The 41,599-nt window shown below is 59.8% G+C and carries 37 protein-coding genes, 1 pseudogene and 1 riboswitch; of the genes and pseudogenes, 14 read left to right on the plus strand and 24 right to left on the minus strand.

Features of this window, described 5'->3' with window-relative positions:
* Positions 1-853: 853 nt before the first annotated feature.
* Complete coding sequence (locus tag VB734_RS00005; protein WP_197166357.1) at positions 854-1,831, minus strand: glycosyltransferase family 2 protein; 978 nt, start codon at positions 1,829-1,831, stop codon at positions 854-856.
* 152 nt (positions 1,832-1,983) lie between these two features.
* On the opposite strand from VB734_RS00005, the gene VB734_RS00010 reads away from it, so the two are divergent.
* Positions 1,984-2,382, plus strand: coding sequence for a GtrA family protein (locus VB734_RS00010; RefSeq protein ID WP_323242849.1), 399 nt, complete (start codon positions 1,984-1,986; stop codon positions 2,380-2,382).
* 27 nt (positions 2,383-2,409) lie between these two features.
* On the opposite strand, the gene thiC is transcribed toward VB734_RS00010, so the two are convergent.
* The 6 genes from thiC to ruvB form a co-directional block, all read right to left on the minus strand.
* Positions 2,410-3,777 (minus strand): phosphomethylpyrimidine synthase ThiC, encoded by a 1,368-nt coding sequence (gene thiC / locus VB734_RS00015; RefSeq protein ID WP_197167185.1) that lies wholly within the window; start codon positions 3,775-3,777, stop codon positions 2,410-2,412.
* Between the two features lie 95 nt (positions 3,778-3,872).
* Positions 3,873-4,000: riboswitch (TPP riboswitch) on the minus strand.
* A gap of 32 nt (positions 4,001-4,032) precedes the next feature.
* Positions 4,033-4,665: a HEAT repeat domain-containing protein gene (locus VB734_RS00020; protein WP_197166361.1), complete on the minus strand. Its 633-nt coding sequence runs from the start codon at positions 4,663-4,665 to the stop codon at positions 4,033-4,035.
* 25 nt (positions 4,666-4,690) lie between these two features.
* Entirely contained in the window at positions 4,691-4,951 is a 261-nt protein-coding gene (locus VB734_RS00025; RefSeq protein WP_323242850.1) for a DUF3188 domain-containing protein, read from the minus strand.
* Positions 4,948-6,171, minus strand: coding sequence for an amidohydrolase (locus VB734_RS00030; RefSeq protein WP_231594905.1), 1,224 nt, complete (start codon positions 6,169-6,171; stop codon positions 4,948-4,950). The genes VB734_RS00025 and VB734_RS00030 overlap by 4 nt, the downstream gene beginning before the upstream one ends.
* Positions 6,168-7,043: a tetratricopeptide repeat protein gene (locus VB734_RS00035; RefSeq protein ID WP_197166363.1), complete on the minus strand. Its 876-nt coding sequence runs from the start codon at positions 7,041-7,043 to the stop codon at positions 6,168-6,170. The genes VB734_RS00030 and VB734_RS00035 overlap by 4 nt, the downstream gene beginning before the upstream one ends.
* On the minus strand, positions 7,043-8,122 hold the full coding sequence (gene ruvB, locus VB734_RS00040) for a Holliday junction branch migration DNA helicase RuvB (RefSeq protein WP_197166364.1): 1,080 nt from the start codon (positions 8,120-8,122) through the stop codon (positions 7,043-7,045). Before ruvB ends, VB734_RS00035 begins: the two co-directional genes overlap by 1 nt.
* A 59-nt stretch (positions 8,123-8,181) precedes the next feature.
* On the opposite strand from ruvB, the gene smpB reads away from it, so the two are divergent.
* Complete coding sequence (smpB, locus tag VB734_RS00045) at positions 8,182-8,679, plus strand: SsrA-binding protein SmpB (RefSeq protein WP_197166369.1); 498 nt, start codon at positions 8,182-8,184, stop codon at positions 8,677-8,679.
* Between the two features lie 32 nt (positions 8,680-8,711).
* Complete coding sequence (locus VB734_RS00050; RefSeq protein ID WP_197166371.1) at positions 8,712-9,710, plus strand: KpsF/GutQ family sugar-phosphate isomerase; 999 nt, start codon at positions 8,712-8,714, stop codon at positions 9,708-9,710.
* 4 nt (positions 9,711-9,714) lie between these two features.
* On the opposite strand, the gene kdsB is transcribed toward VB734_RS00050, so the two are convergent.
* Both kdsB and VB734_RS00060 read right to left on the minus strand, forming a co-directional pair.
* Positions 9,715-10,557 (minus strand): 3-deoxy-manno-octulosonate cytidylyltransferase, encoded by an 843-nt coding sequence (kdsB, locus tag VB734_RS00055; protein ID WP_197166373.1) that lies wholly within the window; start codon positions 10,555-10,557, stop codon positions 9,715-9,717.
* 27 nt (positions 10,558-10,584) lie between these two features.
* A complete protein-coding gene (locus tag VB734_RS00060; protein WP_197166375.1) occupies positions 10,585-11,094 on the minus strand; it encodes an HIT family protein in 510 nt (169 codons plus the stop codon).
* A 22-nt stretch (positions 11,095-11,116) separates the two neighbouring features.
* On the opposite strand from VB734_RS00060, the gene VB734_RS00065 reads away from it, so the two are divergent.
* The 4 genes from VB734_RS00065 to VB734_RS00080 all read left to right on the plus strand — a co-directional run bounded on the left by VB734_RS00065 (position 11,117) and on the right by VB734_RS00080 (position 14,330).
* A complete protein-coding gene (locus tag VB734_RS00065; RefSeq protein ID WP_197166377.1) occupies positions 11,117-12,016 on the plus strand; it encodes a glycosyltransferase family 2 protein in 900 nt (299 codons plus the stop codon).
* Complete coding sequence (locus VB734_RS00070; protein ID WP_197166379.1) at positions 12,013-13,089, plus strand: glycosyltransferase family 4 protein; 1,077 nt, start codon at positions 12,013-12,015, stop codon at positions 13,087-13,089. Before VB734_RS00065 ends, VB734_RS00070 begins: the two co-directional genes overlap by 4 nt.
* A 199-nt stretch (positions 13,090-13,288) precedes the next feature.
* Entirely contained in the window at positions 13,289-13,441 is a 153-nt protein-coding gene (locus VB734_RS00075) for a transposase (protein ID WP_197166387.1), read from the plus strand.
* A 388-nt stretch (positions 13,442-13,829) separates the two neighbouring features.
* A complete protein-coding gene (locus VB734_RS00080) occupies positions 13,830-14,330 on the plus strand; it encodes a hypothetical protein (RefSeq protein WP_197166389.1) in 501 nt (166 codons plus the stop codon).
* Here VB734_RS00080 and VB734_RS00085 read toward each other — a convergent pair.
* Together VB734_RS00085 and VB734_RS00090 are read right to left on the minus strand one after the other, a co-directional pair.
* Positions 14,327-15,619: an O-antigen ligase family protein gene (locus VB734_RS00085; RefSeq protein ID WP_197166391.1), complete on the minus strand. Its 1,293-nt coding sequence runs from the start codon at positions 15,617-15,619 to the stop codon at positions 14,327-14,329. The two genes, VB734_RS00080 and VB734_RS00085, sit on opposite strands and share 4 nt — an antisense overlap.
* A complete protein-coding gene (locus VB734_RS00090; RefSeq protein ID WP_197166392.1) occupies positions 15,616-18,090 on the minus strand; it encodes a UvrD-helicase domain-containing protein in 2,475 nt (824 codons plus the stop codon). Before VB734_RS00090 ends, VB734_RS00085 begins: the two co-directional genes overlap by 4 nt.
* A gap of 142 nt (positions 18,091-18,232) precedes the next feature.
* Here VB734_RS00090 and VB734_RS00095 point away from each other — a divergent pair, with 142 nt between their 5' ends.
* Together VB734_RS00095 and VB734_RS14610 are read left to right on the plus strand one after the other, a co-directional pair.
* Positions 18,233-19,630, plus strand: a complete 1,398-nt coding sequence (locus VB734_RS00095) for a hypothetical protein (protein ID WP_197166393.1) — start codon at positions 18,233-18,235, stop codon at positions 19,628-19,630.
* A 656-nt stretch (positions 19,631-20,286) separates the two neighbouring features.
* Entirely contained in the window at positions 20,287-20,532 is a 246-nt protein-coding gene (locus tag VB734_RS14610; protein ID WP_197166394.1) for a helix-turn-helix domain-containing protein, read from the plus strand.
* Here the strand turns inward: VB734_RS14610 and VB734_RS00100 are convergent.
* From VB734_RS00100 to VB734_RS00110, 3 genes are all read right to left on the minus strand, one after another.
* On the minus strand, positions 20,452-21,348 hold the full coding sequence (locus VB734_RS00100) for an IS3 family transposase (RefSeq protein ID WP_322782614.1): 897 nt from the start codon (positions 21,346-21,348) through the stop codon (positions 20,452-20,454). The two genes, VB734_RS14610 and VB734_RS00100, sit on opposite strands and share 81 nt — an antisense overlap.
* Positions 21,345-21,674, minus strand: coding sequence for a transposase (locus VB734_RS00105; protein ID WP_322782012.1), 330 nt, complete (start codon positions 21,672-21,674; stop codon positions 21,345-21,347). The genes VB734_RS00100 and VB734_RS00105 overlap by 4 nt, the downstream gene beginning before the upstream one ends.
* Before the next feature lie 252 nt (positions 21,675-21,926).
* On the minus strand, positions 21,927-23,690 hold the full coding sequence (locus tag VB734_RS00110; RefSeq protein WP_197166396.1) for a hypothetical protein: 1,764 nt from the start codon (positions 23,688-23,690) through the stop codon (positions 21,927-21,929).
* 902 nt (positions 23,691-24,592) lie between these two features.
* Between VB734_RS00110 and VB734_RS00115 the strand changes: the two genes are divergently transcribed.
* From VB734_RS00115 to VB734_RS00125, 3 genes are all read left to right on the plus strand, one after another.
* Positions 24,593-25,717 carry a hypothetical protein gene (locus tag VB734_RS00115; RefSeq protein WP_197166397.1) on the plus strand — a complete coding sequence of 375 codons (1,125 nt, stop codon included), beginning with the start codon at positions 24,593-24,595 and terminating at the stop codon, positions 25,715-25,717.
* Positions 25,714-26,709 carry a glycosyltransferase family 2 protein gene (locus tag VB734_RS00120; protein WP_197166398.1) on the plus strand — a complete coding sequence of 332 codons (996 nt, stop codon included), beginning with the start codon at positions 25,714-25,716 and terminating at the stop codon, positions 26,707-26,709. Before VB734_RS00115 ends, VB734_RS00120 begins: the two co-directional genes overlap by 4 nt.
* Before the next feature lie 149 nt (positions 26,710-26,858).
* On the plus strand, positions 26,859-28,688 hold the full coding sequence (locus VB734_RS00125) for an ABC transporter ATP-binding protein (RefSeq protein ID WP_197166399.1): 1,830 nt from the start codon (positions 26,859-26,861) through the stop codon (positions 28,686-28,688).
* A 29-nt stretch (positions 28,689-28,717) separates the two neighbouring features.
* Here the strand turns inward: VB734_RS00125 and VB734_RS00130 are convergent, their stop codons facing one another.
* From VB734_RS00130 to VB734_RS00150, 5 genes are all read right to left on the minus strand, one after another.
* Positions 28,718-29,971 carry an O-antigen ligase family protein gene (locus VB734_RS00130; protein WP_197166401.1) on the minus strand — a complete coding sequence of 418 codons (1,254 nt, stop codon included), beginning with the start codon at positions 29,969-29,971 and terminating at the stop codon, positions 28,718-28,720.
* Between the two features lie 61 nt (positions 29,972-30,032).
* On the minus strand, positions 30,033-31,448 hold the full coding sequence (locus VB734_RS00135) for a hypothetical protein (RefSeq protein ID WP_322782014.1): 1,416 nt from the start codon (positions 31,446-31,448) through the stop codon (positions 30,033-30,035).
* Entirely contained in the window at positions 31,435-32,277 is an 843-nt protein-coding gene (locus VB734_RS00140) for a glycosyltransferase family 2 protein (protein WP_231594908.1), read from the minus strand. Before VB734_RS00140 ends, VB734_RS00135 begins: the two co-directional genes overlap by 14 nt.
* Positions 32,278-32,945: 668 nt before the next feature.
* A complete protein-coding gene (locus VB734_RS00145; RefSeq protein WP_323242851.1) occupies positions 32,946-34,052 on the minus strand; it encodes a hypothetical protein in 1,107 nt (368 codons plus the stop codon).
* Between the two features lie 794 nt (positions 34,053-34,846).
* Complete coding sequence (locus tag VB734_RS00150) at positions 34,847-35,578, minus strand: glycosyltransferase (protein WP_323242852.1); 732 nt, start codon at positions 35,576-35,578, stop codon at positions 34,847-34,849.
* A 702-nt stretch (positions 35,579-36,280) separates the two neighbouring features.
* Between VB734_RS00150 and VB734_RS00155 the strand changes: the two genes are divergently transcribed.
* Together VB734_RS00155 and VB734_RS00160 are read left to right on the plus strand one after the other, a co-directional pair.
* Positions 36,281-36,697: a hypothetical protein gene (locus VB734_RS00155; RefSeq protein ID WP_231594909.1), complete on the plus strand. Its 417-nt coding sequence runs from the start codon at positions 36,281-36,283 to the stop codon at positions 36,695-36,697.
* Positions 36,663-38,003, plus strand: a complete 1,341-nt coding sequence (locus VB734_RS00160) for a CCA tRNA nucleotidyltransferase (protein ID WP_197166409.1) — start codon at positions 36,663-36,665, stop codon at positions 38,001-38,003. The genes VB734_RS00155 and VB734_RS00160 overlap by 35 nt, the downstream gene beginning before the upstream one ends.
* A gap of 35 nt (positions 38,004-38,038) precedes the next feature.
* On the opposite strand, the gene VB734_RS00165 is transcribed toward VB734_RS00160, so the two are convergent.
* The 5 genes and pseudogenes from VB734_RS00165 to VB734_RS00185 form a co-directional block, all read right to left on the minus strand.
* Positions 38,039-38,533, minus strand: coding sequence for a KdsC family phosphatase (locus tag VB734_RS00165; RefSeq protein WP_416223694.1), 495 nt, complete (start codon positions 38,531-38,533; stop codon positions 38,039-38,041).
* A gap of 95 nt (positions 38,534-38,628) precedes the next feature.
* A complete protein-coding gene (kdsA, locus tag VB734_RS00170; RefSeq protein ID WP_197166410.1) occupies positions 38,629-39,441 on the minus strand; it encodes a 3-deoxy-8-phosphooctulonate synthase in 813 nt (270 codons plus the stop codon).
* A gap of 80 nt (positions 39,442-39,521) precedes the next feature.
* A complete protein-coding gene (locus VB734_RS00175; protein ID WP_197166411.1) occupies positions 39,522-40,553 on the minus strand; it encodes a glycosyltransferase in 1,032 nt (343 codons plus the stop codon).
* 47 nt (positions 40,554-40,600) lie between these two features.
* On the minus strand, positions 40,601-41,314 hold the full coding sequence (locus VB734_RS00180) for a heme oxygenase (biliverdin-producing) (RefSeq protein ID WP_197166412.1): 714 nt from the start codon (positions 41,312-41,314) through the stop codon (positions 40,601-40,603).
* 79 nt (positions 41,315-41,393) lie between these two features.
* Positions 41,394-41,599 (minus strand): annotated as a pseudogene (locus VB734_RS00185) (hypothetical protein); the annotation flags it as partial.

A 41,599-nucleotide genomic window follows, 5' to 3' on the forward strand; every position in this document is an offset into this window, starting at 1 on the left:
CCGCAGCAGCCACCTCCTGGCGGCTGCCTCCTCGTCGTTTGGTCATGTACAGCGCAATCTGTTGAGCGGTGAGGGGAGCAGGCATGGCCCGGTGCCCTGCGCATGGCAACCGGATTCAGCGCAGCCCCTCTGGAGCGGTCAACCTGTTTGGCGCGACCCCTCAACCAGATTGTCGTCGGACAGGAACGCAACCGCTGACTACCCCGCTATCTCGGGATCTATAACGGCCACAGGTGCCACATGACTATCGGTGGCCTCAGCCCTCAGCTGTGCGTCCAGCGACTACTGATCGCTGAATGAGCTGGTGAGAAAACACAACTAGAAGCGGGCACTCTGAGCTCACAGGTTTTGTCCAGCGGCGTCTTGACGATCAACTAGTCATGTCGCCGGCAAGGTCAACCTTCAACTTTATACCGGCAGCGTGCCTTTCTCAGGAGGCCCGACGACGAAGGGATCCAAACGCCACCCTCACTGGCTTTGCTGGCGAGCCAATGGAGGCACGGAACTGCGGAGGGTCAGTTTCTTCTAGCTCCTCTCTCGGCTTCAGAGGCGACAGCATCACCGAGCAATTCTCTGGGTCAAGCCTGCAGCCAAAGGGCAGATGGAATTCATCAGTTGAATGCACACCATTCTACTGATGAAAGAACACCATTCTACTGTTTTCGTAAAAATGTTCGTCCATGAACTGTTGCAGAAATCAGGGCTTGCCCCTTTCCATGCCAGCTTAACGGCCCTCAACACCTCAAAATAGTTGTGGCGGCATGGTTATGCCTGTTTCAGGAGACCCTAGGATCCCAGACAGGGCTTCCATCTCGGAGGGCACCACTCTATTGCACGCAGGCCAGGCAACTCCTTATCCTGACTTCAAAAGAGCCCCAACGGCATCACGTACGTGATAGCGAGGACGCCTTTTTACCTCCTTGTAGACGCGACCAAGGTATTCGCCGATTAAGCCGATAGCAAGCAACTGGACACCACCTATTGTGGTGACAACCACCATCAAGGAAGGCCAGCCCTGAATAGTTCCTCCCCGGACATAGTCAGCAATAATTAGAATAATAGTAATGCAAGAGGCTGCCGACATAATCACTCCTAGATATGCAATATACCTGAGAGGCTTGTAACTAAGGGAGATTATGCCATCAACAGCAAGTGACAATGATTTACGGAAGGGATACTTGGAGCTACCCGATTGTCGGATTTTACGATCATAGTATACACGTTCCGTTTTATAGCCTAATTGTGGAATCAGTCCTCGGAGGAATAACGAGTTTTCCGTATATCTAAGCAATTCAGCAAGAGCCCTGCAAGACATCATCCTAAAATCAGCATGACCGGGAATAATCTCAACTCCCATGAAGACCATAAAGGAATAAAAGAAATTTGCAAAGAAGCGTTTCGTTGCAGAATCAGTGCTTCTATCAGCTCGAACACCATAGACAATGTCAAATCCCTGCCGATAAAGCAACAACATATCCCTGCAAGTTCTGATATCATCCTGAAGATCGGCATCGATTGAGATGGATACATCAGCCAAGTCAACCACTACTGACAGGCCCGCCAATAGGGCAGCTTGATGCCCCTTGTTACGTGACAGCCGAAGCCCATTAACCCGTGGATCTTGATCTATCCAAAACTGGATCCCCTTCCAAGTGGCGTCTATACTGCCATCATCCACAAGAAGAATGCCGGATCCGTCCCGCGCCGCCAAATCACTCAAATTGAGTTGATCCAGCTCAGATAGCAGAGCATTGACTGTTTGACCAAGTACCTCCTCCTCATTGTAACAAGGCACAACAAATAAAACAGTGGGGACAGGGCGTAGTTTCATGGCAAAGAGAGTTGGCTAGAACCGAATATCAGTTCTCAAGGGAACCGAGCAACCGCAGAGAGATCTTTTTGGTAGTCATACGGTAAACTTACTGCAGTCAGCCAGGAAAGGCAAATGCAACAACAACGTCCTCAACTAGCTGACTGCTGATGATGCCTTGGTTTGGCTTTGGCGAAATCAGACGCTTCTTGCTGGGTGGCTCGCTGAATACAATCATAGGTTCAGCTTCCATAGCTGTACTGCAAATGATTAGCAACAATTTATTGGTTTCCAATGTGGGTGGATATATAATTGGTAGCATTTCAGGCTACGCAATCCATTCAACATATACATTCAAGACCCCCAGGTCCAAGAGCACAGCAAAAAACTATACCCTAATCATCGGCATCAGTTATTTTGTAAATTTGGGCGCACTTTATAGTGCCTATGCCATGACCGGCAAGGCCCTGTTATCTCAGGCGATTGCCATGGGCGCTTATATCACGGTTAGCTTTTTATTGCAGGCGCGATTCGCATTTCCGGTTAATCTTAGAAAAAGTCCCAAGCCATAACAGAATTTTCGAGCACTAGATCCAAGATCAAGCCATAAGCTTATCCCTCAAGATGGACTCCAGGCCAGCCAGATCCTCATCGGTGATCTTGGTCTGCATCGGGCAATGCTTGGGGCCACACATCGAGCAGAATTCGGCCTGTTTGTAGATGTCAGCGGGCAGGGTTTCGTCGTGGTACTCGCGGGCGCGTTCGGGATCAAGGGAGAGCTCGAACTGCCTGTTCCAGTCGAAGGCGTAGCGGGCGCGGCTGAGTTCGTCGTCGCGGTCACGCGCACCCGGGCGGTGGCGGGCGATGTCGGCGGCGTGGGCCGCGATCTTGTAGGCGATCAGGCCTTCACGCACATCTTCAGCGTTGGGCAGCCCCAGGTGCTCCTTCGGTGTCACGTAGCAGAGCATGGCTGTGCCGTGCCAGCCGGCCAGCGCCGCGCCGATGGCACTGGTGATGTGGTCGTAGCCGGGGGCGATATCCGTGACAAGCGGGCCCAGCACATAGAAGGGCGCCTCGCTGCACTCCTCCATCTGCTTTTTCACGTTGAACTCGATCTGGTCCATTGGCACGTGGCCCGGACCCTCCACCATCACCTGGATGTCGTGCTCCCAGGCGCGGCGGGTGAGCTGGCCGAGGGTCTTGAGTTCGGCCAGCTGGGCGGCATCCGACGCATCGTGCTGACAGCCCGGACGCAGCGAATCGCCCAGGGAGAAGCTGCAGTCGTAGCGCTTGAAGATCTCGATGATGTCGTCGAAGCGCGTGAACAGCGGGTTCTGGCGGTGGTGATGCAGCATCCACTGGGCCAGGATTCCGCCGCCGCGGCTGACGATGCCCGTGAGGCGTCCCTTCACCAGCGGCAGGTGCTCGATCAGCAGGCCGGCATGGATCGTCTGGTAGTCGACCCCCTGCTGGCAGTGCTTCTCGATGATGTGCAGGAAGTCGTCTTCGTCGAGCTTCTCGATCGAGCCGTACACGCTCTCGAGCGCCTGATACACAGGGACGGTGCCGATCGGCACCGTGGAGGCGTTGATGATCGCCGTGCGCACCTCATCGAGGTTGACACCGCCGGTGGAGAGGTCCATCACCGTGTCGGCGCCGTACTTCACAGCCAGACGCAGCTTGGCCACCTCTTCCTCCAGATCCGAGGCATTGGGGGAGGCGCCGATGTTGGCGTTCACCTTGCAGCGGCTGGCGATGCCGATCGCCATCGGCTCCAGGTTGGGGTGGTTGATGTTGGCGGGGATGATCATGCGGCCCCGGGCCACCTCCTCCATCACCAGCGATTCGGGCAGATTCTCCTTCTTGGCCACATAGGCCATCTCTTCGGTGATCAAACCCTGGCGGGCGTAGTGCATCTGCGACACGTTGGCGTCGCCGCGTCGCTTCTCAATCCAGGCGCTGCGCATGATCGACTCGAGAAAGGGGGCGTTCGGACCGGGGGCCGCTGGGAGGCGAGGGCACAACTCCGGATCCGGGCGCCACCGGGACCGATCGGACCGCGGTTGCTTTCGGGACACTTCCCTGCGCCGGCATGACCCGGATCAGGTTCGGAGGGTGTGATCTCAGCCGGGGCCAGTGGCGGTCTTCCGGATGGAAACACGCACGGGCCAGGCACCCCTAGTGACGACCAAAACCTAGCAAGCCTGGCCAGAAACGGACTCTCAGCTCTGAAGACCATTGAGGGCCGCCGCCACCACCCGATGGTCCGGGTCCTGCTGCAGGCCGATCAGCCTCTGCCGTGCCGACTCGGCGATCTCGACCAGGTCCGCGCTGGCACCGGACTCCCGGACGATCCGGCCGAGAATCTCGGCACCGCCCACCCGCACGCTGCCATCGGCATCGGCGATGGCCATCTGGGCCAGTTCCAGCAGCACCTGGGGCTCGATCCCCGGCTGCTCCGCCAGGGCCGAGAGGATGCTGCAGCGCACCAGCCACTGGTCGTCGCCAGTGAACGACCGGCGCAGCAGCGGCCAGGCCCTCTCCACCCCGTAACTGGCCAGGGCGTTGGCGGCCTCGGCGCGCACGTTGGCATCCTCATCGCCGCTGAGGGCCGCCGCCAGCGCCTCCCAGCCGGCCTCGCTGCGCTTCACCCCAAGGCCCGCGCAGCTGATCGAGCGGACGATGAACGGCTCCTGCTCCAGGCCCAGGAGCAGCAGGGGCACGGCCTGCTCCGCCTCCAGCCGGCGCAGCCCCACCAGGGCCGGCAGGGCGCGGGATGGATCACCCGAGACGATGGCCTGGCGAATCTCCTCGGGGTTCAGGCCAGCCGGGCTGGCGGAATCTGGATCGGCCATGACCTGGACTCGGTGTTGGGTGACTTCACCCTCCCACGCCGTTCGTACGATCGCTGCCGGGGGCCTGTGCCGGTGTCGCCTCCTGCAGCGCCTCCAGCCGGGTCCGGCGCCGCCGGGCCCGGCTCACCCCACTGCTCACCAGCAGCCCGGTCCCGATCAGCAGGGCCGGCACCGCCTCGAGCCGCTGGTTGCCTCGGCGGGAGGCCATGCTCACCAGTGCCAGCAGGATCAGCAGCGGGGCCGAGAGGGCCAGCGCCATCCTCAGGGCTGGACGGGACCGGCTCAAGCCTGGCGCTCCATCCAGAGCAGCAGGCTGAGGGTGAGCACCTGGACACCCACCGCCAGAGACCCCTCATCGGGATTGAAGGCGCCGTTGTGCAGGGCTGCGCAGCCCCTGGCCCCCGCCACCCCCAGCCGGAACATCGAGCCCGGCGCGGCGCTGAGCAGTTGGGCGAAGTCCTCGGCCCCCAGAGACGGTTGATCCAGGCGCAGCACCTGCTGGGGGCCCAGCAGGGCCTGGGCGGCTTCCTCGACGATGTCGGTGAGAGCAGGGTCGTTGTGCACCGGCGGCGAAATGCAGCGATAACGCACGCGGGCCTCGCCCCCGTATCCCCGGCAGATGGCGTGGACGGTGTCCTCGATCCAGGCCGGCAGCTCGGCGTGCACGGTGGTGTCCAGGCAGCGGACGGTGCCCAGCAGGCGCACGTGATCGGCGATCACGTTGAAGGCCTTCCCCCCCTCGATCCGGCCGAAGCTCACCACCACCGGGTGCAGAGCATCCAGCCGGCGGCTGATCGCTTCCTGCAGGCCGCTGACCACCCGGGCCGCGATCCAGATCGCATCCGTCGACTGGTGGGGCCGTGCCCCATGGCCCCCTTCCCCCAGCACCTCCACCTCCAGCTCACCGGCAGCGGCGGTGAGGCTGCCGCTGCGCACGCCGATCGTTCCCACCTCAAGGCTGGGGAACACATGCAGCCCGAACAGGGCCTGCACACCCTCCATGGCCCCATCGGCCAGCATCCAGGCCGCCCCCTGGGCGGTTTCCTCCGCCGGTTGGAACAGCAGCCGCACCCTCGCGCTCAGTTGTCCGGCCAGGGGAGCGAGCAACCGCGCCACGCCCAGGCCCACGGCGGTGTGGAGATCATGCCCGCAGGCATGCATCAACCCCTGCTGGCTGGAGGCGAAGGCCAGGCCGGTACGTTCCTCCACCGGCAGAGCATCCATGTCGACCCGCACGGCGACCAGCGGCGCCTCCACAGGTCCCAGCTCGCCCACCACACCGGTGCGGCCGACCCCTTCGCTCACCTGCCAGCCGAGCAGCCGCAGTTCACCGGCCACCAGGGCCGCCGTCTGGTGTTCGGCACCGCTCAGCTCGGGGTGGGCATGGATGTGGCGGCGCAGACCGATCAGCTCGGGGGTGGCCTGCTCCAGAGCCCTGGCCAGATCCAGCCTCTGCCACAGATCCGCCGCTGTACCGCTGGATCGGGGTGGGGCGGCAGAACTCATCGCTGGACCAACTGGAGAAAATTCTCGAGAGCCTGAACCGGGCCAGGGGGCCAGCGTCGGATCTCCAGCAACCATTCTGGCTGGCGGTAGCGGGGATCCAGTCCCGAGGCCGCCGCCCAGTTGCTTTCCGCTTCACCGACGGCGCCCCGTTGCCAGAGCAGAGCCGTCAGGGCCGCCCGTGCGTCAGCGAACAGGGGGTAGCGGCGCACCAGCTTGCGCAGGTCCCGCTCCGCCTCGGCGGGCTCCCCGAGCTGAAAGGCGGCCAGGGCTGCGCTCGAGCGGGCCATGGCAAAGCCCGGCCGGGCCGCCGCCGCCGCCTCGAAGCAGTCTCTGGCCTGATCCCAATGGCCAAGGGAACCCTGCACATTGCCGAGGTTGTAGAGAGCTGACGCCTCGTCAGGATCCCGCTCGAGAATCCAGTGGTAATCGGCGGCGGCCCGGTCCCACTGGCCCAGGGCCTCTTCGGCGGTGCCGCGGTTGAGGTGGGGATCGGGGTTGAGGGGATCGAGCGCCATCGCCCGCTCCTGATCCGCGATCGCCTGCTCGGCCCGCCCCAGAGCCAGCTGCACATTGCCATGGTTGCTCCAGGCGGCGGCATCGTCGGGAGCCTGCTCGAGCACCTGATCCCAGAGGGGCAGGGCATCACCGAAGCGGCCCTCGCGGCTGGCCGCGAGGGCCTTCTCGAACAACTGCGGCAACGGCTGGGAGCGCTGCGGCGTTGCAGGCGGCGCCGGTGCAGCGGGGCTGGCCCAGAGCGGTCCTGGAGCCGGCAGCAGCAGAGCCAGCCCCAGGCCGGCCGCCAGCAGGGCCCTGCCCATGGCCCGCAGGCCTGTCACGGTCCTGAGCAGGAGCTGCCGACACCAGCCAGCCATCAGGCGGCCTCCGGCCAGCCCAGATGGCGCCGAGCCGCCTCGGTGGCCACGCGCCCCCGGGGGGTGCGTTGCAGGAAGCCGAGCTGGAGCAGAAACGGCTCCACAACGGTTTCCAGGGTGATCGGGTCTTCGCCGAGACCGGCGGCCAGGGTGTCGAGGCCGACGGGACCACCGCCATAGCCACTGAGCAGCAACTCCAGAAGACGGCGATCGCTGGCATCGAGGCCGCGGGCATCCACCCGGTGCAGGCTGAGGGCCTCGGCCACCAGGGCCGGCCCGATGCGCGCTTCCCCCTGAACACTGGCCACATCGCGCACCCGCCGCAGCAGGCGGTTGGCGATCCTGGGCGTGCCGCGGCAGCGGCGGGCCACCTCGATGGCCGCCTCGGCCTCCAGCACCAGACCGATCAGCCCGGCGGCCCGCTCGACGATCGCCCGCAGGTCCTCGACGGTGTAGAACTCCAGCCGCTGGATCAGCCCGAAGCGGTCGCGCAGCGGTGAACTGAGGGCACCGGCCCGCGTGGTGGCGCCCACCAGGGTGAAGGGGGCGAGCGGCACCGCCCGGGTGCGGGCCGTGGTGCCCCTGCCCACGGTGAGATCGAGGCGGAAGTCCTCCATCGCCGGATAGAGCAGTTCCTCGGCCACACGGTTCAGCCGGTGAATCTCATCGATGAACAGCACCTCGTTCGGGCGCAGGTTCACCAGCAGACCGATGATGTCGCGCGGGCGCTCCAGGGCCGGTGCGCTGGTGATGCGGCAGCGCACCCCCAGTTCCTCGGCCAGCACCAGGGCCATGGTGGTCTTGCCCAGGCCGGGGGGGCCGTAGAGCAACACGTGATCGAGGGCTTCGGCCCGCTGGCGCGTGGCCTCCACGGCGATGCCCAGCACCTGCTTGAGCTCGCTCTGGCCGATGTAATCACTCAGGCGGCGCGGCCGCAGCCCGTCCTCCCGGTTGGGCAGTGGGGCTTCCTCTTCGGCCGTCAGCGGATCCTGGCTGGGACCGGTTGACCGCTGGCGCGGATCCAGCAGCCGTGGGGGCGGCTGGGCGCCGGATCCGGCTGCGGAGGAGACAATCGCCATGGCCCCGAGAGTAGGCAGGCCAGGCCGTGGATAGGGTCAGCTCAGCAGAGGGGAGGTCGATGGCCAAAGGCGCGGGCAAGAAAGCGGCCAGGGCGGCACGGGATGCCTCCAACCGGTTGCTGGCCGACAACCGCTTCGCACGTCATCAATACGAGATCCTCGAAACGCTGGAAACCGGCATCGAGCTGGTGGGCACCGAAGTGAAGTCGATCCGGGCAGGCAAGGCCAACCTGCGCGACGGCTTCGCCCTGATCCGCCATGGTGAACTGCAGCTGCACAACGTGCACATCTCGCCCCACAGCCACGCGGGCGCCTATTTCAACCACGAGCCTCTGCGCACCCGCAAGCTGCTGGCCCACCGCCGCGAGATCGACAAACTGCGGGTGGCTCTCGACCAGAAGGGCCTCACCCTGGTGCCCCTGAACCTGCACCTCAAGGGCTCCTGGATCAAGCTCACCCTGGGGCTGGCCAAGGGCCGCAAGCTGCACGACAAACGTCAGGAGGAGCGCCGCAAGGATGCCGACCGGGAGGTGCGCTCCGCCCTGGCCCGCCTCTAGCCATACAGTCCCAGCAGTTGCGGGGCACTGGGATGTCGGCACTGACGCGCTGTCTTCAGGAAGAAGCGGCCGCCATCGCCGCCGCCTCCGGGCGTCTCGATGCCGGGCAGGTGGACGCGGCCCTGGTGCTGCTCGACCGCTGCGCCGACCAGCGCGCCAAGCTGGTGATCACCGGGGTGGGCAAGAGCGGCATCGTGGCGCGCAAGATCGCCGCCACCTTCTCCTCGATCGGGCTGATGGCCCTCTACCTCAACCCCCTCGACGCTCTGCACGGGGATCTCGGGGTGGTGGCCCCCGAGGATGTGGTTCTGCTGCTCTCCAACAGCGGCGAGACCCAGGAGCTCCTGGAGATCCTCCCCCACCTGCGCCGCCGCGGCACCGGCCGCATCGCCTTGGTGGGCCGGGTGGCCTCCAGCCTGGCCCGGGGCTGTGAGGTGGTGCTGGACGGCTCCGTCGACCGGGAAGTGTGCCCCCTCAACCTGGCGCCCACCGCCAGCACCGCAGTGGCGATGGCGATCGGCGATGCCCTGGCGGCGGTGTGGATGGAGCGACGAGGGATCTCACCGGCGGATTTCGCCCTGAACCATCCCGCCGGAGCCCTGGGCAAGCAGCTCACCCTCACGGTGGGGGATCTGATGGTGCCCACCGCCCGGCTCCATCCCCTCGAGGAGTGCGCGAGCCTCAGCGAGGTGATCGCCGGGCTCACCGGCGGTGGGGTGGGGGCCTGCTGGGTGCGCCGGGCCGACAACGACTGCCTGCTGGCCGGGCTGATCACTGACGGCGACCTGCGCCGGGCCCTGGAGCAGCATGCGCCCACCACATGGGGTGAGCTGCGGGCCACCGATCTGATGACCGTCGATCCGATCACCGTGGCGGCCGACCTGCTGGCGGTGGAGGCCCTGGAGCGGATGGAGCGCAACCGTCGCAAGCCGATCGGTGTGCTGCCGGTGCTGGGTGAGGGGGGGCCGATGCTGGGGCTGCTGCGGCTTCACGATCTGGTGCAGGCGGGCCTGACCCCTTCCGCCGGTTGAGCGCTCAGGCGGGGGCGTCCGCCGCGATGGCGCGGGCCTGCTCCAGCTGCTCGGCGGTGTCCACCGAGAGGAAATCGCCTTCCACGGGGAAGGTCCCCACCGGGATGCCGGCCTCGATCAGCCGCAGCTGCTCGAGCTTTTCGATCTGCTCCAGCGGCGAGGCGGGCAGACCACTCCAGCGCGCCAGCACATCGGCCCGGTAGCCATAGATCCCCACATGACCCCAGTAGGGCGCGTGCTCGGACCAGTCGGCGGGCTCGACGCCGCGCACGTGGGGCAGGGCCGACCGGGAGAAGTAGAGGGCGCGGCCGTCCGCCGCCAGCAGCGTCTTGACCACATTCGGGTTGTGCACCTTCTCCGCCCCCATCCGGTACACCGGGGTGAGCACGGAAGGGGCCGGCATGGTGCTGGCAAAGGCCTCAGCCATGGCATCGATCACGGCCGGATCGATGAACGGCTGATCCCCCTGGACGTTGATGATGACCGTGCGGGCGGGATCCAACGGGGCAGCGCCCGGTCCGGCGACGGCGACGGCGGCCTGGGCCATGAGCGCGTCCACCACGGAAGCGAGCCGGTCGCTGCCGGAGCTGCAGGAGGCCGCCGTCATCAGCACGGGGAAGCCCCAGGCGTCCGCTTCCCGGCGCAGCAGGTCGCTGTCGGTGCAGAGCACCACCGCTGCAGCCCGCCGCGAACTCCGGCAGCACTCCAGAACCCGCCGCAGCATCGGCTGTCCGCCGATGTCGGCCATCACCTTGTTGGGCAGACGGGACGACTCGAGCCGGGCGGGCACCGCCACCAGGGAGGTCCAGGGGGCCGCTGCCTCCTGCTGCAGGTCCGCCTCGTTCACCGCTGGTGCCGGCCGCTGATGCGGAGCCTATCGCCAGGCCGCCGTGAGCTCCCGGGCCTGGTGCACCAGCTGCTCCACCTGCCAAGTCGGCGCTGCGGCCCGCTCGCCCGAGGCCACGGACCGGTAGAGATCGGCCACCCTCCAGGCTTCGCTGGCGGGGTCCTCGCCATGGCGCGGAATCAGGTGCACATGCAGATGTCGGGCCCCTTCCCCGAAGGCGATGGCGTACACCCTCCCGCAGCCGGTGAGGATGCGCACCAGAGCGCTGCAGCGCTGCAGCATCGGACCGAAGGCCACGGCCTCGTCCGGCTGGAAGTCGATCGGGCCACCGAGATGGCGGCGGGCATCCAGCAGCAACCAGCCCGCCAGGGGGGCCGGCCGGGGGTGATGGCGCAGCAGCCAGGGCCCGAGGCGAAGGATTTCGTCGCGGGCCAGCGCCTCCTCATCGCCATGAAGGCGACAGATCCCGCAGGGGGCCTGGCCGCTTGGCGGACCGGAGCCCTCCTGCGAAGCTGCGCTCAGCTGCGGATCGCTCATCACTGCCGTTCCTCCCGGTTCCGTGCCCGTGGTGCTCAGCGTGGCGTACCACAGCCTCGAGGCCCTACAGCAGCTGGGGGCCGATCTGGCCCGCCAGAGCCTGCACCCCTTCCGCTGGCTGGTGGTGGACAACAGCCCGGAGTCGGCACCGCTGCGGGCCAGCGACCTCAGCGGCGGCGGCGGCCTCCCGCTGGATCTGGTGGCGGGTCGTGAAGGGGATGGCTTCGGGGCGGGCTGCAACCGGGGCTTCGAGCACCTTTCCCGCCAGGGCTGGGGGGGCTGGATCTGGCTGCTCAATCCCGACACCGCCCTGCCAGCCGGAGATGAACTGGAACGACTGAGCCTGGCCCTGGCACAGCTGCCGCCGCGAGCCCTGCTGGGCACCGCCGTGCGCAGCGGAAGTGGCGAGCTCGAGCCCAGCGGTGGCTGGATCGATCCCGGCCTCGACTTCCGTCGCCGCCGGGTGGGTGAGGCCGTCGCTGCCGGCCAAGGCGGCGGCACCGTGCAGCTCGACTGGCTGAGCGGCTGCAGCCTGGTGATCCGGCCAAGCGCCCACATCCCATCGGCCCGCTTCGATCCGGCCTTCCCCCTCTATTACGAGGACATGGACCTCTGCCTGCGGCTGTCGGCGACTGGCGCCCCGGTGCTGTGGTGGCCCGCGCTGGCGGTGACCCACCAGCGCGGCGCGGGCAGCCACACCCCCAGCGAGCGGCGCCAGCGGCTCTCAACGCTGAGCTACCTGCGCTTCCTGCGCCGCCACAGGCCCGGCTGGGTACTCGCCCTGCGCAGCCTGCGGTTGCTGGTCATGACGCTGCTGCGGCTGCCGAGGCGGCCGAAACGCAGCTGGGCGACGCTGGTGGCGATGGTGGAAGCCATGGCTTCCTTCCCCAGCCACGATGCGGTGGAGTCCCCAGGGCGATGACTGCGGCGATCCCCCTGGCCCTGTTCAACGGCAGTTATCTCGGCGTCCGGCCCACCGGCATCGGTGTGGTGGCCAGGGAGCTGGCGGCGGCCCTGGATCCGGCCCTCGTGCCGCTGCTGGATCCCTGCGGCGGTGACCGGCCCGGCAGCCTGGCCATCCCCGCCAACCTCTCGCCCGAGCACGGCCGCGCCGGCCACCTGCGCCGGCTGCTCTGGACCCAGCGGGAGCTCCCGAAACTGCTCCGCCGCAGCGGGGCGCCGCTGCTGCTCTCGCCCCTGCCGGAAGCCCCCCTGGGGCGGGGGGTGCGCTCCGTGGTGCTCGCCCATGACCTGCTGCCCCTGCGCTATCCGCAGCTCACCCCACTGCTGGCGTACCACCTGGCCTATGTGCCCCTGGTGCTGCACAGGGCGGTCCGGGTGCTCTGCAACTCCGAAGCCACCGCCCGGGAGGTGCACCAGCGACTGGGGGTTCCCGCCAAACGGCTGGTGCCGATCCGGCTGGGATTCAGCCCGGGCCTGCTGCGGCCCCTGGGGCTGGAACGGCAGCCGTTTTTTCTGGTGCTCGGCCGCCACGACCCCCACAAGAACCTGGAGCGGGTGCTGCGGGCCTTCGCGGGGCTGCGCGACCGCGACCACCGTCTGGCCCTGGTGGGCCCCCAGGATCCCCGCTACACGCCACGCCTGCGGCGCCTGGCCAGCGAGCTGGGCATCGCCGGCCGCTGCGACTGGCACCACTGGGTGAGCGACCAGGAGCGGCTGAACTTGCTCAACCGCTGCCGCGGACTGGTGATGGCCAGCCTCTGGGAGGGTTTCGGGCTGCCGGCCCTGGAGGGGATGGCCTGCGGCGCCCCCGTGATCGCCGCTGAGGCCGGGGCCCTGCCGGAGGTGGTGGGGGAGGCTGCCCTGCGGGTGGATCCACGCTCGGTCGCAGCAATCTGCGCGGCCATGGACGAGCTGATTCACTCCACCTGGCTAGAGAAAAAACTGTCGGACGTCGGACCGATCAGGGCGCAACGTTTCAGTTGGCAAGAAACTGGAGTACAGGTCGAAGCCGTGCTCCAGTCGTTGCTGTGAAGACATAAATCCTGCAAGGCAACTGTGGCAATCACAAGGTCAATTCAGGGACCATCACCTCGACCCAATAACCGGGTTGATTCGAAGTGTTTCATCGTAACAATCGCCTAAACTCACAGCTTTTTGACTTGGATCCCAGAAACTGAACCAGCCCCTAGAAGAGCTTCCCTACCCGCGAGACCTGACCAGGAGAAGCCCCATGAAACGCAAACGCCACACACCCGAGCAGATCATCCGCAAGCTGCGCACCGCCGAGGAGCTGCTCAATCAGGGCCAGACTGTTGCCGAGATCCTCAGAACTTTGGAGGTGTCCGCACCCACGTATCACCACTGGCAGCAGCTGTACCGATGAATAATGGTCCTGAGTTCATCGCCTATGCACTGCAGAAGTGGTGCACAGGAAAAGGAAAAGGTATTGGCATTGCAGCATCTGATCGAGTACAACACGTACAGATCACATTGGTCACTCCACAGGCGTACGCCCATGGAAATCATCCAGCAATGGAGCGCTGAAATTCGTCACTACCCCCCCATGGAGCGGTAGCCGTTGAGGGTGGATGGCCTGCTGATGAAAGTGACCCAGCCCCGATCAATCGTTCTATGATCATTTTTACATAAAGCCCCTGCACACTTGCAGCCGCTGCTGAAGCAGCTTCCTGTCCTGCGAGGATCCCATTCCAAGAGCTGGCCCCTTCCGCTCTCTGAAGGTCCGGAGCTCCTGCCAGGAGCTTCTCCGCCCGATGACCACTGCGATGATTCCCGTGCTGTGTCGATGGCTTCTGTCAGTGACGACCCTTCTATTGCTTTCCGGTTGCGGAGGGAGGCAACAGTTGGCACCACGGGAACTTGCCCTACGCTTCACCATCGGAGCCAAGACCCCGGTCACCCACTACGACCTGATGGGAGAACGGCCAATTTCCTTCACGGTTGATGAAGAGACGCTCAGCTGCCGGGGCAATGCAGGCTTCTCCCAATTTGTGCCGGAGGCACCAGTTGAGATCCGTGATGAACGGGGAACCCTCATTGGCAAGGCGGAGCTGGGCCCGGGCAGAGTCACGCTGACCTCGCCGGATCAGGAGGGCAGGAATCGCTATCAAGCCTGCACGTTCGAGCAGAGAATTCCCCTCAATGGGCCGGCACGCATTTATAGCATTCGAATTTCGGGGGAGAGGTTCGTGCGCCGCGAACACATCTCGACGCTGCTGCGCACAAACGGGGAAATTCGCTACTTCACAGACTAAGCCTCTTCCCGAACCAGAAGCGTGGAGCAGAAAGGAGCCGCAAGAAAAGTACCGAACAATATCATTAATACTGGCACCTTTATCATACCCAGCTCCACCATGTTGAACAAGAAAAGATAGAATACAATAGCGCTGCCGCTGAATAGCAGCAAAAGGGATGGCGATCGATCCGCCTTGGACATGTTCTTGATCACACGCCACAGAATCCAGCTCATGGCCGGTAGCAGGAAAAGGGTTCCTACCAGACCAGTCTCGGCCCAGATCTGCAAGATCAGATTATGGGCGTGGCTGAGGCTTCTGCCTACTGCCTCTGCCGGGCACATCCCCCTCATGACACTGCCGTATCCCACTCCATAGATGAAGCGGTTGTTACCAGTAAAGGGAAGGCCCAGGTAACAGGAATACACCCTGATCCGGCTGGCGTCATTCTCCAGGTTCTCCTCCCCGTACATCTGATAAAGCCCAGCGGACAGCATCGGATCAGGGGAAGACATAATCAGTACCGACAGCCCAACGGCAAGCGCCAAAAGGAGTAAGCCACCAGCGATTATGATTTTTTTATGCCGTAAAAGAGGGTTACTGCTTCTCACCGCTTCCATCGGCCTGCGGCACCAGAGCAGCAGAGCGCTCAGCAAGAGCGCCACCAACAGCATCGCAATTCCGGCCCTGGAATCGGCCGCTCTTAACAACAGCAGACTGGCGCCCAGGGAACCAGTGAACAGCAACCTTGTCCACAAGTTTCGACTGGCCGCCAGGCTGGTTCCACCACAGAGCACCGCGAGACCTGCCAGCAGGGCTGTCTGGTTTTTGGTCAGTGCCAGAGCGTGATATTCGATCCCAAAACGGACAAAATCAAACACAACCTGGAAGTTGCCGATGACACCGATCAGAATCCCCACGGCCACTGCCCCCATCGTGCGCAACCACCAGCCTCGCCTCTGGCCGTAGCCACAGAGAAAGGCCGCAACGATCAACACCATATCCATATGGGAGGAGGGAATCGTGCCCTCATCCAGCACCACTTGACGCACGTTGAGCATCAGCATCCCCAGGACAGCCAGGGACCAGGGTCGTGAGGATGCATGCCCCACTAGGACCAAAAACATCCACAACAATCCACAGGCGGAGCTTGGCTGCAGGTTCTCCGTGACGAACAGCAGAGCGATGGCCAGGCACAACAGGATGGCCTGACCTACTCCGGAGATCCCTCTCAGGCTTAGGGATGGCATACGGAGAAAATCTGAAACACCCTGCCGGCCGCCCGCACCGATCGAAGGGCGGGCCTTCATTCCAGCCCTTCGATCGGTGCCAGGTGGGGATCGAGAATCTTCGGACCCATCCCTTCAAACTTTACGGCGATCGAGATCTTCTCACCCGAACCGAAGCGATGGGTCACGATGCCTTCACCGAAGCTGTCGTGCCGCAACCGGTCTCCCACGGACCAGTCCCTGGTATGGCCCCGTCGCCGCTTGGTAGTAGCCGGATCGCCTCTGGATCCCCCAGAGGCCACCTGGAGGTTGTCTTCACGATCCACTCGGGTCAGTCTTTCTAGCCGCTGGTCCCGCCGCAGGGCCGCACCACCACTACGCGGGATGTCCCCCTGGATCAGGTCATCCGGCAGTTCCGAGAGAAACACCGAGGGCAACGCCGGCTCGCGCATGCCCCCCCACAGACGCCTCTCGCAGGCGTGGGTCAGGAATAGCCGCTCCTTGGCCCGGGTCATCCCCACGTAACAGAGCCGACGCTCCTCCTCAAGGGAGGAGGGGTCGTCGAGGGAGCGGTAACTGGGGAAGAGACCCTGCTCCATTCCCACCAGGAACACCACAGGAAACTCCAGGCCCTTGCTTGCGTGGAGAGTCATCAGGATGACACGGTCAGCGGCGGTGTCCTTGTCATCGGCATCGCTAGAAAGGGCCGCTGAAGCCAGGAACCCTTCCAGGCTTGCCTCCTCATTCTCCTCCTGGAACTGTAGTGCCGCATTCACCAACTCCTGCAGGTTGCGCCTGCGCTCTTCGGCCTCATCGTCGGCCTCTGCGATCAGTTCGGCCACATAGCCGCTCTGCTCCATCACCCTTTGCACCATTTCAGAGGGCGAGGCGTCCTGGACTCGCCGCCGCAAATCGTGAATCAGTTCGCTGAATTGCAACAGACCCCGGGCGGAGCGGCCCGCCAGGGAACGTACCGCCTCCTGATCGCTGACCACCTCCCAGAGGGGCACCCCCAGCTGGTTGGCGACATCGGTGAGCCGTTCCAGGGTGGTCTTGCCGATGCCTCGCCGCGGCACATTGAGCACCCGCAGCAAGCTGACATTGTCGGCCGGATTCACCAGCAGTCGCAGGTAGCCCAGGATGTCCTTGATCTCCCGCCGGTCGTAGAAACGCAGCCCCCCCACCACCAGGTAGGGGATCCCCCAGCGCACCAGCGCTTCCTCCAGCGCCCGCGACTGGGCATTTGTGCGATAGAGCACCGCCATGTCTCCCCAGCGCAAATCCGGGTGGGCCGCCTCCAGCGTGCGCATCCGATGCACCACCGCCTCGGCCTCGGCGATCTCGTCGTCGCAGCGGGTGAGCCTGATCGGTTCCCCCTCGCCGCGGGTGGGCCGCAGGATCTTGTCGATCCGTTCTCGGTTGTTGGCGATCAGGGCGTTGGCCGCCTCCAGGATGGTGGCGGTTGAGCGGTAGTTCTCCTCCAGCTTCACCATGGTGGCGGTGCTGTCGGCGCCGGCCCCATCGCCGAAGTCGTCCTGGAAGCCCATCAAGATGGTGAAGTCGGCCGCCCGGAAGCTGTAGATGCTTTGATCGGCGTCCCCCACCACGAACACCGAGCGGCCGCTCCAATTCTCGAACGTCTCGGGATCCTGACCATCGGTGACCAGCAGCTTGATCAGTTCGTACTGGGTGCGGTTGGTATCCTGGTATTCATCCACCAGCACGTGGCGGAAACGGCGGTGCCAGTAGGCGCGCACCTGCTCGTTCTGGCGCAGCAGCTGGACGGGTAGCAGCAGCAGATCGTCGAAATCGAGGGAGTTGTTGGCAGCCAGGGCGCGGCGGTAGAGGCGGTAGGCCTCGGCGATCTTGCGGTCCCGCATCCCCTGGGCCTGGGCCTCCAGCTGCTCCGGCAGCCAGCCCTGGTTCTTGGCGTTGCTGATCGCCCAGCGCACCTTCTTCGGTTCGAAGCGCTTGGGATCCAGCTGCATCTCCTTGGTCACGATCTCCTTAACCAAGGATTGGGCGTCCCCCTCGTCATAGATAGAGAACTGGCGCGTCCAGATGAGACCCTCGGGATCCCTGAACTTGTCGACGTCGAAACGCAGCAGGCGGGAGAAAAGGGCGTGGAAGGTGCCGATCCAGAGATCCTTGATCACCTCCTGGTAGACGCGGGCCCGCAGCTGGCGCTGCTGCAATGCCGGCAGAGTGCTCCAGGGCTGGCAGAACTGGCTCTGGGCCAGGCGTTCGGCTAGCAGCACCTCCAGCCGCTCCTTCATGCCCCGGGCCGCCTTGTTGGTAAAGGTCACCGCCAGCAGCTCGGCTGGATCCACACCGTGGTGACCGATCAAATGGGCGATGCGATGGGTGAGGGCCCGGGTCTTGCCGCTTCCGGCACCCGCCACCACCAGCAGGGGGCCAGTGTGATGATCCACTGCCCGGCGCTGGGCTTCATTGAGGCCGGAGAGAAAACCATTCGAACCGTTGGCACTGGACCCGAGGGCCCTGAAGCCGTTGGCACTTGGACCGTCGGAGGATGGGTTGTTGCTGGCCATGCCACCCAGACTAAAGGGCGGTCACGGTGCAAAAACGCCTGGGGAGCCTGAACGCAGCCCCGTCCCCACTCCGATGACAGGGAAACGAACGGTCGGTTACTCTATTAACCATTTTAATTAAAATCAAGCTGAGGTTCGCCAAGTGACCGATAAGCCGGATCACAATCGTCCGAGTTGCGTAGATAGATGGCTTCGGAAGTTCGGGGCCGAACGGGAAGAGCTTCTGCTGGTTGGCGTCAGCCTGACGACAGCCCTGCTCACCCTGGCGACCTTGCCGGGGCATTATGCCTCGTTCCGGCATCTGGATGTAAGACACAATCATCGATTATTGAATTCAGTCCGCGCCTGGACTGATTATGGGTTCTGGAACCTGGGAGGCTTTCTGAACTTCGAGTACGACTACACAGGCCCGCCGCAAGAAAATCTTTTACTATACAAGTCCCACGTCTCCCTTTATGCTCTCCCCCACTATTTTGCCTATTCCCTGGCAGGCGAGCGCGGTTACTGGTTGGTCGTCGGCTGGATACCGGTTCTCTCGGCCCTGGTTATAGCCCTCTCGCTTGCGGTGATCGCTTTTTGCTCTACTGCCAGTCTTGTTGCTGACTCGGTGCCTGGGAGAAGATTTCGCGGTACCCCGTGGGTCGCGGGGGCCGCGGCGTTCTCGATCGCCTTCACCAGTGAGCCGATCTGGAGCATGGCCTGGGACACCTTTGATGGATCCCTCTCGATCCTCCTGCTGATCGTCTCTGGCGCAATCGCCATCGGGAGAGGGAATCGGCCCCTTTGGAATGGGCTGTCCACGTCCTTCCTGCTGCTTTCCGCCCTAGTCTGCGGCCGCTTCGGCATCTTACTCGCCATCGTCTTGATGGTGGTGAAACTGACCACCTCAGGACGACGACTGAGGCCTGGGAAGAAGGGCATGAGCCTCGCGGCGGAGGAGCAGCCCTGGCTTCGATGGCCGGTGATCACAGCAACGCTCCTCCTCGGAGCCGTTCATTACCTGAGAGTGTTCGTCTACGAAAAATTTCTGGGCTTTGCGCTGCACGGCCAAAACCCCTGGTATCGCCTCGGGTTCACCCATCTGTTCAAGGAACAAGGTCAGGCAGATATAGACTATCAAACTCCACTTAGCGCCTTCACCTTTCTATGGCGCCAGTCGGAGGAAGCCATAGGCCTGCTTCCACCATATATGAACAGCTACCACTTTCTGATCTGGACATTTGCCGTGCTGAGCTTTGCTTTTCTGGCCTCAAGAAAACGATATTTTCCAGAAAAGTCCTATTGGGAGGTCTTTCTGCTTCTGCCGCTGATCTGGTCGCTGCTTCTCAATCAGTCAACAGCAGAACATCCAGATCTCACAGCAATATTCTGGCTGCCAGCCTACGTACTTGGCCTGTCATCTGCCCTGTCATGGCTCTACCGTTTTCTATGCCACAGATTACGAAAGGCTGCTGCTCTGTGGTGGACTGCAAGTTGCCTCTACCTGCTTTTTCTCTGGCAGATTCAGTATTTCCTGCGTGCTTATCCCCAGCTCCATTGAGCGATGGAGTGCAGCGCTCCCTGAGGTGGGTGCCTTTATAGACAGTTCTGGCCCCTGTCATCATTAACTCCATACGGAAGAAACATGATCCAATCTCAGAGTAATTCTCATGGAGAATTCTGCGCCTCCCAGCACGGTGTGGGGCCTTACATGGCAATACATCCATAGAAACCGGGCCAGGCTGATCTCGGGCTCCCATCCATCGCTGTCGGCACGTACATACACCTCCTCGTATTGACCGTGCGCCACAGCCGTTCCACCTACGGATATCGTCGTAGCAGCGCATCCTTCCGGACCAGCTGATCCCGATCCCCTAAGCCTGCAGCCTGGCAACGAAGTCAGCGGAGGTGAACTGCCCGGATTCAAGGGATTGATCCAACACCCCTTCCGTTTAGGGTTGACCAGCGATGACGAGCCAACCCCAAAGACAGATGGAGCTGCGGGCTCAACGCGGCTTGATGCGTTCGCCGGGTAGGCCACCCGTTGAGCTGCGTCAGCAATGCGTTCTGTTCTGGCTTGCCATCGCTGCAGGCTGATCCAGCAGTGGTGCCGCAGATAGAGCCGGAGTACCACAACCCAACGGCACACAATGGTTCCGAAACGCCGGCGGTCTGCCACTACTCGATCTCGGTCAGCTATCGGGTCGCTTCTGGTGCTTGGAAGAGAGGGAGGAGATCGCCATTCTCCACGCTCAGAAACTGGGTGTACGGGCTATTGGCAGGGCACTGGGCCGAGCTCCATCCACCATCAACAGAGAACGTCGCCGGAATGCCTCAAAGCGGACAAGCGACCTGGGGTTCCGCCGATTTCGTGGACACCGATCAAGGGTTCACGCGAGTGAGTGTTGGAGAAATGATGAACCCCTGCTCACAGTCGATCGTGCTGAGGTAACCGATCGTTGAATGGCGGCGCTCGCGGTTGTAATAGCCCTCGATCCAGAAGGCCAGATCGCGCTGCAGCTGCTGGGCTGAGATCAAGGCTTCTCGATTGTCATCGAGGTCGAGTTCCAGTGTGAGGGTGGAGAAAAAGCTTTCCACCACCGCGTTGTCCCAGCAGCAGCCCTTGGTGGACATGCTGCAGCCAATCTTGTGGCTCTCCAGAAGCTGGCGGTAGTCAGTCGCCCGGTACTGGCTGCCTTGGTCCGTATGGAGGAGAAGCTGCTCGGGCTCCACCCGTCGGTGGCCGAGGGCCCGGTTGAGCGCCTCGATCACCAGGGTGGCATCCATCCGGTGATCCAGCGTCCAGCCAACGACGCGACGACTGAACAGATCGATCCAGATGGCCAGGTACCGCCAGCCCTCGTTGGTGCGGATGTCAGTGATGTCACCCGCCCAGCGGAGGTTCGGCACTGGGGGCTGGAAGTCCTGCTGCAGCAGGTTCGCCACCACCCCACAGGCCCCGCGACTGGCCTTGGCGCAGGGCCTGAACGCCTTGTGGGTTCTGGCCCTCAGCTCCGCTCGTCGCATGAGCCGAGCGACTCGATGGCGGCCGATCTGCCGGCCTGATGAACGGAGCTCCTGGTGAACCCGGGGGGAGCCGTAGAAGCCGCGGTGCTGCTCAAACACCGCCACGATCTCAGCGGTGATCACGGCGTTCTCGGCCGCCCGCTTTCCCGGCGCTTCCTGCCGCTGCCGCCAGGTGTTGTAGCCGCTGCGGGCCACCCCCAGCTGCCGGCACAGCCAGCAGACAGAGTAACACGCGGCCAGCTGGTCGATCAGGCGAAACCTCTCGGCGGCAGCTGCTCCTTGGCAAAGTGCGCTGCCGCCAGCCTGAAAAAATCCTTCTCCCTCCTCAGCTCGCGGTTCTCTTTGCGGAGCCGGTTGAGCTCGGCGCGCTCCTCGCTGGTGAGCAGGCCCTGATCTTTCGAGCCCGGCTGGCCGCAATCAATGCGGGCTTGCCGCACCCAGCGGGCCAGGCTGCTGGAGGGAAGGCCAAGGCGCTGAGCGACGGTGTTGCAGGAAAGGCCCTCCTGCAGGCAGAACTCCACGGCCTCCGCCTTCTGCTGCGCCGTGAACCGGCGCCGTGATCTGGTGGGGTTGGTCATCGATGGACAGTCTGGTGGTCATGGCGTGACCCTTATCGACTTGTCCACGAAATCGGGGGAACCCTAGTTCGGCGGGATCATGCGCTCGCGGATCGCTTCCCCCACAGCGGCGTCACAGGTCCGAGTGGACATAGTCGTCGCTTGTCCCCCAGGTGGATGGATCAGGCCGAGCGGACTTCTTTGCTGACACTTGTGGTCCTATCAAGCCGCTTTAGGACTTGTCAAGCAGGCTACAAACTGTTGCCATTGAGATTATCGACTGATCGCGACCAGAAGAAAAGCGTTGACCTCACTTGCATCGTTTACTGCAACGGACGACTTCAAGGCGTAGCCCTTGAAATTAATACTTAGACCTTTGGAATTGACAACATTATCCAAGGCTGCATGGCCCTGGGATGATGGCTGATAGAGACTACCATAGCCTATTATCTCCATACTTGGAGAAAGCAACGCGACAAGACTCGCGCGGCCATCTTGGGTCGGACAGACCAAGAATCCCTCTACTGACACAAAGCGCTTCTCGGCGTCACCGATCTCGCGATGTTCGAAGCGCTTGATACGGCAGGGCTTCGCAGGTGGTGCAACAGTGTACTGTTGGCCCAGGTTCTCATTCAATTGGCGGTAGGGCAGCCTGCCGGGCAGTCCAGTTCGATGCCGAATCGCATCACGGCCCGAGTCAAGAATTTTACGGCCATCTCCATAGGGATAGATCGTATCAATCTGATCTTTGTCATGTACACCCAGCACAACGGCCAGCAGAGCGACCTCCCGTTCAAACAGTCGTGCGTTGAACGGCCGAAGTGCCTTGAACTGTTCGCGGGCCATCAGAACCAGAAGCAGGATTCCCGCCGCTAAGCTGGTGATTTTGCGGCGGCGGGATAGGATCTCGCATCGTGGCAGTACAAGCAGAGCAAAGGCTACCCAGGCCATCAACGAAGACGGGAGGTAGCGACTGGAGAGCGATTGCTCCACGCCGAAAAGAAGTCGGCCACTCGCCGCTCCGGCAGCACCGATCACCACAAACAACAAGAAGAACAGCAGAGCCAGATCGAGGGAATGGAGAGAAGGGCGGCGGACGGCTTGCCAGAAAACTAACAATGAGGTGATCACCAAGAACAGGCTGGCCACAATTGCCATGACGAAGCCTATGCTGCCTCCATCAACTAGATGGTAAATGGGGCTACCAAGGTAAAGAAGAACATAGGAAATGAGCGGCAAGAAGTTTGCGGAGATCTCGGCAAGGAATCCGCCGCTTCCAGATGAAATCGAATAGCCATAGAAGAACACAACTGCAGACATGACTGCATTGATCGTCAAGAGAGCCACATATCCCTTCGGCTTCCGGGAAACAAGCGCATAGACGGCCACTAAAGGCAGGGTTAGTACCCCGTTGGCCATTGTACCAATCGCTAACCAGCCCAGGACAATCGCCGCAAGAATCAAGCGATTCGGCCGGGACGATCGCACAGTTGAATGCAACAGCAACAAGCATGCGAGGGTCAACAGGAGCACCAGAAAGAAATGGATGTTCAAGCCCCAAGCAATGGCTTCATATTGCATCCACTGGAATAGCCAGGCAGCAATGAGCATCTTCAGGGAAAACAAACCATAGACGGAGATCTTCCCTGCCAATTTCTCGTTGAGAATTTTCCAAAAGAGGTAGACGCTAAGAGCAACTACCCCAAAATTCATCACGATTAGCAAACGGCTGGCTCCTGAAAAAAATCTATAATCTGCCCAGATCAGCAGCCTTGTCAGAACAATGCGGTGTTCATTGTGCTGCTTCCACAAGGCGGCCACTCCGCCGCCATCCATCATGAACCGCAAAGCTGCATCCCAGTCATCGAAGTAAGGGATGGGGGAATAGCGAAGAGCCGTTCCGATGACCGAAAGTGTCAGGAAAAATCCAGCAATTAATACAGCTGCAGCAGCCAGCCACCAGCCAGGAACATCTGACTGGTGGTTGGCTGCTCGTCCCCGAGATGGCCTGTGCTTGGACAGAAGGGTCTTTGGCATTAGGAAAGAACTCGGGAAACGACCCTGCCGGGACATTATTGGGGCACTGGTAAAGCTGAGAGGTGGGTGCCTGTTACTGGACAGACATGTCCCCTGACATCGTTAACCCTTGATGGGAGGAAAAGGGTTAAGCATCATTGTACATTTTATTGGGAGTTCTGCCCCAACTGAGCTGTGGGGACCAGCATTGCGACACTTCCACAGGAAGCGGGTCAGTCTGATTCAAGCGTCCAAGAGGGAGTGACTGAGCAACAAGGCAATCCTTCGCTGTCTTAAGCGTTTCATTGCTTGTGAGGTGTTCCGTAGCCTCAGGGTCCGTCCTCCACTGAGAACTGCAGCCGACTGAACTGAGATCAACGGAAAGCCAGCCCAGGCCCTGAGCCTGCCGCGCGAGCTCACCAAGGCCGCAAAGAGCCACTGACAGTGCTTGAAGCTTATAGAAGCATCCTTTGTCAACCGCAACAACGTGTGGAACACCACAGCCACCTCTCGACTAGTTACAGCCACAGGTTGTGAGAATGCAACGTCTCCGTGCGCAGAAACTTGAGGCCGTCTGACCATTACAAACAACAGACTCCATCATGGCTATGAGATGGTGCCCCTCACGGGCCCGATCGGCAACTGCCGCGATCAAGGGCCGACGCGTTAGCACCCGCCAGGCAATCCCAAAGATGACAAAACCACCAGGTTCACGGTTGCGGTGCAGCCAGTTCGCCACCCTGATGGTTTCAGATTATGACTTCAACACCCCGAGTGGACATCTTCACTGATAGGACACAGCGCAAGCCCTTCTGGAATATTGAACCATCCACGCATCTTATCAAGCCTTGACAAATCTGCAACCTTGTCGAACAAGGAAGTAAAATTTACATGCTCGGCTTGAGCATCAACTGGAGCTGATCGTGGGTCCTGTCAATGCGCCAAAGCGCCTGCTTTATTTTCTGAAAGCTGGATCCGGAGCCAGGATTCGCCGAGTTCTCGCACCAGTTGGTCGTTGGCTTTCACGGGAGGAACGACGAGAACTCAATGCTCTTGCTGCCTATTCCGGATTGGTCCATCAAGCATTCCATGTCGAGCCGTTCAAGCCTTGGGTCTGTCCGGCTGTCATGGTTGAGTCAAAATGGGAACAAGCCTCCATTTTGCGGCCCACAGAATCACCTGCGCGTCGCGAATTTGACAACGCCGTTCATCATTACGGTCACGATATTATATTGAAGCGCGCCGCGAATCTACCACTCGTTGGCAAGCCTCTACCTTTCATGCTTGAGCATGGAGTCAACTATAGTGAAGAGTCATCGTTCGAAGAACCACAACACTGGGTGAGAGCTTACATTTGCATGGGCCCCAGTCGCGCGGCCAGGCTTCGCTACCGGTTCGGCGTAAATGGGATTGCGGTTGGACCTTACATTAATTATGCCAAGCCAGTACTAGAGCCAGGTAAACTCGCTGCCTTGAAACAAAGCCTGGGCAAGGTGCTGCTAGTGGTCCCCGTCCACAGCGTTAACCAAGTGAAGCGTGACTGGTCAACCACTGAGATGATCAAGCTCGTCACTGATCACTGTAAGTCCGCCAACATCGACACTGTGATCTGGCAATGCTACTGGAAGGACCCCCCGCCAGCAGATCTACCATTGGAATGGGTTCTCGCCTGCAACGGGCATACGTCAAATCCATGGTTTCTGGATTGTCAGAGAACTCTGCTGGAACTCTCTGATGAGATGGTGACACCCACACTGGGCAGCCATCTTGGCTATGCCCTAGCTCTAAACAAGAGTATTCTGATGGCCAGACTGGAGATCCAGCAGGACCTTAGCGCAACCAGTTCAATATGGCAGCATCGCTATTCTCATGAATGGATAATGCGAGAGCAACTAATGACTGAACTAGGCATCAAACCTCACGATGATCAACTCCAGCCGCTTGATGGCGCAGCGGCCAAGCGCTACTTGAATCCATACTTTGGCTTTGATCGGCATAAGCAGACAGATTGTCTCGCAAAATGCCTACACGGCAACTATATTGAATGACTACAGATCTTATTCGTCCTGAAGGAATTAGTATCGTAACAGTTTCAATGAACAGGACGAACCACTTACTTGACTCCGCCGCTCGCGTCAGCCTTTGGCATCGGCACCGGGAGCACCTGATCGTGGACTGGGGAAGCCAGATTCCCATTGATCGCCACAGCCTTCCAGCAGATCCGAGAGTCCGATTGCTACGAGTCGAAGGGGAAGCGGAATGGCAACTGACAAGAGCCTACAACTTTGCCATTAGCCAAAGCAGCTTTGAAACGATCCTAAAACTTGATGCAGATTGCTGGATAGACGACTTAGAATATAATCCTTTGCCGCTACAGCAAAGAAGCTATTGCCGCACGATCGGCGGCGGCGGGCTCAATGGGGTCTTCATGATCACTAGATCTAATTTTTTTTCTGTGGGGGGATTCAACGAATACCTTAAGGGATATGGTTATGACGATAAAGACTTGTTTTTGCGCTTAGATCAACTAATGGTTGGCACTGCCATACCTAAAGGTATTTTCTGCACCATTGATCACGGCGATCTTGAAAGAGTGTCAGCCGATACTATCCAAACAGTCGGAGAACGCTCATGCAAGCCTCATTCTAATGTTGGCACTTTACTTGAACTGATCGCACGGATGGAGGAAACTAAAGCGATCAATCGATACCTAGCTGAGCGGCTGGAGTGGTCGATTGATTCTCCATCAACAATCTATCGGCTATTGGGGCGGAATCAGTGGCAGGCAGAGAAGGGCTCCATACCAGTTCCTAGTGCAGAAGTGCAACATGAAGCCAGAGTTTTAGGTAACCGCATCTATTTGTCAATACTTCTTGGTGTGCATGAACGCTTATTAGATATGATGATACCAGCCTCCTCATTACAGCAAATCCGAAACTGGATGCCCCTGTCCAAGGGGATAGCCTGGGTACGAATCTCAACTCTTTTTTTCGGAATCAGGGTGGCCCTGTGGATCAAGAAGGTATTGATGAGAATGTGATCGCTCACAAAAATTCTCTTGGCAGTGGTGGGTGTCGATCTGCGGTCTGGACCACGCCCACACACAAGAGACGGACGACCCAATAAATTGGCAATATACTTGGCCTGAAGCAAATTGCAACCACCCCACGGAATAATTAAGTCCTCTTGATGTCAAACAACAAGAAATTTAATAGCCAGACCATAGGATACCTAGCGAGGCTCCTGCGTTTTTTACCCAAAAAGCGATACAAGGCATTATTGATTCTTGCTCCATTATCGATTATGCCCGGCATTCTCGATCTTCTTACCATTGCAGTTGTCTCCCGATTAGCTGGTGCATTGATTGGCATCAAACTGCTTGATTTTATTCCAGGAGTCAAAGTCTTTGGCGGCAGCATGGCGGAGCAGAGTCTCTGGCTGATCAGCATTTTCATTGCATTGGCCTGGTCGGCCTCCGCACTACGGCTAATCCTTCAGTACACACAACAACGGCTGACGGCCCTGATCTGGAGGGATTTTTCTGATCAGATTCACCACAATATTCTCTACCAGCCTTATTCTTATCACCTTCTACGTAGTACTTCTGGGCTGACGTCCTTGATAATCGGAAATGTCAAGGCTGTGTCCAATGGAGTCATAAACCCTATTCTACGAATCGCAAGTAGTAGTGTTTCTATCGTTTTGCTATCTTTTGGAATTGTCTTCGTAGGTCGCTGGCTATCGGTGATAATGATTACACTCCTTGTGATTGCCTATCTTGGCCTCTCTCTTTTTCTAACTCCCTATCTTCGTCATGCTTCCAAGCAAGTGGTAAGGGAAGACGCGAGGTCCACTCATGCCCTAATGGAGTCATTGGCATCTATTCGCGACATTCAACTTGCGAATGCTGAGCCATTCTTTCAGAATAGCTTTGTTGCCTCGGGGGAAAGGGCTCAGCGTTATGCATGGATTTCAGCATTGATTCCTATCATCCCAAGGCAGCTGATTGAGCCCCTGGGAATAACGATGATTTTTCTCTTCGGAGCTGTTCCTTACCTTGCCAACGGAAATATTGAAGATATACGAAAAATCATTCCACTTCTTGCCGGCTTGGCAATCGCAGCCCAGAAACTCACTCCACCACTCCAGGATTTGTTTTCTTCGATTACCTTGCTGAGAGGTAGCCTCCCGAAGATTGCAAAGACAGTTGAATTGCTGGAGTTGTCCAAACCCAGACTGACATTGATTGACGTCGGTGTGCCTTCACCAGAATCAGTATTCCCAAGGCACTCAATCAGGCTAAAAAATGCTTGGTATCGATATCCACGTACTGAAAACTTTGTAGTACGTGGAGTTAATCTTTCCATTCCCGTTGGATCGAGGGTGGCCCTCGTAGGAGCCACGGGAAGTGGAAAATCGACAGTGGCTCATCTCTTGCTCGGTTTACTCGATCCAGATATAGGCTCCTTTGAGCTCGACGGAATACCTTTAGATGAAACTACCAAACCTGCTTGGCAAGCATGCTGCGCTCAGGTACCTCAACATATTCAGCTGCTGGATGCCAGTGTTCAATCGAATGTCGCTTTCGGAATCGATCCGGAAAGAATTGACTTCTCCCGTCTTTGGGAAGCCTTGCAAGCTGCCCAGCTGGCTGATGTGGTTGCAGAACTACCCTATGGTCTTTTAACTCCTATAGGAGAAAATGGGATGAAGCTATCCGGTGGTCAACGCCAAAGACTAGCGTTGGCAAGATCTTTTTATCGAAATTCTAAGTTTCTTCTTTTGGATGAAGCCACAAGCTCTCTCGACAACCGAACTGAATCTGATGTAATTAATGCCTTTGAAATGATTGGTAGACGATGTACAACAGTAGTAATCGCCCATAGATTGAGCACTATTGTTCGCTGTGACAGAATATATGAGCTGCATAACGGATTGATCAAAGCATCAGGAACCTATGAGGAGCTTAGGGATAACTCAGATTCATTCCGTGACTTATCAAAACTTGAAATAGGTTAAGTGGCCATGCGGAAAAGTCAAGGAAAGACTTAGCATTTTACTTGGGGCGATAACTTCATTGTCAATGAAGCAAAAGAAAGGCCGAGCAGTGATTGAATGAAGGAGACCTTGCCCCAGCCGCCCTCAATAAGCAGGAATAAAAAACAATATAAAGACAGTGTCAACGACGCCAGGACTGCCGGATGTGAAGAGTAGGGTATTTGATTACAGGCAAGTCGTATGAGCAGAAAGCCAATAATACAGATCATAAGCAAGGCAGGAAACCCATTATCCGCCGCAACTTGGGCGAACACATTGTGAGCATGAGTTGTGCCCTTAATCAAGCCAATATCTTTGCAGATTCCTTGGCTTGCTCGAGTAAATCCAAGCCCATATATAAAGCTATTATTACCATTAAATAATGCTCCAAAGTAGCATTTTAATAAGTGCAATCGATGCATATCGTTAACCATGTTTTCCCTGTTTGAATAGATTGCAGTCAGCATGGCTGCCAGTGCTGAGAGGGCAAGTACAATAACAACTATATATGCGGAATATCTCCCAAATATATTCTTTGCTTTATTCAGCAAGCTATTCAGCCTGTTATTAAAATCTACTGAGCGAGATCGCATACAGGCAAATAAAACGACAGCAATAGATATGACTGGCAAGCCAATTGCAGCTCTTGATTGGGTGTTTAATACGAGGATAGAGCTCAATAAAGTGGAAAGTGTCCAGAGAATGATGACTGATACTCTTCTTGCACGTGCGCGAACTGAATAGACTTCACACAGAAGAAAACTACTGCTGATGGTGAGGCAGCCTCCAAACAGGAACGCAGTTTGATTGATTGAAAGCGCTGCGGCTTGAAAAGATTCTTCAGACTGACTGATCAGAAATAAATGCAGAGCGACTATCCCCGCTAAGGGCATAGCTAAAGCATAGAATGTAAAAAAGTAAGTCCACAGACTAGCCGCCATTTTATAGAATGCCGAAAATGCAATCACGATCATAATATAGTCTGAAAGCGTAATCTCCCAGCCAAGATATCGTTCGTCGCTATGGAGATAGATTCTCATCGATAGCAGCAGGAGACAGAGATAAGCAATGAGAATGGGCTCTTTCCTGCCGTTCTTGACAAGTAAAATGGAGATCCCTATCACTAGTGGAATCAGTTCATGATTAAAGTCGAGAAAGGAAGGAAATAGCGTAAGAATTCCGGAGACTATAATCAGTGAGATCCCTAAAATGTCAACGATCGACAATTTTGGGGATGATTTCAATGTGTTTAATGGATAGGTCACGATTTCAGATCAGTCAAGGCAGCCATGTGGAGGTTTTCCTTGTTGGGGAGAGTATAAGCTATCAATCATGGGCTTGGAAGAAGTTATGAGGCCGACTTCCCGGCTGTTTAGATGTGTTTTCATTGCGGGAGGAAGAAGGAGGCGAATCACCAGTATTCGAGATAATCCGCATTCCGCCAGTGGTCGGTAAGGCTGAAAACACGGGCTGATCAAAGACCATGGTTAAGGAAGCCATTAACAAGCCGATCAGAGACTGGAGGAAGGTGGTCTTGCTCCATCCCACATCCACCTGCAAAAACAAAAAGCAGTAGATAGCAGACGTTAGGGAGGCAAGCTCTGTTGGACTGGAGAGCCTGTTGACAAGTCTCCAAGCCATTCTTGCAAGCAGTAAAGATACTATAATAAGACATATCATGGCAAAGAATCCATTATCAGCCGCAACCTGGGCGAACATATTGTTGCTATGTATTCCACTTGGGAAAGCTCCTTCACCGCATAGCCACGTGCTGGTATTAGTAAATCCCAGTCCATAAATGAAACGATTTTGATTGGTGAACATAGAGCCGAAGAAGCATTTTAGCAAGTTTAGCCTACTGAGTATATTGCTTAGGTTTTCCTGACTTGAGTATGCTTCAGAAATGAATGACCATGAAGCCACTCCAATAGCACTTAAAGTTATCAGCATAAACCCAGTCTTTATGCGCACCACCTGACGGCCTGACGAATAATGATGTATCAACGCATCGACAGACTGGCTTAGGCTTGGGAGTGCGTCGACCAACACCACGGCAACCACCGAGATAATCGCTAGGACAAGACCAGCCCACGAATGGGTTTGAACCATCAGAAAGCAATTGAGGAGGCTTATTGAAAACCAGGCGATGACGATCACCAGTTTTTGCATTCCCGAGCGTCGCTGGCTGAGCGCATTCCATAGAAAACTCAGGCTAATCGTTAGGCAGGTGCCAATTATCAAGGCTGATTGCTGAGTCGAAAGTTCGCCAAAAGCGAAGCTTCCTCCAAGTCTTTCTCCTCCATGGAGAATAAGCACAGAAATGCATGCTATCGGTACAAATGCAGAGAATGCAGAAAAGAACAGCCTCCACATCGATGCCTTAACCCTAAATGCAGCAACGAATGAAGTCAGAACCAAGACATAGTCGTTGAGCGTCGTTTCCCGGGGAAAGTAGCGCGCGTCTGTATGTAGGTAGATTCTGAGGCTCATCACAAGCAAGAACATGAAGCCAATACTCAATGGCGTCCTCCCGCTGGATTTGATTAACAGCAGGATCAGCCCCGCCATCAAAGTCAGCATCTCCATCTGATTGATCAGGAAGGAGTCAAGAGCTGTTGCGACTCCTGCAAACACAATCAGAATAAATCCAACGGCTTCGCTGGACAGGCAACAAGGCGATCTGGACAGAAGATGCACCAGATTAAACTTATTGGCGTTACCATGGGTCTTAGATTTGCTCATGCTTGTTTGACTCTTGACTACTTAATAGCATTCTCCAGGCTGAGCAATAGTGGTCAACACTATGCGGACCACCCATGCAGTCCCCCCAGATCTGCTGAAAGACGCTGAGCTCCGGCGGGATATCATCCAGATTGCGGCTTGCCGACTCAAAATGAAGCCATTGGCTGCCTGGCACCAGAACGGTGCGCTGGCCGAGGCTAGCAGCCCTAAGGCAGAAATCGACATCTCCATAGTTAATCGGGAAGCGATCACAGAATCCACCCAACCTTTCCCACAGGGAGCTGCGGCACATGGTGACGGCCGCAGTGACGGCATTGAATGTACGTTGCCCCCGCAAGGTTCCCCAAGGGAGTGCCTCGGGGCGCGATCCGGCCCAGGCGTGCCGAGGAGCAAGATTGTCGATGGCAGTACCCGCATGTTGAACCCTCCCATCGGGATAAAGAAGCAAAGCTCCGGCAACGCCGATATCGGGCTTTGTCAAGGCCTGAATCAACAGCTCAACTCCTTTGACTGCGAGTAACTCGGTATCGTCATTCAATTGAAGCAGGAGCTCGCCGTGGGCCTCGGCAGCGGCCTTGTTTATGCGTTTCGTGTAGTCATAGGGACCGCCATCGCGAAGATGCTTCCAGCTCTTTTCTCCCAACTGGCTCTCAACTAAAAATCTAAGCTCCTCAAGCAAGGATTCTGTTAACTCACCACCATCAATCAGGACGATTTCAAGCCGACGATAATGGCTTCGTTCCAGCAGCGTTCGCAAGCAATGACGCACCAGAATCTCAGCCCCCCCCGGCGCGATCACCTTGCTGAATCCGGCTGTCGGGAGAAGCACGCTGACAAGCGGCTGCCAGGCCCCAACTGTCGCTGAGGCCGACTGGGTTGGCGATGCAACACTGATGCAAGCCTCAGGAGCCCGCAGCAACGGTAGGGGGACGTGAGCATGGCCCCCGTGGGCATGAGACAGTTGCTGCAGAGCTTCTCGCCATGCAGGAGCGTGCTCCGGCCGCGGCAGTTTATCCAAGTGCTGGTGCAATCGCCCATGCACCAGCACTGGCCCCTCCCCGATGCCCGTTTCGGCATCGAATACGGAATCCCAGAGAGGCTTCTGGCGCCAACACCACGAGCCGTTTACTCTGATCCAATCATCGCAGGTGACGGACGCCGCACCAGTGCGCACCATTCGAGCGGCCATCCTGCGGAGCAGGCGCCTCTCAAGACCTGGCGAAAGCTGCCATCGTGGAGGCATCAGGAGGCTTGATGCGGCCAAAACATCCTGCACTTGTTGCGGAGAAGCTCGGCAACCTGGTTGGCAGTCGAGCAAAGCGATCCTGAGACGATCGGCCCAAGGGGCATTGCGATGCTTCTCCAGTCGGGGAACAAGGCGCTCGGCCGCCACCCTCAATAGGCCATCTGGATCCCCCCGCAACAGCGCCACAAAGAGAAGAAGGGCTTTTCTCACCTTCCGCTCCAACTTCCGCCAGCCCTTGACGGGTGTGGCTCTCATCGGCTCCAACCCCGCTTCAGCTGGCCCAGAAGTCTGCCGGGCAAGCTGCGGCGAATGGCCTGCAATCGCCGACTCAGCCGATCCATCGACTCAACCCGATCGAGCAACGGCCGTTGGGCCATCAGACCGCTGCCGAGGAAGCGCTGGGGCCGGGTATCGATCTCCACCCCGGCTTTGGCGAGCCAGCCGAGCAGCGATTGGGTGCTGACCAACTGCTGACGCAACCATTCAGCTTGCTTGAAGGAGAGCTGAATCAGGGCGTCAGGCTGTTGCTGCATGAACCAGCTAGAGAAACCTGCCACGGAGCAGAGAGGAATGGGGAGGCTCTCGTCCTCCAGCAGCAGCGAGGGGCGATTCAACCGTTCCGGGGTGACCACCACCACCGGACGACCTCGGGCGATCGCCTCCAGATGGCCCGTCCCGATGTGGCCGGGAGCGATCACCAGTCGGCAGCTCGCTAACAAGGCAGGCAAGGACAGGATCTCCGGGCAGGTCCGCAATCCCTGGGCGACCGCATCACCAGAGCCGCCAGGCTCAAGTGGTGGCTTGCGGGCCAGCTGCAGCGGAATTCCGTGGGCAGCCAACTCTGTCGCAATGCGGTCAAAGGCGCCCCAGTAGGCCTCTGTATCGGCGAACGGCACAAGCGACTGCTGTTGGAGAGGGTAATGGAGCCAGCCCACCGAACCATCCAACGCCTGGGGGATCGGTCCTTCCAACTCCACGGCATCTAATAGATGGGCGCGAACCGGATCAAGCATCACGACCGCGGCGGCCGGGGTGTGGGGCTGATCACGGCTCGAGCGCCGTTGCCCCCTCAGCGGGACCAACCGTGCATCACCCGGCCGAAGGTGCCGCTGAAATCGCCCGGTTGACTGGAAGGGCAGCACCTCAGCGGTGTGATGCAAGACAGCGTGGGGCACGGCCTTCTGGCGGGCAAGGATGACCAATCGCTCCACCGCCCGACTATTTTCTTCCGGCACCAAGATCAGCCGGGGCGGCTCCAGAGCCCAGTGTTCGGCCAGGGATCGATCGAGCCGAAGACGTCGTTCAGCCAGGTGCTGCGCCTCCTGCACCAGCGGGTGCCAATCGCCAAGGGCTGCCAACCAGGCCTCTGGGCCGGCCTCCGCCCCAGAGGGCGGGGGGCAGGGGCACTGCGGCGGCGAGTGCCTCGGACAATCGTCTAGGTCTTCGTGACATCGGTAAGTGGGTGTGCCTGCAAAGAGATCGGGCAAGGGTGCGGCCGGCTCTGCCTCAAACAGACGGACTGACAATCCGGCAGCCTCAAGTGCCAGCAGAGTTAGCTCCGGATGGCGCAGTTTGCCGGTCGCTAGCCAGACTCCTGACCCACTCAGGCGGCCTCTCCAGTCAGCGGATCGTGGCTGTGAGGGGCCTGAACCGACCAATCCGATCGGATCAAGAACCTCTAAGTAATCTATTTTTGTGCAGCGGGCCTCTAGTCCCGCGGCTAGGGCCAGCAGGGGAAGATCACCTAGCTGGCCGAATCGAGGGGGTCGGAACGCCCTGCCGACTGGAATGCAGACGGCTTCGGCCTGGGCCAGTTGTCCGATCCAGGCTGGCAGCAGGGCCAGGGTGAGCAAAGCTGGAGCCGCAAGGTCGCCACAGAGGAGTTCTTCCAAAGTTGAAGCGGCGGGGGCCCCATGCTCTGGTGCCCCGACCATCGCCAAGGCCCGGCTCCAGGCTTGCAGGTGTTCCTGAAACTCACGCCAAGGGCCTTCACCGCAAGGTCCTAGCCAGCGCACACCCGCTTCGAGCTGGCGACGCTCTAGCTCTGCCCAGGCCTTTAACGAACCGCAGAATACGCAAGAATCATCGACTTTTTGGCGACTCGCCTGACTCCACCAATGGACCGCCTCGGGATCAAGAAGGATCAGCGCCTTCATCCCCAGAGCTGCATGGCTTCATCCCGCGCCGAGAACCATTCGGCCGCCAAGTGTCCGCCCATGGTGCGCTGCTCCCGGAACCAGGGCCCCCCCAGGGTCCAGTGCAGCAGGATTGGACCTCCTTCGTCCACGCCGGCCATTGGGGCGGGCTGCACACCTACCAGATGGTTCCAACGGTCGGGGAGGGCACCGATCTCATGGTCACCGGCCAGCCAGTGGAAGCGATGCAGCTCCAGGCCGCTGGCGCTGTTCACGTACTCGGGAGTGAGCGCCCGACAGCGGCCGCAGTTGAGCAGCATCAGGGAGCTCCAGTTCTTCTTCGGGTAAGCACTCTGCACCTCACCCAGGAATTTCACGGTTTCCGCTGGCACGTGCTGATGCTGCACGCACATTAGAGCGTAGTCGTCATTGCGCTCGGCCCAAAGCTCGGCGATATCTCCGCGGCAAAGCATGTCGCAGTCCATGAAGACGGCCCAACCCTGATTGTCCATCAGATGGGGCACCAGGAAGCGGGTGAAGGAGAAGGCCGTGCTTTGCTTCGGATCTCGCTTCCGGCGGTAGAGACCCTGGCGCTCCAGCTGGGGAGTCACCAAGAGGGTGATCGCCAGCGGTGCGCTGCTGTGCTGGTAGAGGCTATCGATCAACACGTTGGCGGCGGCCCGCTCACGCGGGTCGTAGCCGATGAATATCGGGATCGGGGCCGGACCATCCCAGCTCGATCGCGTCAACGGGCTGGGATGGGCGGCAAATGAGGAGGGTGGTTCCATTTGGGCCGATCACACCGGACGTCACGAGGCAATTACAGTAAGGCCAAAGCTTCGATCAGTCGACACACACTCAGCCTTGTGTGATGAGAGTGATGACCAGGGGCTTCAACGAGCATTTCAATCGACGAAGCGGCTGCTGAAGGACAAGAATTTATTGGTAAGAACGTCACGCAGGCAACTGGAGTTGTTGCACAGGAGCACAAAACTCCTTGAGCTGCCTATTTGGCATCCCAACCGTCATGAAGGAGTTTCATAGTCTGCGAAGACATCCTTGCCTTGATGAGACTGTCTTTGTCGCCTCCTCAGATACTTAAACTTCAGCCCTCTGGCCGCACCGGCAGAGGCACCTAATTCCAGCTTGAAATTTTACCAGAAACTTGATTAGGTGTGTCATGCCACCGGCTGTTCCGGTTGACAAAGGATGCTCCTGTGGGCTGTAAGTGCCCTGCCAGTGGCTTTTTGCTGCGTTGGTGAGGTCGCGCGGCCGGCTCTGGGCTACCCAGGTGCCTGGGCTTTCCGTGGATTTCAGTTCCGGCGGCGGCAGTGACGTGGACTGGCTTTTCTGGCCAGGGCCCATCGTTAACCTCTGAGGCGGGTTGGGGTTCCCCCGATTTTGAGGACAAGTCGATAAGGGTCACGCCATGACCACCAGACTGTCCATCGATGACGAACCCCCCCCACCAGAACCAGGCGCCGGATCACGGCGCAGCAGAAGGCGGTGGCCGCTGGGTGCGCCAGACCCGCATTGATCACGGACTGGCTGGTTCCAAGGACAAGGACCTGCTCACCACAGCAGAGCGGGAGGAACTCAACCGGCTGCGGAAGGAGAACTGGGAGCTGAGGAGGGAGAAGGACTGTTTCTGGCTGGCGGCAGCGCGCTTTGTACAAGAGCTGCTGCCGCCTAGAGGTTTCTCCCGCTCGATGCTCTCACAGGTCGTCACTCCGACTCCTGGCTGTGCCAGCAGCAGGGTGTTGCCCCGGGTGGTTTCTATGCCTGCCGCCACTGCGAAACGACCACGACCGATACTGGAAGACGGATTTCAGCATGGGCGACTCTTCGTTGGAAAATGCCGCCGCTGACTCCCTGGCCCCCCACAGTTGCACGATTGCTTACAGCGAACCACTTCGTCGCCTGCTGCGCCAAGTGGTGGACCTGGCGGCCCCCCTGCGGGTGGCACTTGTGGGGGGAGCGGTACGCGACTTGCTACTGCACCGACCCCACAATGATCCCCGACTCGGCTTGCCCGATCTGGATCTGATAGTGGAGGAGAGCACGCCGGGAGTGCGGGCGCCAGCTGCCCATCGCGTCGCCATCACACTTAGGCAGCAGCTGGGGAAGGCGGTGAGCCTGTTTCATCTGCACGACGCCTTCGGCACCGCCGAGCTCGAAGTCAACGGCATCCTGCTGGATATCGCCACTGCCCGCCAGGAACATTACCCGGAACCTGGCAGCCATCCTGTGGTGCAGTTCGGGTCGCTCGAGGACGATCTATCCCGCCGGGATCTGTCGATCAATGCAATGGCCATGGTGCTGGATCCCCGGGAGAACAACACAGCCCATCTACTCGATCCCTTCGATGGCCGAAGCGATCTCGCCAGGCATCAGCTGCGCTTCCTGCATGCAGACAGCCTGCGGGACGATCCAACCAGGATCGTGCGAGCCGCTCGCTACGGTGCTCGGCTCGGCATGGATTTGAGCAAAGCCAGTTTGATTCAGGTGCACACCACCCTTGCGGACTGGCCCTGGCAGATCAAGTCCCGTGGGTCCTTGCCGGGGCTCGGGACGCGTCTGCGCAGCGAACTTGAGCTTCTGCTGGGCCGGGAGCCCTGGGAGAAGGCTCTGATGCTTCTGCAGCAATGGGGCTCGCTGGTGCTTCTCGACCCCGGGCTGCAACACGATCGGCACTGGCTGCGACGGCTCCGACGAGCTCAGCGCCTGGCCGCTCGCCTCGAACGACCGCCATGGCCCCAGGAGGAGTGGTTGCTGCTCGCCCTGCTGGCCCGCCTCGACGACCCCCTGACACTCGCCAAGAGGCTGCAGTTGGCTGGACGCTGTCATCGCCTGCTCACTGAGCTGCTACGGCTGCGGGGGTGGGTGTGCCAGACAGCAACCGAGCCGGAGTGGAGCCCCTCAAGGCTGAGCCAGGCCCTCGAACGACAGGGATTCAGCCCGGAGGGGGTCACTCTCCTGCTGGCGGCCTACTCGGGTTTGGAGTTCCCACCTCGCTTGCGGCGGGGACTGCTGCGCTGGCTGTTGCACTGGAGGACGCTCCGGGCCGAACCGACCGCTGACGACCTGATCGCTGCCGGGGAGCGGCCTGGTCCAGGACTCGGTATGCGCCTCAGGCAGCTAAGGGCCGAGCGACTGGATAGGCAACGCTGGTGACGGGGCAGCCTATTGAAAAAGAACGATCAATTGGCTCAGCTATTGCCATCCCGCCATCCCCGTTTCGCCAACGGCTGCCATAGGCCGCGTGCACGAAGAATCGCTTCCGCCAGCAGACGCACGGCCCCATCGCCGCCAGCTCGTGCCAGCACCCAGTCAGCCTGGCGCTTCAGGGGTACTACCGCATCAGCAGGGCAGAACAGCAAACCCACCACAGACCGCACGGCCAGATCGTTGAGATCATCCCCGAAATAGGCGGTTTGGGCAGGGGTGACCCCCAGAGAGCGCTGCAGCTCGACTAGAGCCGCTGGCTTGTCTTTGACAGAGGTGAGGCAGTGGCGGATCTGCAAGGAACTGGCACGCTGTTCGGTGGCGCCACCCTTACCACCACTGAGCAGGGCGACCTCAATTCCCGCCTGCTGGAGCAGACGGATCCCCAGACCGTCACGCACATCGAAGCGCTTGATCACTTCACCGCTCTCATTGGTCCACAGCCCGCCATCGGTGAGCACCCCATCGACATCGAGCACCAGCAATTCAAGATCAGCGAACCTGGAGCGACACCACCACGGGCAGATCCAGTTCCATTGCCCGAGCCACGACCTGATTCCCTGCTGACGGACTATCACAGCGTGCTGGGAGCCTCACCCTGGGCGACCAATGGAGCCCGGATGGCCATCAACTGTTCCAGGAGTGCTTCTAGGCGGGACAGCGGCACCATGTTCGGACCATCACTGAGGGCCTTCTCAGGATCGGGATGCACTTCCATGAACAGGCCGTCCACGCCGACCGCCACCGCTGCCCGTGCGAGCGGTGCCACAAATTCCCGCTGGCCGCCACTGCTGCTTCCACGACCGCCCGGCTGCTGCACCGAGTGGGTGGCATCAAAGATCACAGGACAGCCCAGGGCCTGCAATTGGGGCAAGCTGCGGAAATCCACCACCAAGGTGTTGTAGCCGAAGCTGGATCCCCGTTCCGTCAACCAGAGGTTGTCGGCCCCGGCGGCCCTCATCTTGTTCACCACCTCGGCCATGTCCCAGGGCGCCAAGAACTGACCCTTCTTGATGTTGATCGTCTTGTCGGTGCCACGGACGGCCTCGGCGGCCGCCAGCAGCAGGTCAGTCTGTCGGCAGAGGAAGGCAGGAATCTGAAGCACATCCGCCACCGCCGCCACCGGCATCGCCTGCCGACTTTCATGGATGTCGGTGAGTACCTGCAGGCCGAATCGACGCTTCACCTCAGCCAGCACAGCCAGACCCTCCTCCAGCCCTGGGCCGCGGAACGAACCACCGGAACTGCGGTTTGCCTTGTCGAAGCTGGCTTTAAACACATAGGTGATGCCCAGCCGCTGAGTGATCCCCTTCACCCGTTCGGCGATCTCCATAACCAAGTCGCGGCTTTCGATCACGCATGGGCCGGCTATCAAAGTGAAGCTCATGAAGGGATTGAGCGGCGGGCAGGCAGGGCGAAGATCCCTTGCATACAAACGATACGCAGGCCCCAGCAACAAGAAATCGATCAGGTCAGCAGCCGGCGTCTCACGCGCCCCAGTCGTTGTCGCCAGCGCAACTGCCAGAGCCGGGGAGACCTCAGCGCCTCCGAAACTGGAGAGCTGTCGCCTGGGCTGTGGCTCCTCTGCAGCCGATCCCAGTGGCCATCAATCGCCACCAGGGCTCTCTGCCAGCGCTCCTGCAGGTTGGCTTCGGAGCTCTCGGACAGCCGGGAGGTCAGTTGGGCGGGGTCGGCACGCCAAGAGGACGGATCGGCCACCGCCGCTTCAATTCGCTCTAGATCGGATGCCATAGTGCCGCAGCCGATCTGGTGGCCCACCAACCCGGGATCGAGCAGATCGGCCAAGGCGTGATTGAAACTGCTGAACACCACGCAACCGCATGCCATGGCCTCAAGGGGGGGCAGACCAAAGCCTTCGCTCACGCCACGACCCCGCCAGTAATCGGCAGAGTCGTAAATGTAAACCTTGGCTTGATTGAAAAGGCCCACCAGGTCATCGACCCAGCCCTGCTGCACCCGCACACTCAGGCCCCGTCCTCGCAGCACGGGCACCAGCTGGTGCAGGACATAGGCACTGGTTTTCCGTGCCTGCACCAAGACATCGATTTCACGTTCCAGTCCCTGATCCCTCCACTGGGGCTGCAGGGCATTGGGCACCAGGAACAGGGGGTTTCGGGGGGCCCGGTCTCCCCAGTAGCCCAATGTGTTGCGGCTCACGGCCAGCACCGGCACCCCTTGGGGGAGATCAAAGCCATAACCGCTGCTGTGGGCGTGATAAGCGACGGGCCGACCCCGCAGGCGTCGCAGGAGGCGAGGAACATCAAAGCCCCAGCTGACGATCCAAAGAGCCATTCCCGGAGCCGATTCATCACGCAACAGATCGTCCAGAAATGGACGACCGGCTTCCCGTTGACGGTATGTCACCAGTTCGGTGGGCCTAAGCCCGGCTGTGAGCCTGATCGTCTGGAGCTCAACCTGCAGACCCCCGCAGCGGTACTTCCCAGCGGTTCCGGGCAGCAGAAATCGGAGCGGTCGCACTGGTATTGAGCTGTCGATGAATCAGTCTGACCCAGCCGGGCCGTAGCTCAGGCCGCGACGGCTTCGGTGCTGCCGGTGCGCTGACGGCGGGTGAGGAAGCCGAAGAGCACCTTGCCGATGGCCGCCACCAGATTGCCTTCCAGCTCCTGGAACATGACCATATTCAGGTGGAAGGCATGATTGGCCTCCGCCACGATGCGATCGGCCATGGCCTGATCGATCGGCAGCTGATCCAGACTGGCTCGGTAGTTCGCCTTGAAGGCCTTCTCGTCGGGAATGGCGTCGAATTCGTAGAAGCGAAGACCATCGTGGTCACCCAGATTCATGGCCTTCTGGGCGATGTTCTTGAGGATCTGACCGCCGGAGAGATCACCGATGTAGCGGGTGTAGTGATGACCCACCAGCAGCTCGGGAGATTCGGCCGCCACCTGGTGGATGCGGGCCAGGTAGGCCTCGGCGCCTGGGGTGGGGGACACCTGCTGACGCCAGTCGGAGCCGAAGTAGAAGGACAGGTCGGCCTCCAGGGCTGCGCGGCGGTTGAGGGCGTCGCTGGCGATCGGACCGACGACGGGGTGGGTCTTGAGCTTGCCGATCTCCTCCTCCATCGCGCTGTAGACGAAATAGAGGTCGGCCACCAGCTTGCGGTAGCTGATCTTGTCGACCACTCCCTTGAGGAAGCAGGTCACGAAGCCGGTGTTCTCGGCCATCGTGTGCGCTTTCTTGGTGCCTTCGCGCAATTGGAACGCCAGGTCGACAGACATCTCAGCCGGGGTGCTGTTTGTACGGAACAGTCAAGGTAGGGCTGATATGCGGTGGCAGGACCAAGTTGGTTGCGAAGGTTTAAGCGGCCTGGTCCTGCCGATCCGGATCGCGGGCCAGCAGCGTGAACAGCTCACGGCAGACCTGCTGCAGCTTCTCGACCACATCGGGCCTGGGCAGGTTGGGGCCGCTGGGGCACCAGTCGCCCACCGTGGCCAGCCGCCACTGTTCCCCCTGGAACGTCATGCCGCTGAGCACGACGCCCAGCAGCCGTGGCGGCCCCTGGG

The sequence above is a fragment of the Synechococcus sp. BA-124 BA4 genome (assembly GCF_034931165.1).

Bases quoted from the DNA above. Each gene is read 5' to 3' on its own strand.
- VB734_RS00005 (WP_197166357.1), bottom strand. From the start codon at position 1,831: ATGAAACTACGCCCTGTCCCCACTGTTTTATTTGTTGTGCCTTGTTAC.
- VB734_RS00010 (WP_323242849.1), top strand. From the start codon at position 1,984: ATGCCTTGGTTTGGCTTTGGCGAAATCAGACGCTTCTTGCTGGGTGGC.
- thiC (WP_197167185.1), bottom strand. From the start codon at position 3,777: ATGCGCAGCGCCTGGATTGAGAAGCGACGCGGCGACGCCAACGTGTCG.
- VB734_RS00020 (WP_197166361.1), bottom strand. From the start codon at position 4,665: ATGGCCGATCCAGATTCCGCCAGCCCGGCTGGCCTGAACCCCGAGGAG.
- VB734_RS00030 (WP_231594905.1), bottom strand. From the start codon at position 6,171: ATGAGTTCTGCCGCCCCACCCCGATCCAGCGGTACAGCGGCGGATCTG.
- VB734_RS00035 (WP_197166363.1), bottom strand. From the start codon at position 7,043: ATGGCTGGCTGGTGTCGGCAGCTCCTGCTCAGGACCGTGACAGGCCTG.
- ruvB (WP_197166364.1), bottom strand. From the start codon at position 8,122: ATGGCGATTGTCTCCTCCGCAGCCGGATCCGGCGCCCAGCCGCCCCCA.
- smpB (WP_197166369.1), top strand. From the start codon at position 8,182: ATGGCCAAAGGCGCGGGCAAGAAAGCGGCCAGGGCGGCACGGGATGCC.
- VB734_RS00050 (WP_197166371.1), top strand. From the start codon at position 8,712: ATGTCGGCACTGACGCGCTGTCTTCAGGAAGAAGCGGCCGCCATCGCC.
- VB734_RS00060 (WP_197166375.1), bottom strand. From the start codon at position 11,094: ATGAGCGATCCGCAGCTGAGCGCAGCTTCGCAGGAGGGCTCCGGTCCG.
- VB734_RS00070 (WP_197166379.1), top strand. From the start codon at position 12,013: ATGACTGCGGCGATCCCCCTGGCCCTGTTCAACGGCAGTTATCTCGGC.
- VB734_RS00075 (WP_197166387.1), top strand. From the start codon at position 13,289: ATGAAACGCAAACGCCACACACCCGAGCAGATCATCCGCAAGCTGCGC.
- VB734_RS00080 (WP_197166389.1), top strand. From the start codon at position 13,830: ATGACCACTGCGATGATTCCCGTGCTGTGTCGATGGCTTCTGTCAGTG.
- VB734_RS00085 (WP_197166391.1), bottom strand. From the start codon at position 15,619: ATGAAGGCCCGCCCTTCGATCGGTGCGGGCGGCCGGCAGGGTGTTTCA.
- VB734_RS00090 (WP_197166392.1), bottom strand. From the start codon at position 18,090: ATGGCCAGCAACAACCCATCCTCCGACGGTCCAAGTGCCAACGGCTTC.
- VB734_RS00105 (WP_322782012.1), bottom strand. From the start codon at position 21,674: ATGACCAACCCCACCAGATCACGGCGCCGGTTCACGGCGCAGCAGAAG.
- VB734_RS00110 (WP_197166396.1), bottom strand. From the start codon at position 23,690: ATGCCAAAGACCCTTCTGTCCAAGCACAGGCCATCTCGGGGACGAGCA.
- VB734_RS00120 (WP_197166398.1), top strand. From the start codon at position 25,714: ATGACTACAGATCTTATTCGTCCTGAAGGAATTAGTATCGTAACAGTT.
- VB734_RS00125 (WP_197166399.1), top strand. From the start codon at position 26,859: ATGTCAAACAACAAGAAATTTAATAGCCAGACCATAGGATACCTAGCG.
- VB734_RS00135 (WP_322782014.1), bottom strand. From the start codon at position 31,448: ATGAGCAAATCTAAGACCCATGGTAACGCCAATAAGTTTAATCTGGTG.
- VB734_RS00155 (WP_231594909.1), top strand. From the start codon at position 36,281: ATGACGAACCCCCCCCACCAGAACCAGGCGCCGGATCACGGCGCAGCA.
- VB734_RS00160 (WP_197166409.1), top strand. From the start codon at position 36,663: ATGGGCGACTCTTCGTTGGAAAATGCCGCCGCTGACTCCCTGGCCCCC.
- kdsA (WP_197166410.1), bottom strand. From the start codon at position 39,441: ATGAGCTTCACTTTGATAGCCGGCCCATGCGTGATCGAAAGCCGCGAC.
- VB734_RS00180 (WP_197166412.1), bottom strand. From the start codon at position 41,314: ATGTCTGTCGACCTGGCGTTCCAATTGCGCGAAGGCACCAAGAAAGCG.